The organism is Enterobacter cloacae complex sp. SHL020 (assembly GCF_049236945.1).
Classification (GTDB): domain Bacteria; phylum Pseudomonadota; class Gammaproteobacteria; order Enterobacterales; family Enterobacteriaceae; genus Enterobacter; species Enterobacter dykesii.
Window position 1 is genome coordinate 1 of the sequence record NZ_JBMKJF010000011.1, and the last position, 57,041, is coordinate 57,041.

At 57.0% G+C, this 57,041-nt stretch carries 51 protein-coding genes and 1 rRNA gene (1 of these 52 running past the window's edge); 37 read left to right on the forward strand and 15 right to left on the reverse strand.

The window, feature by feature from the left end:
• Window positions 1-134: 134 nt before the first annotated feature.
• From rrf to aceK, 5 genes are all read left to right on the forward strand, one after another.
• Window positions 135-250: ribosomal RNA gene (gene rrf / locus ACOTZB_RS19945) — 5S ribosomal RNA — on the forward strand.
• Between the two features lie 180 nt (window positions 251-430).
• Window positions 431-1,360, forward strand: coding sequence for a homoserine O-acetyltransferase MetA (metA, locus tag ACOTZB_RS19950; protein WP_337280487.1), 930 nt, complete (start codon window positions 431-433; stop codon window positions 1,358-1,360).
• Between the two features lie 270 nt (window positions 1,361-1,630).
• Entirely contained in the window at window positions 1,631-3,232 is a 1,602-nt protein-coding gene (aceB, locus tag ACOTZB_RS19955) for a malate synthase A (RefSeq protein WP_421628303.1), read from the forward strand.
• A gap of 31 nt (window positions 3,233-3,263) precedes the next feature.
• Window positions 3,264-4,568 (forward strand): isocitrate lyase, encoded by a 1,305-nt coding sequence (gene aceA / locus ACOTZB_RS19960; RefSeq protein ID WP_023334117.1) that lies wholly within the window; start codon window positions 3,264-3,266, stop codon window positions 4,566-4,568.
• 51 nt (window positions 4,569-4,619) lie between these two features.
• Window positions 4,620-6,359, forward strand: a complete 1,740-nt coding sequence (aceK, locus tag ACOTZB_RS19965; protein ID WP_421628306.1) for a bifunctional isocitrate dehydrogenase kinase/phosphatase — start codon at window positions 4,620-4,622, stop codon at window positions 6,357-6,359.
• 21 nt (window positions 6,360-6,380) lie between these two features.
• Here aceK and iclR read toward each other — a convergent pair whose 3' ends face one another.
• A complete protein-coding gene (iclR, locus tag ACOTZB_RS19970; protein WP_126331118.1) occupies window positions 6,381-7,211 on the reverse strand; it encodes a glyoxylate bypass operon transcriptional repressor IclR in 831 nt (276 codons plus the stop codon).
• Between the two features lie 193 nt (window positions 7,212-7,404).
• Here iclR and metH point away from each other — a divergent pair, with 193 nt between their 5' ends.
• Together metH and ACOTZB_RS19980 are read left to right on the forward strand one after the other, a co-directional pair.
• Complete coding sequence (gene metH, locus ACOTZB_RS19975; RefSeq protein ID WP_421628308.1) at window positions 7,405-11,088, forward strand: methionine synthase; 3,684 nt, start codon at window positions 7,405-7,407, stop codon at window positions 11,086-11,088.
• Between the two features lie 116 nt (window positions 11,089-11,204).
• Entirely contained in the window at window positions 11,205-12,836 is a 1,632-nt protein-coding gene (locus tag ACOTZB_RS19980) for a Na/Pi cotransporter family protein (protein ID WP_421628310.1), read from the forward strand.
• On the opposite strand, the gene ACOTZB_RS19985 is transcribed toward ACOTZB_RS19980, so the two are convergent.
• Both ACOTZB_RS19985 and ACOTZB_RS19990 read right to left on the reverse strand, forming a co-directional pair.
• The gene (locus ACOTZB_RS19985; protein ID WP_421628311.1) at window positions 12,833-13,120 is read right to left on the reverse strand and encodes an addiction module antidote protein; all 288 of its coding nucleotides are present in this window, start codon (window positions 13,118-13,120) and stop codon (window positions 12,833-12,835) included. The two genes, ACOTZB_RS19980 and ACOTZB_RS19985, sit on opposite strands and share 4 nt — an antisense overlap.
• 6 nt (window positions 13,121-13,126) lie before the next feature.
• Window positions 13,127-13,429 (reverse strand): type II toxin-antitoxin system RelE/ParE family toxin, encoded by a 303-nt coding sequence (locus tag ACOTZB_RS19990; protein ID WP_421628313.1) that lies wholly within the window; start codon window positions 13,427-13,429, stop codon window positions 13,127-13,129.
• A 197-nt stretch (window positions 13,430-13,626) separates the two neighbouring features.
• Here ACOTZB_RS19990 and rluF point away from each other — a divergent pair, with 197 nt between their 5' ends.
• Window positions 13,627-14,499, forward strand: coding sequence for a 23S rRNA pseudouridine(2604) synthase RluF (gene rluF / locus ACOTZB_RS19995; RefSeq protein WP_257832842.1), 873 nt, complete (start codon window positions 13,627-13,629; stop codon window positions 14,497-14,499).
• On the opposite strand, the gene ACOTZB_RS20000 is transcribed toward rluF, so the two are convergent.
• The 3 genes from ACOTZB_RS20000 to lysC form a co-directional block, all read right to left on the reverse strand.
• Window positions 14,500-14,772 carry a DUF3811 domain-containing protein gene (locus ACOTZB_RS20000; RefSeq protein ID WP_421628316.1) on the reverse strand — a complete coding sequence of 91 codons (273 nt, stop codon included), beginning with the start codon at window positions 14,770-14,772 and terminating at the stop codon, window positions 14,500-14,502. It lies immediately after the preceding gene.
• Window positions 14,773-14,822: 50 nt separating this feature from the next.
• Window positions 14,823-15,767, reverse strand: a complete 945-nt coding sequence (gene panS, locus ACOTZB_RS20005) for a ketopantoate/pantoate/pantothenate transporter PanS (protein WP_421628318.1) — start codon at window positions 15,765-15,767, stop codon at window positions 14,823-14,825.
• A 93-nt stretch (window positions 15,768-15,860) separates the two neighbouring features.
• Window positions 15,861-17,210 carry a lysine-sensitive aspartokinase 3 gene (lysC, locus tag ACOTZB_RS20010; RefSeq protein ID WP_047650899.1) on the reverse strand — a complete coding sequence of 450 codons (1,350 nt, stop codon included), beginning with the start codon at window positions 17,208-17,210 and terminating at the stop codon, window positions 15,861-15,863.
• Window positions 17,211-17,584: 374 nt separating this feature from the next.
• Between lysC and pgi the strand changes: the two genes are divergently transcribed.
• The 6 genes from pgi to psiE all read left to right on the forward strand — a co-directional run bounded on the left by pgi (window position 17,585) and on the right by psiE (window position 23,916).
• Entirely contained in the window at window positions 17,585-19,234 is a 1,650-nt protein-coding gene (pgi, locus tag ACOTZB_RS20015; RefSeq protein WP_193805501.1) for a glucose-6-phosphate isomerase, read from the forward strand.
• A 367-nt stretch (window positions 19,235-19,601) separates the two neighbouring features.
• Window positions 19,602-19,844: an exopolysaccharide production protein YjbE gene (gene yjbE / locus ACOTZB_RS20020; protein ID WP_008503423.1), complete on the forward strand. Its 243-nt coding sequence runs from the start codon at window positions 19,602-19,604 to the stop codon at window positions 19,842-19,844.
• Between the two features lie 63 nt (window positions 19,845-19,907).
• The gene (locus ACOTZB_RS20025) at window positions 19,908-20,546 is read left to right on the forward strand and encodes a YjbF family lipoprotein (RefSeq protein WP_023309998.1); all 639 of its coding nucleotides are present in this window, start codon (window positions 19,908-19,910) and stop codon (window positions 20,544-20,546) included.
• Complete coding sequence (locus ACOTZB_RS20030; RefSeq protein ID WP_421628321.1) at window positions 20,543-21,280, forward strand: capsule biosynthesis GfcC D2 domain-containing protein; 738 nt, start codon at window positions 20,543-20,545, stop codon at window positions 21,278-21,280. Before ACOTZB_RS20025 ends, ACOTZB_RS20030 begins: the two co-directional genes overlap by 4 nt.
• Entirely contained in the window at window positions 21,280-23,376 is a 2,097-nt protein-coding gene (locus ACOTZB_RS20035; RefSeq protein WP_421628323.1) for a YjbH domain-containing protein, read from the forward strand. The genes ACOTZB_RS20030 and ACOTZB_RS20035 overlap by 1 nt, the downstream gene beginning before the upstream one ends.
• Window positions 23,377-23,505: 129 nt before the next feature.
• Entirely contained in the window at window positions 23,506-23,916 is a 411-nt protein-coding gene (gene psiE / locus ACOTZB_RS20040; RefSeq protein WP_000202963.1) for a phosphate-starvation-inducible protein PsiE, read from the forward strand.
• 97 nt (window positions 23,917-24,013) lie between these two features.
• Here the strand turns inward: psiE and malG are convergent, their stop codons facing one another.
• From malG to malE, 3 genes are all read right to left on the reverse strand, one after another.
• Window positions 24,014-24,904, reverse strand: coding sequence for a maltose ABC transporter permease MalG (gene malG, locus ACOTZB_RS20045; protein ID WP_014830272.1), 891 nt, complete (start codon window positions 24,902-24,904; stop codon window positions 24,014-24,016).
• A gap of 14 nt (window positions 24,905-24,918) precedes the next feature.
• A complete protein-coding gene (gene malF / locus ACOTZB_RS20050) occupies window positions 24,919-26,463 on the reverse strand; it encodes a maltose ABC transporter permease MalF (RefSeq protein WP_029740622.1) in 1,545 nt (514 codons plus the stop codon).
• A 125-nt stretch (window positions 26,464-26,588) separates the two neighbouring features.
• Window positions 26,589-27,779: a maltose/maltodextrin ABC transporter substrate-binding protein MalE gene (gene malE, locus ACOTZB_RS20055; protein WP_193805505.1), complete on the reverse strand. Its 1,191-nt coding sequence runs from the start codon at window positions 27,777-27,779 to the stop codon at window positions 26,589-26,591.
• Between the two features lie 370 nt (window positions 27,780-28,149).
• On the opposite strand from malE, the gene malK reads away from it, so the two are divergent.
• The 5 genes from malK (at window position 28,150) to ubiA (ending at window position 33,301) form a co-directional block, all read left to right on the forward strand.
• Complete coding sequence (gene malK / locus ACOTZB_RS20060; protein ID WP_032650555.1) at window positions 28,150-29,259, forward strand: maltose/maltodextrin ABC transporter ATP-binding protein MalK; 1,110 nt, start codon at window positions 28,150-28,152, stop codon at window positions 29,257-29,259.
• A 71-nt stretch (window positions 29,260-29,330) separates the two neighbouring features.
• Window positions 29,331-30,674 (forward strand): maltoporin, encoded by a 1,344-nt coding sequence (locus tag ACOTZB_RS20065; RefSeq protein WP_193805506.1) that lies wholly within the window; start codon window positions 29,331-29,333, stop codon window positions 30,672-30,674.
• Between the two features lie 113 nt (window positions 30,675-30,787).
• Window positions 30,788-31,741, forward strand: coding sequence for a maltose operon protein MalM (gene malM / locus ACOTZB_RS20070; protein ID WP_126331134.1), 954 nt, complete (start codon window positions 30,788-30,790; stop codon window positions 31,739-31,741).
• Between the two features lie 180 nt (window positions 31,742-31,921).
• Window positions 31,922-32,419 (forward strand): chorismate lyase, encoded by a 498-nt coding sequence (ubiC, locus tag ACOTZB_RS20075; RefSeq protein WP_023334136.1) that lies wholly within the window; start codon window positions 31,922-31,924, stop codon window positions 32,417-32,419.
• Window positions 32,420-32,431: 12 nt separating this feature from the next.
• Window positions 32,432-33,301 (forward strand): 4-hydroxybenzoate octaprenyltransferase, encoded by an 870-nt coding sequence (ubiA, locus tag ACOTZB_RS20080; protein ID WP_421628327.1) that lies wholly within the window; start codon window positions 32,432-32,434, stop codon window positions 33,299-33,301.
• Window positions 33,302-33,388: 87 nt separating this feature from the next.
• Here the strand turns inward: ubiA and zntA are convergent, their stop codons facing one another.
• Window positions 33,389-35,560: a Zn(II)/Cd(II)/Pb(II) translocating P-type ATPase ZntA gene (gene zntA, locus ACOTZB_RS20085; RefSeq protein ID WP_421628329.1), complete on the reverse strand. Its 2,172-nt coding sequence runs from the start codon at window positions 35,558-35,560 to the stop codon at window positions 33,389-33,391.
• Between the two features lie 76 nt (window positions 35,561-35,636).
• A complete protein-coding gene (locus ACOTZB_RS20090; protein ID WP_023310011.1) occupies window positions 35,637-36,263 on the reverse strand; it encodes a lysoplasmalogenase in 627 nt (208 codons plus the stop codon).
• Window positions 36,264-36,392: 129 nt separating this feature from the next.
• Here ACOTZB_RS20090 and ACOTZB_RS20095 point away from each other — a divergent pair, with 129 nt between their 5' ends.
• Window positions 36,393-36,749 carry a DUF2500 domain-containing protein gene (locus tag ACOTZB_RS20095; RefSeq protein WP_421628332.1) on the forward strand — a complete coding sequence of 119 codons (357 nt, stop codon included), beginning with the start codon at window positions 36,393-36,395 and terminating at the stop codon, window positions 36,747-36,749.
• A gap of 60 nt (window positions 36,750-36,809) precedes the next feature.
• Here ACOTZB_RS20095 and ACOTZB_RS20100 read toward each other — a convergent pair whose 3' ends face one another.
• Window positions 36,810-37,091 carry a DUF1145 family protein gene (locus ACOTZB_RS20100; RefSeq protein WP_010436509.1) on the reverse strand — a complete coding sequence of 94 codons (282 nt, stop codon included), beginning with the start codon at window positions 37,089-37,091 and terminating at the stop codon, window positions 36,810-36,812.
• Window positions 37,075-37,677 carry a 16S rRNA (guanine(966)-N(2))-methyltransferase gene (gene rsmD / locus ACOTZB_RS20105; protein WP_104949671.1) on the reverse strand — a complete coding sequence of 201 codons (603 nt, stop codon included), beginning with the start codon at window positions 37,675-37,677 and terminating at the stop codon, window positions 37,075-37,077. The genes ACOTZB_RS20100 and rsmD overlap by 17 nt, the downstream gene beginning before the upstream one ends.
• A gap of 127 nt (window positions 37,678-37,804) precedes the next feature.
• Here rsmD and ftsY point away from each other — a divergent pair, with 127 nt between their 5' ends.
• The 6 genes from ftsY (at window position 37,805) to livJ (ending at window position 44,790) form a co-directional block, all read left to right on the forward strand.
• Window positions 37,805-39,265: a signal recognition particle-docking protein FtsY gene (gene ftsY, locus ACOTZB_RS20110; protein ID WP_421628335.1), complete on the forward strand. Its 1,461-nt coding sequence runs from the start codon at window positions 37,805-37,807 to the stop codon at window positions 39,263-39,265.
• A 2-nt stretch (window positions 39,266-39,267) separates the two neighbouring features.
• Window positions 39,268-39,933, forward strand: coding sequence for a cell division ATP-binding protein FtsE (ftsE, locus tag ACOTZB_RS20115; RefSeq protein WP_025758973.1), 666 nt, complete (start codon window positions 39,268-39,270; stop codon window positions 39,931-39,933).
• Window positions 39,926-40,981, forward strand: coding sequence for a permease-like cell division protein FtsX (gene ftsX / locus ACOTZB_RS20120; protein WP_421628337.1), 1,056 nt, complete (start codon window positions 39,926-39,928; stop codon window positions 40,979-40,981). Before ftsE ends, ftsX begins: the two co-directional genes overlap by 8 nt.
• A 251-nt stretch (window positions 40,982-41,232) precedes the next feature.
• The gene (gene rpoH, locus ACOTZB_RS20125; RefSeq protein ID WP_028017959.1) at window positions 41,233-42,090 is read left to right on the forward strand and encodes an RNA polymerase sigma factor RpoH; all 858 of its coding nucleotides are present in this window, start codon (window positions 41,233-41,235) and stop codon (window positions 42,088-42,090) included.
• 136 nt (window positions 42,091-42,226) lie between these two features.
• The gene (locus ACOTZB_RS20130; RefSeq protein ID WP_421628339.1) at window positions 42,227-43,492 is read left to right on the forward strand and encodes a 4-aminobutyrate--2-oxoglutarate transaminase; all 1,266 of its coding nucleotides are present in this window, start codon (window positions 42,227-42,229) and stop codon (window positions 43,490-43,492) included.
• A gap of 197 nt (window positions 43,493-43,689) precedes the next feature.
• Window positions 43,690-44,790, forward strand: coding sequence for a branched chain amino acid ABC transporter substrate-binding protein LivJ (gene livJ, locus ACOTZB_RS20135; RefSeq protein WP_148103336.1), 1,101 nt, complete (start codon window positions 43,690-43,692; stop codon window positions 44,788-44,790).
• 181 nt (window positions 44,791-44,971) lie between these two features.
• Here livJ and panM read toward each other — a convergent pair whose 3' ends face one another.
• A complete protein-coding gene (panM, locus tag ACOTZB_RS20140; protein ID WP_023334145.1) occupies window positions 44,972-45,355 on the reverse strand; it encodes an aspartate 1-decarboxylase autocleavage activator PanM in 384 nt (127 codons plus the stop codon).
• A 424-nt stretch (window positions 45,356-45,779) separates the two neighbouring features.
• On the opposite strand from panM, the gene livK reads away from it, so the two are divergent.
• From livK to ugpQ, 10 genes are all read left to right on the forward strand, one after another.
• Complete coding sequence (gene livK / locus ACOTZB_RS20145) at window positions 45,780-46,889, forward strand: high-affinity branched-chain amino acid ABC transporter substrate-binding protein LivK (protein ID WP_421628342.1); 1,110 nt, start codon at window positions 45,780-45,782, stop codon at window positions 46,887-46,889.
• Window positions 46,890-46,935: 46 nt separating this feature from the next.
• Window positions 46,936-47,862: a high-affinity branched-chain amino acid ABC transporter permease LivH gene (gene livH, locus ACOTZB_RS20150; protein ID WP_008500099.1), complete on the forward strand. Its 927-nt coding sequence runs from the start codon at window positions 46,936-46,938 to the stop codon at window positions 47,860-47,862.
• A complete protein-coding gene (gene livM / locus ACOTZB_RS20155) occupies window positions 47,859-49,136 on the forward strand; it encodes a branched chain amino acid ABC transporter permease LivM (protein WP_023310023.1) in 1,278 nt (425 codons plus the stop codon). The genes livH and livM overlap by 4 nt, the downstream gene beginning before the upstream one ends.
• Window positions 49,133-49,900, forward strand: coding sequence for a high-affinity branched-chain amino acid ABC transporter ATP-binding protein LivG (livG, locus tag ACOTZB_RS20160; RefSeq protein ID WP_023310024.1), 768 nt, complete (start codon window positions 49,133-49,135; stop codon window positions 49,898-49,900). Before livM ends, livG begins: the two co-directional genes overlap by 4 nt.
• Before the next feature lies 1 nt (window position 49,901).
• The gene (gene livF, locus ACOTZB_RS20165) at window positions 49,902-50,615 is read left to right on the forward strand and encodes a high-affinity branched-chain amino acid ABC transporter ATP-binding protein LivF (RefSeq protein ID WP_008500102.1); all 714 of its coding nucleotides are present in this window, start codon (window positions 49,902-49,904) and stop codon (window positions 50,613-50,615) included.
• 238 nt (window positions 50,616-50,853) lie between these two features.
• On the forward strand, window positions 50,854-52,170 hold the full coding sequence (gene ugpB, locus ACOTZB_RS20170; protein ID WP_337280467.1) for a sn-glycerol-3-phosphate ABC transporter substrate-binding protein UgpB: 1,317 nt from the start codon (window positions 50,854-50,856) through the stop codon (window positions 52,168-52,170).
• Window positions 52,171-52,296: 126 nt separating this feature from the next.
• Window positions 52,297-53,184 carry a sn-glycerol-3-phosphate ABC transporter permease UgpA gene (gene ugpA / locus ACOTZB_RS20175; protein ID WP_421628346.1) on the forward strand — a complete coding sequence of 296 codons (888 nt, stop codon included), beginning with the start codon at window positions 52,297-52,299 and terminating at the stop codon, window positions 53,182-53,184.
• A complete protein-coding gene (ugpE, locus tag ACOTZB_RS20180; RefSeq protein ID WP_045402515.1) occupies window positions 53,181-54,026 on the forward strand; it encodes a sn-glycerol-3-phosphate ABC transporter permease UgpE in 846 nt (281 codons plus the stop codon). The genes ugpA and ugpE overlap by 4 nt, the downstream gene beginning before the upstream one ends.
• 1 nt (window position 54,027) lies before the next feature.
• Complete coding sequence (locus ACOTZB_RS20185; protein WP_047653115.1) at window positions 54,028-55,098, forward strand: sn-glycerol-3-phosphate import ATP-binding protein UgpC; 1,071 nt, start codon at window positions 54,028-54,030, stop codon at window positions 55,096-55,098.
• Window positions 55,095-55,841 (forward strand): glycerophosphodiester phosphodiesterase, encoded by a 747-nt coding sequence (gene ugpQ, locus ACOTZB_RS20190; protein WP_421628348.1) that lies wholly within the window; start codon window positions 55,095-55,097, stop codon window positions 55,839-55,841. The genes ACOTZB_RS20185 and ugpQ overlap by 4 nt, the downstream gene beginning before the upstream one ends.
• On the opposite strand, the gene ACOTZB_RS20195 is transcribed toward ugpQ, so the two are convergent.
• Window positions 55,825-56,202: a DUF2756 family protein gene (locus tag ACOTZB_RS20195; protein ID WP_032650582.1), complete on the reverse strand. Its 378-nt coding sequence runs from the start codon at window positions 56,200-56,202 to the stop codon at window positions 55,825-55,827. The two genes, ugpQ and ACOTZB_RS20195, sit on opposite strands and share 17 nt — an antisense overlap.
• 123 nt (window positions 56,203-56,325) lie before the next feature.
• On the opposite strand from ACOTZB_RS20195, the gene ggt reads away from it, so the two are divergent.
• Window positions 56,326-57,041, forward strand: the start of a protein-coding gene (gene ggt, locus ACOTZB_RS20200; RefSeq protein ID WP_421628350.1) for a gamma-glutamyltransferase. It continues 1,030 nt past the right edge of the window; the window shows 716 of its 1,746 coding nt (coding positions 1-716); it begins with the start codon at window positions 56,326-56,328; the stop codon falls past the right edge of the window.

Consider the following 57,041-nt stretch of genomic DNA (forward strand, 5'->3'; position numbering starts at 1 on the left):
TCGGGTGTGTAAGCGCAGCGATGCGTTGAGCTAACCGATACTAATGAACCGTGAGGCTTAACCTTACAACGCCGAAGCTGTTTTGGCGAAGAGAGAGACACGATTTTCAGCCTGATACAGATTAACAGAATTTGCCTGGCGGCTTTAGCGCGGTGGTCCCACCTGACCCCATGCCGAACTCAGAAGTGAAACGCCGTAGCGCCGATGGTAGTGTGGGGTCTCCCCATGTGAGAGTAGGGAACTGCCAGGCATCAAATAGAAGAACCCCGTACCGTAAGGTGCGGGGTTTTTTGCTTTTGTTTTTCTCCTCCCCTTGTTCCTGAAACTTTCTCACCTTGGACATGCAGACTCGACTTTCCAATCGTTTCTGGGTATCGTTAGCTATCTGGATGTCTAAACGTTTATACGTATGCTGTGAGGATATAAAGTTATGCCGATTCGGGTGCAGGACGAGCTACCAGCCGTCAATTTCTTGCGTGAAGAAAACGTCTTCGTCATGACGGCTTCGCGTGCGACAGGTCAGGAAATTCGTCCGCTGAAGGTGCTTATTCTCAATCTGATGCCAAAAAAGATCGAAACAGAAAACCAGTTCCTGCGTCTTCTGTCGAACTCCCCGCTGCAGGTCGATATTCAGCTGCTGCGAATCGATGCCCGCGAGTCGCGTAACACGCCTGCTGAGCATCTGAATAACTTCTACTGCAACTTTGATGACATTCAGGGGGAAAACTTCGACGGACTGATCGTGACCGGCGCGCCGCTCGGTCTGGTGGAATTTAACGATGTCGCTTACTGGCCGCAGATCAAACAGGTTCTGGAGTGGGCAAAAGATCACGTTACCTCCACATTGTTTGTCTGTTGGGCGGTACAAGCCGCGCTGAATATTCTTTATGGCATCCCCAAGCAAACCCGCACTGAAAAGCTCTCCGGCGTCTACGAACACCACATTCTTCACCCCCACGCGTTGCTGACGCGTGGTTTCGATGACTCTTTCCTGGCCCCGCATTCTCGCTACGCCGATTTCCCGGCCCAGCTGATTCGTGATTACACCGATCTGGAGATCCTGGCCGAAACGGAAGACGGGGATGCTTACCTGTTTGCCAGCAAGGATAAACGCATTGCTTTTGTGACCGGGCATCCTGAATACGATCCGCATACTCTCGCGTCAGAGTATTTCCGTGATGTCGAAGCGGGTCTTAATCCGGATGTACCGTACAACTATTTCCCCAAAGACGATCCGCAGAACAAACCGAGAGCAACCTGGCGCAGTCACGGGAATTTGCTTTTCACTAACTGGCTCAACTATTACGTCTACCAGATCACGCCATACGATCTGCGCCACATGAATCCGACGCTGGAGTAATCTTCTGCACTAAACGATCCTAAAGCGTTTCAGCTATTCAAATCAGGCACCTTCGGGTGCCTTTTTTATTTCCGAAATGTCACTCACCATTCGATAAAACTTTAATCTCAACAAAATCAATAAATTAATTGCAATTAACAATTAAAATGGAAATTGTTTTTGATTTTAGAAAAAATATAGATAGTCTTAATTCTGCTGAGCGAAAACTACCCAACGATCTTTCGTTCGCATCGGGGGCGTGATTTTGGATCTTTGATGAGGAGCAGAGTAATGACTCAACAGGCAACGACGGTCGATGAACTGGCCTTTACCCAGCCGTATGGCGAGCAAGAACAGCAGGTTTTGACGGCGGAAGCGGTAGAGTTTCTGACTGAACTGGTGACCCGCTTTACGCCGCAGCGCAATAAGCTGCTGGCGGCACGCATTCATCAGCAGCAGGAAATTGACGATGGCAAGTTGCCTGGCTTCATTTCGGAAACCACTTCCATTCGTCGCGGCGAGTGGAAAATCCGCGGCATCCCTGAAGATTTACAGGATCGTCGCGTTGAGATCACCGGTCCGGTAGAGCGCAAAATGGTGATCAACGCCATGAACGCCAACGTTAAAGTCTTCATGGCCGATTTTGAAGACTCACTGGCGCCGGACTGGCGTAAGGTCATCGAAGGGCAGATCAACCTGCGCGACGCCGTGAACGGCACCATCAGCTATACCAACGAAACCGGCAAAATTTACCAGCTCAAACCGAACCCGGCGGTGCTGATCTGTCGCGTACGCGGTCTGCACCTGCCTGAAAAACATGTCACCTGGCGTGGGGAAGCCATCCCGGGCAGCCTGTTTGATTTCGCGCTCTATTTCTTCCACAACTACAAAGCCCTCCTGGCTAAAGGCAGCGGTCCCTATTTCTATCTGCCAAAAACGCAGGCCTGGCAGGAAGCGGCCTGGTGGAGCGAAGTGTTCAGCTACGCGGAAGATCGTTTCAACCTGCAGCGCGGCACCATCAAAGCCACGCTGCTGATTGAAACGCTGCCTGCCGTGTTCCAGATGAATGAAATTCTGCACGCCCTGCGCGACCACATTGTCGGCCTGAACTGCGGACGCTGGGACTATATTTTCAGCTACATCAAAACCCTGAAAAACTACCCCGACCGCGTACTGCCGGATCGTCAGGTCGTGACCATGGATAAACCGTTCCTGAGCGCCTACTCGCGCCTTCTGATCAAAACCTGCCACAAGCGCGGCGCCTTTGCGATGGGCGGCATGGCGGCATTTATCCCGAGCAAAGACGCAGAGCGCAATAATCAGGTGCTCAACAAGGTGAAGGCCGACAAAGAGCTTGAAGCCCGTAACGGTCACGACGGCACGTGGATTGCCCATCCTGGCCTTGCCGATACGGCGATGGAGGTCTTCAACCGCGTTCTCGGCGACAACAAAAACCAGCTGTTTGTCACGCGTGAAGACGATGCCCCAACGGCTGAAGAACAGCTGCTGGCACCGTGTGCGGGCGAGCGTACGGAAGAGGGCATGCGTGCCAATATCCGCGTCGCGGTCCAGTACATCGAAGCGTGGATCTCCGGCAACGGCTGCGTACCTATCTACGGTCTGATGGAAGATGCCGCGACGGCGGAGATCTCACGTACCTCCATTTGGCAGTGGATCCACCATCAAAAAACGCTCAGCAACGGCAAGCCGGTGACCAAATCCCTGTTCCGCCAGATGCTGGCCGAAGAGATGCGGGTGATCCAGGACGAACTGGGCGAGCACCGCTTCAGCAGTGGGCGTTTTGACGACGCTGCGCGCCTGATGGAACAAATCACCACATCAGATGACTTAATCGACTTCCTGACCCTGCCGGGCTACCGCTTCCTGGCGTAACTCACCACATAACAATATGGAGCATCTGCACATGAAAACCCGTACCCAACAAATCGAAGAGTTGAAGAAAGAGTGGACACAGCCTCGCTGGGAAGGCATCCGCCGTCCTTACAGCGCGGAGGAAGTGGTGAAATTACGCGGCTCGGTCAATCCGGAATGCACGCTGGCACAGAACGGTGCGGCGAAAATGTGGAAGCTGCTGCACGGTGGCTCTAAAAAGGGCTACATCAACAGCCTCGGCGCGCTGACCGGCGGTCAGGCGCTGCAGCAGGCGAAGGCGGGTATTGAAGCTATCTATCTCTCCGGCTGGCAGGTTGCGGCGGACGCTAACCTGGCGTCCAGCATGTACCCGGATCAGTCGCTCTATCCGGCTAACTCCGTGCCGTCGGTGGTGGATCGGATCAACAATACCTTCCGCCGAGCGGATCAGATCCAGTGGGCCGCCGGTATCGAACCCAACGATCCGCGCTTTATTGACTATTTCCTGCCGATCGTCGCGGATGCGGAAGCGGGCTTCGGCGGCGTGCTGAACGCCTTCGAGCTGATGAAATCGATGATTGAGGCCGGTGCAGCGGCCGTTCACTTCGAAGACCAGCTGGCGTCAGTGAAAAAATGCGGACACATGGGCGGTAAGGTGCTGGTTCCTACACAAGAAGCCGTACAGAAGCTGGTTGCCGCGCGTCTGGCTGCTGACGTGCTCGGCGTGCCGACGCTGGTGATTGCCCGTACCGATGCGGACGCGGCGGACCTGATCACCTCTGACTGCGACCCGTACGACAGCGAGTTCATCACCGGCGAGCGCACCAGTGAAGGCTTCTATCGTACCCACGCGGGTATCGAGCAGGCAATTAGCCGCGGTCTGGCGTACGCGCCGTACGCGGACCTGGTCTGGTGTGAAACGTCTACGCCGGATCTGGCGCTGGCAAAACGCTTTGCCGACGCCATCCACGCGAAGTATCCGGGCAAACTGCTGGCCTACAACTGCTCGCCATCATTTAACTGGCAGAAAAAGCTGGATGACAAAACCATCGCCAGCTTCCAGCAGCAGCTGTCCGACATGGGCTACAAATACCAGTTCATTACCCTGGCCGGTATCCACAGCATGTGGTTCAACATGTTCGACCTGGCGCACGCCTATGCGCAGGGTGAGGGCATGAAGCACTACGTTGAGAAGGTGCAGCAGCCGGAGTTTGCGGCGGGTAAAGACGGTTATACCTTTGTGTCTCACCAGCAGGAGGTGGGAACTGGCTACTTCGATAACGTGACGACCATCATTCAGGGCGGCACCTCCTCCGTCACCGCCTTAACGGGTTCAACGGAAGAAGCACAGTTCTAATCTTTTCCCCCTCTCCCTTCTCGGGGAGAGGGTTGGGGTGAGGGGGAATATATGTCGCGTGGCCTGGAATTGCTGATTGCCCAAACTATTTTGCAGGGCTTCGATGCCCAGTATGGTCGTTTTCTTGAAGTGACATCCGGCGCGCAGCAGCGCTTCGAACATGCAGACTGGCATGCGGTTCAGCAGGCCATGAAGCACCGTATCCATCTCTATGACCACCACGTGGGTCTGGTGGTGGAGCAGCTGAGCTGTATTACCGACGGTAAAAGCCCGGACGCGGAATTTTTACTGCGCGTGAAGGAGCACTACACCCATCTGTTACCCGATTACCCGCGCTTCGAGATTGCGGAGAGCTTTTTCAACTCCGTCTATTGCCGGTTATTTGACCACCGCTCACTATCTCCTGAGCGGTTATTTATCTTCAGCTCCCAGCCCGAGCGACGCTTTCGAACCATTCCCCGTCCGCTGGCGAAAGATTTCTTTCCCGATCGCGGATGGGAAAAGCTCCTGCACCGCGTGCTAACGGATCTGCCGCTGCGACTGCCCTGGGAGAACAAAACCCGGGATATCGGTTATATCCACGCGCATCTCAACGAAACCTTCGGCGCGGAGGTGCTCAGCCATAGCCATTTGCAGGTGGCCAACGAGCTTTTCTACCGCAATAAAGCCGCCTGGCTGGTGGGCAAACTGGTTACGCCGACCGCCATTGTGCCGTTTCTGCTGCCCATTCACCGTACCGACGACGGGGAACTGTTTGTCGATACCTGCCTGACCACCAGCGCCGAGGCCAGCATTGTGTTTGGCTTCGCCCGCTCCTATTTCATGGTATACGCTCCGCTGCCTGCCGCCCTGGTGGAGTGGCTGCGTGAGATCCTGCCGGGCAAAACCACCGCCGAGCTGTATATGGCGATTGGCTGCCAGAAGCACGCCAAAACGGAAAGCTACCGGGAGTACCTGCGCTATGTCACCGCCGCCGATGAGCAGTTTATCGAAGCGCCCGGTATTCGCGGCATGGTGATGCTGGTGTTTACGCTGCCGGGTTTCGACCGGGTCTTTAAGGTGATTAAAGACAGATTCGCGCCGCAGAAAGAGATGACCGCCGCGCACGTTCGCGCCTGCTATCAGCTGGTGAAAGAGCACGATCGCGTCGGGCGCATGGCGGATACCCAGGAGTTCGAAAACTTTGTGCTGGATAAACAGCAGATCGACCCGGCGCTCATGGCGCTGTTAATGCAGGAAGCGCCAGCGAAAATCACCGATCTGGGTGATAAAATCGTGATTAGCCATCTCTACATCGAACGCCGCATGGTGCCGCTGAATATCTGGCTTGAGCAGTCCGAAGGTCAGGCACTGCGGGATGCCATTGAAGAATACGGCAACGCGATTCGCCAGCTTGCCGCCGCCAATATTTTCCCGGGCGACATGCTGTTTAAAAACTTCGGCGTCACCCGTCACGGGCGGGTGGTGTTCTACGATTACGACGAAATTTGCTACATGACCGAGGTGAACTTCCGCGATATACCCCAGCCCCGCTACCCGGAAGATGAGCTTTCCAGCGAGCCGTGGTACAGCGTCTCGCCGGGCGATGTGTTTCCGGAGGAGTTTCGCCACTGGCTGTGCGCTGACCCGCGCATCGGGCCGCTATTCGAAGAAATGCATGAGGATCTGTTCCGCGCCAGCTACTGGCGCGGGCTGCAAACGCGGATCAAAAATGGGCATGTGGAAGATGTGTACGCTTACCGCCGTAAACAGCGGTTTTGCATCAGGTTTTCTCCCTCTCCCTGTGGGTGAGGGCATCAGGCCGCCTCAATCTTAACGAATCCCACCGTACGCCAGCGTCACCTCTTTCGCCGCCTTAATCACAAGCGCGCCCAGCTCGGTCACGCGGTCGTCGGTCATGCGCGAAATCGGCCCGGAGATGGAGATGGCGGCAAACGGCTCGCGGTGCTCGTCAAAAATGCAGGACGCGAGGCAGCGCAGGCCCAGGGCATGTTCTTCATCATCAAACGAATAGCCGCGCTTGCGGGTCAGGGCCAGATCTTCTTTCAGATGCACGGGCGATACCAGCGTGGCGTGGGTATAGGCGTGCAGCCCTTTACGGTGCAGCAGCCCCGTCACCTGCTCTTCGCTTAGCTGCGAGAGAAACGCTTTCCCCGCCCCGGAGGCATGCATCGGCAGCTTACCGCCAATCGGTGCGGACATGCGCATCAGCTGCGTGCACTGCACCTGGTCGATGATAATCGCCTGGTGGTCGCTCTGGTCCAGCACCGCCAGGTTTACGGTCTCGCCGGACTCCTCCATCAGCTTGCGCAGAATCGGATGCACAATCGCCAGCAGGTTGCGGCTCTGCAGGAAGCTGCTGCCGACGATAAACGCATGCGCGCCCACCGCCCAGTGGCCAAGCTCGCCGACCTGGCGGACAAAGCCCAGCTGTTGCATGGTGGTCAGCAGGCGGTGCGTCGTGGAGTTAGGTAGGCCAGCCTGCTGGGCCAGCTCCGTCAGGGCCACGCTGCCGTGCGACTCGGCTATCCACTCCAGCAGCTTCAAACCGCGCGTGAGCGATTGAACCTGTCCGCCCTGTTGTGTGGCGGCGGTGGTGGCAGCAGGTTTTCTGCCGCGTTTAGCGGGAACGGTCGCGACCATGACGATCTCCTTTTTCTGTATCGTGGAAATCATTTTCGTTTTATTTGGTGAATTTGCAACCGTTATCCTGACTGATCGGAGGAGTGATGGTGAACATGTCTCATGTTACCGCTGTGCGGCTTTTCCACCCTACGAGATTGTGCCAGTATGGAACGCAGACTTTTGGCCTTGTTGAGCGTTGTCGGGAGCAAGTGTGAGCAGCAAAGTAGAGCAACTGCGTGCGCAGTTAAATGAACGAATTCTGGTGCTGGACGGCGGCATGGGCACCATGATCCAGGGGTATCGTCTGAGTGAAGACGATTTCCGCGGCGAACGCTTTGCCGACTGGCCCTGCGACCTGAAAGGGAACAACGACCTGCTGGTGCTCAGCAAGCCGTCCGTGATTAAGGATATCCACAACGCCTACTTCGAAGCGGGTGCGGATATCGTTGAAACCAACACCTTCAACTCGACAACCATCGCCATGGCGGATTACCAGATGGAATCCCTGTCGGCGGAAATCAACCTGGAAGCCGCGAAGCTGGCGCGCGCCTGCGCCGACGAGTGGACGGCCCGCACGCCGGACAAGCCTCGCTACGTTGCCGGGGTGCTGGGCCCGACGAACCGCACCGCGTCGATTTCACCGGACGTCAACGACCCGGCGTTTCGTAATATCACCTTCGATCAGCTGGTTGCGGCCTACCGGGAATCGACCAAAGCGCTGGTGGAAGGCGGTTCCGATCTGATCCTGATTGAAACCGTATTCGACACCCTCAACGCCAAAGCCGCGATTTACGCGGTGAAAGAGGAGTTCGAGGCGCTGGGCGTTGACCTGCCGATCATGATTTCCGGCACCATCACCGATGCCTCCGGCCGCACCCTGTCCGGTCAGACAACCGAAGCGTTTTATAACTCCCTGCGTCACGCCGAAGCGCTCTCCTTCGGCCTGAACTGCGCGCTGGGTCCAGATGAACTGCGCCAGTACGTGCAGGAACTTTCCCGCATCGCGGAATGCTACGTCACCGCCCACCCGAACGCCGGTCTGCCGAACGCATTCGGTGAATACGATCTCGATGCCGACACCATGGCGGCGCAAATCCGCGAGTGGGCCGTGTCTGGCTTCCTGAACATTGTTGGCGGCTGCTGCGGCACCACGCCGGAGCACATCGCGGCCATGAGCAACGCCGTCGCCGGTCTGCCGCCGCGCAAGCTGCCCGAGCTTCCGGTTGCCTGTCGTCTGTCCGGCCTGGAGCCGTTGACCATCGGCGACGACAGCCTGTTTGTGAACGTGGGTGAGCGTACTAACGTCACCGGTTCGGCAAAGTTCAAGCGCCTGATTAAAGAAGAGAAATACAGTGAAGCGCTGGACGTTGCCCGCCAGCAGGTTGAAAGCGGCGCGCAGATTATCGATATCAACATGGATGAGGGGATGCTCGACGCCGAAGCGGCGATGGTGCGTTTCCTCAACCTGATTGCCGGTGAGCCGGACATCGCCCGCGTGCCGATCATGATCGACTCGTCCAAATGGGAAGTCATCGAAAAAGGGCTGAAGTGCATCCAGGGTAAAGGCATCGTCAACTCTATCTCGATGAAAGAGGGCGTTGATATCTTTATCCACCACGCGAAGATGGTCCGCCGCTACGGTGCCGCCGTGGTGGTCATGGCCTTCGACGAAGTGGGTCAGGCGGATACCCGCGAGCGCAAAATTGAGATATGCCGCCGCGCGTACAAGATTTTGACCGAAGAGGTGGGCTTCCCGCCGGAAGACATTATCTTTGACCCGAATATCTTCGCCGTCGCGACCGGGATTGAAGAGCACAACAACTACGCCCAGGACTTTATCGGGGCATGTGAGGACATCAAGCGCGAGCTGCCGCACGCGCTGATCTCCGGCGGCGTATCAAACGTGTCGTTCTCGTTCCGCGGTAACGACCCGGTGCGCGAAGCAATCCACGCCGTGTTTCTTTACTACGCCATCCGCAACGGCATGGACATGGGGATCGTTAACGCCGGACAGCTGGCGATTTACGACGACCTGCCTGCCGAGCTGCGCGACGCCGTAGAGGACGTGATCCTTAACCGCCGCGACGACGCCACCGAGCGCATGCTGGACCTGGCGGAGAAGTACCGCGGCAGCAAATCGGATGAGGCGGCAAATGTTCAGCAGGCCGAGTGGCGTTCCTGGGACGTGAAAAAGCGTCTGGAATACTCGCTGGTCAAAGGCATCACCGAATTTATCGAGCTTGATACCGAAGAGGCGCGCCAGCAGGCAGCCCGCCCGATTGAGGTGATCGAAGGCCCGCTGATGGACGGCATGAACGTGGTCGGCGATCTGTTCGGCGAGGGCAAGATGTTCCTGCCGCAGGTGGTGAAATCCGCCCGCGTGATGAAGCAGGCGGTAGCGTATCTTGAGCCCTACATCGAAGCCAGCAAAGAGAAAGGCTCCAGCAACGGCAAGATGGTTATCGCCACCGTGAAGGGCGACGTGCACGACATCGGCAAGAATATCGTCGGCGTAGTGCTGCAGTGTAATAACTACGAAATTATCGACCTTGGCGTGATGGTCCCGGCGGACAAAATCCTCAAGACCGCGCGCGAAGTGAATGCTGACCTGATTGGCCTCTCCGGGCTTATTACGCCGTCGCTGGACGAAATGGTCAACGTGGCAAAAGAGATGGAGCGACAGGGCTTCACCATTCCACTGCTGATTGGCGGGGCGACCACCTCGAAAGCGCACACGGCGGTGAAAATCGAGCAGAACTACAGCGGGCCGACGGTCTACGTGCAGAACGCCTCGCGCACGGTGGGCGTGGTCTCCGCGCTGCTCTCCGACACACAGCGCGACGAGTTTGTTGAGCGCACCCGCAAAGAGTACGAAACCGTTCGCATCCAGCACGGGCGCAAGAAACCGCGCACCCCGCCTGTTTCACTCCAGGCTGCGCGCGATAACGATCTGGCGTTTGACTGGTCGAGCTATACGCCGCCGGTCGCGCATCGCCTGGGCGTTCAGGAGGTCAGCGCCAGCATCGAAACGCTGCGCAACTACATCGACTGGACGCCGTTCTTTATGACCTGGTCGCTGGCGGGCAAATATCCTCGTATCCTGGAGGATGAGGTGGTTGGCGAGGAGGCGAAACGCCTGTTTAAAGATGCCAACGACATGCTCGACATGCTGAGCGCGGAGAAAACCCTTAACCCGCGCGGCGTGGTGGGCCTGTTTCCGGCCAACCGCGTGGGCGACGACGTTGAAATTTATCGCGATGAAACCCGCACCCACGTGCTGGCGGTCAGCCGCCATCTGCGCCAGCAAACGGAAAAAGTGGGCTTTGCCAACTACTGTCTGGCCGATTTCGTTGCACCTAAGTTAAGTGGTAAAGCCGATTATATCGGCGCCTTTGCGGTAACCGGCGGTCTGGAAGAAGACGCGCTGGCTGACGCATTCGAAGCGCAGCACGATGATTACAATAAAATCATGGTGAAAGCGATTGCCGACCGCCTCGCGGAAGCCTTTGCCGAGTACCTGCACGAGCGCGTTCGTAAGGTGCACTGGGGCTACGCGGCGAACGAAAACCTCAGCAATGAGGAGCTGATCCGCGAAAACTACCAGGGCATTCGCCCGGCGCCGGGCTATCCGGCCTGTCCGGAGCATACCGAAAAAGGCACCATCTGGAAGCTGCTGGACGTAGAAACCCATACCGGCATGAAGCTCACCGAGTCGTTCGCCATGTGGCCAGGGGCGTCCGTTTCCGGCTGGTACTTCAGCCATCCGGACAGCAAGTATTTTGCCGTGGCGCAGCTGCAGCGGGATCAGATTGAAGATTACGCCCTGCGCAAAGGCATGAGCGTGTCTGAAGTGGAGCGCTGGCTGGCGCCAAATCTCGGCTACGACGCCGACTAAAATCACTTTTCCTTACAACAAACAGGGCGCTCATTGGGCGCCCTGTCTCTTTCTTACGTTTAAACCCTTATACTGAATCTAAGGAAAATGAATAACGATAAGGAGAAACCACTTCCGTGCTGACACTGTTACACCTGCTCTCTGCAGTCGCCCTGCTCGTATGGGGCACCCATATCGTCCGTACCGGCGTGATGCGCGTTTTTGGCGCCCGTTTACGTACCGTCCTCAGCAGCAGCGTTGAGAAGAAGCCGCTCGCCTTCTGCGCGGGCATTGGCGTAACGGCACTGGTTCAGAGCAGCAACGCCACGACCCTGCTTGTTACCTCCTTTGTGGCGCAGGATCTGGTGGCGCTGGCCCCGGCGCTGGTGATTGTGCTGGGGGCTGATGTGGGTACCGCGCTGATGGCGCGTATCCTGACCTTCGATCTCTCCTGGCTGTCGCCGCTGCTGATTTTTATCGGCGTTATCTTCTTCCTCGGCCGCAAGCAGACGCGCGCCGGACAGCTCGGGCGCGTAGGGATAGGCCTGGGGCTGATTCTGCTGGCGCTGGAGCTGATTGTGCAGGCGGTCACGCCAATCACCGAGGCCAACGGCGTGCAGGTCATCTTCGCTTCCCTGACCGGGGACATTATGCTGGATGCTCTGATTGGCGCGGTGTTTGCCATCGTCAGCTACTCCAGCCTGGCGGCGGTTCTTCTGACGGCGACCTTAACCGCCACAGGGGCGATCTCCTTCCCGGTGGCGCTGTGTCTGGTGATCGGGGCCAACCTCGGCTCCGGCCTGCTGGCGATGCTCAATAACAGCGCGGCCAACGCCGCAGCCCGCCGCGTGGCCCTCGGCAGCCTGCTGTTTAAGCTGGTGGGCAGCCTGATTATTCTGCCGTTCGTTCACCCGCTGGCGAACCTGATGGACAATCTCCCGCTGCCGAAGGCGGAGCTGGTGATCTACTTCCACGTGTTCTACAACCTGGTACGCTGCCTGGCGATGGTGCCTTTTGCCGGGCCGATGGCCCGCTTCTGCGAACGTCTCATTCAGGACGAACCTGAGCTGGATGCGCGCCTGAAGCCGAAGCACCTGGATACGTCCGCGCTGGATACCCCGGCGCTGGCGCTGGCGAATGCCGCGCGCGAGACGCTGCGCATGGGCGATGCGATGGAAACCATGCTCGAAGGGCTGCAGAAGGTGATGCACGGCGAGCCGCGTGAAGAGAAAGAACTGCGCAGACTGGCGGACGATATCAACGTGCTTTATACCGCCATCAAGCTTTATCTGGCGCGTATGCCGCAGGACGAGCTGGCGGAAGAGGAGTCCCGCCGCTGGGCGGAAATTATCGAGATGTCGCTTAACCTTGAGCAGGCCTCGGATATCGTTGAGCGTATGGGCAGCGAGATCGCCGACAAATCTCTGGCCGCGCGTCGGGCGTTCTCCGTGGAAGGCCTGAAGGAGCTGGAAGCGCTGCACGAACAGCTGGTCAGCAACCTCAAGCTGGCGATGCTGGTCTTCTTCTCCAGCGACGTCCCGAGCGCGCGCCGCCTGCGTCGCAACAAGCATCGTTTCCGTATTCTGAACCGCCGCTACTCGCACGCGCACGTTGAGCGTCTGCACCAGCAGAACGTGCAGAGCATCGAAACCAGCTCCCTGCATCTGGGGCTGCTGGGGGATATGAAGCGTCTCAACTCGTTGTTCTGCGCGGTGGCGTACAGCGTGATGGAGCAGCCGGATGAAGACGACGAGCGGGATGAGTATTAATCTCCGGCGTGTTTGATTGTTAACCCAAGACCCAATGCTTTCATGACCGCCAGAGTGGTTTTAAGCGTTGGGTTTCCTTTATCACTGAACGATCGATACAGTTGCTCTCGTGATAGGCCAGTTTGCTGTGAAATGGTCGACATTCCTTTCGCGCGCGCGATGACGCCCAGCGCTTTAGCAATATACGCTGAGTCGCCCGTTTCTAAGGCATCAGCCACAAACACGGCGATTTCCTCATCATCCACCAGCGCGTTTGCTGGATCGTAGGATGTTAATTTATGCATGCTCATTCACTCCTGCCATTGGGATACATTGCTCAGCATTTTTGCCATAAGTATGTCTCTGGCCTGGCTGCTTTTGTCACCACCAGACAACAGCACGATGATGCAATTGCCCTGGTCTTTAAAATAGATTCTGTAGCCCGGACCATAGTGGATCCTCAGCTCACTTATACCTTCCCCAACGGGTTTAATGTCGCCCGCTAAACCATTTGCCAACCGAAAGAGGCGGGAAGCGATAATGGTCTTCGCTCGCCGATCTTTTAAGTTTTGCTCCCAGCGTTGGAAGGATTCTGTCTGAACTATCTCCTTCATATTACTCCATGTGATTTATAAACTACAAATAGTTGTCTCTGGAGAGTAAAGCTAAAAGGAGTTAGCTCAAGGATAAATGGCCTGACGCTAAATCCTGAAAGCGTCTCGCAAACGAAAAAACCCGCTTCAGTTACCGTCAGCTAATCTTTTTTTTCGGCCCAAACCTAAGGTATATTTCGCCCTTCACAGGAGAAACTATGCTGCCAACTCAATCAACCCGATTAAACAAATACATTAGCGAGAGCGGGATCTGCTCACGTCGCGAGGCTGACCGTTACATTGAGCAAGGTAACGTGTTTCTTAACGGCAAACGCGCCACCATCGGCGACCAGGTGGTCCCTGGCGATGTGGTTAAAGTGAATGGTCAGGTCATCGAACCGCGCGATGCTGAAGACCTGGTGTTTATCGCGTTGAACAAACCGGTTGGGATTGTCAGCACAACGGAAGACGGCGAGCGGGACAACATCGTTGATTTCGTGAACCACAGCAGCCGTATCTTCCCTATTGGCCGTCTGGACAAAGACTCTCAGGGGCTGATTTTCCTCACCAACCACGGCGATCTGGTCAACAAAATCCTGCGTGCCGGTAACGACCACGAGAAAGAGTACATTGTGACGGTCAATAAGCCGGTCACGGACGAATTTATTCGCGGCATGGGCGCCGGGGTGCCGATCCTCGGTACCGTCACGAAAAAGTGTAAGGTGAAGAAAGAAGCGCCGTTCGCGTTCCGCATTACGCTGGTGCAGGGCCTGAACCGCCAGATCCGCCGCATGTGCGAGCACTTCGGTTATGAAGTGACGAAGCTGGAACGCACGCGCATCATGAACGTCAGCCTGTCCGGCATTCCGCTGGGCGAGTGGCGCGATTTAACGGATGACGAGCTGATTGAGCTCTTCAAGCTTATCGAGAACTCCTCGTCCGAAGCGAAGCCGAAGGCCAAAGCAAAACCGAAAACCCAGGCGATTAAGCGCCCGGTGGTGAAGGTGCCTCAGGTGGAAGAGAAAGGGCGAGGCAAGCCGGGTAATGGAAAACGCTTTACCCAGCCGGGGCGCAAAAAGAAAGGGCGCTGATTAGCGCCTTCCACGGGTAGACGTTGTGGCCGACCAGGAAAAGGTCGCTTCTGCATTGGGTTTATAAGCCTGCTCTTTTTTCAGCTTGCGGGCTTTTTTCGCCGCAGCGTCACGCTGCGCCATCAGCTTATCGATGTACTCTTTTTTCACCTGATTGGTTTCGGCGTTGGTCAGCGTGCGGCCATGTGCGATACGGGCGCGGTCGAGAAGCGTTTTCAGTTCACGCTGCTCGGCTTCCGTCATGTCTTTCTGGGTCAAACGTGGTGTAGCCATTGCTGAAGCCTCCTGATAGAGAGGCTTCAGTGTAAAGCAAGCCGCGTAAATTAACCCTGCTTCACCGCATCTTTTTTCGTTTGTTCATCAATCGGTTTGCCGGACCAGTAGCCCGCCAGCAGCGAGCCGGAGAGGTTATGCCAGACGGAGAACAGCGCGCCAGGCAGGGCCGCCAGCGGGGAGAAGTAAATTTTACCGAGCGCCGCCGCCAGGCCGGAATTCTGCATGCCGACCTCAATTGCCAGCGTGCGGCAGGTCGATTCGTCAAAACCAAACAGCTTCCCGCCCCAGTAGCCGCCAAGCAGGCCAATCGTGTTATGCAGCACCACGGCGATAATCACCACAAAGCCCACGGAGGCAATGTGCGATGCGGAACCCGCCACCACGGCGCTGATGATCGCCAGAATGCAGACCATCGAAAACGCAGGCAGGTACGGCTCAACGGCCTTCACCACGCGCGGGAAAAGATGGTGAATGACCAGCCCCAGCGCAATCGGGATCACCACAATCTGCAGAATGCTGAGCAGCATGCCCGTCACGTCCACCTGAATATGCGCGTCCACGTACAGGCGGGTTAACAGCGGTGTGGCAATCACGCCCACCAGCGTGGAAACGGACGAGATCGTGACGGAGAGCGCCACATCCCCTTTCGCCAGGTAGATCATGACGTTGGACGCCGTGCCGCTGGCCACGCTGCCCACCAGCACCATCCCGGCGGAGAGATCGGGCGGCATCTTAAAGGCCATCGCCAGCAGCCACGCCGCAAGCGGCATCACCAGGTAATGCAGGAAAATCCCTGCCGCGACGGGAGCAGGGCGAGACAGCACGCGTTTAAAGTCGTCGATTTTCAGATGCACGCCCATACCGAACATGATCAGCATCAGCAGCGTGGCGACCCACGGACCAATGCCTGTGAACGTGGCGGGGGTGTAATACGCGAGTACGGAGAGCAGCAGCGCCCATAACGGCAACAGCCGAGTAATAGCGGATAACATAGTGGATTCCTTGCAGTATTGTCGTGTTGTTTAGTTATGAAAAAGCCGGGTCTGTGCCCGGCTTATAGGTATTGTTTATCGTGCTAACGAATTTTATTCAAACAAATTCTGATGAAGTTTCTGCACGACCTGCTCGGCCTGATCGGCAGGCACCAGGAAGCAGAGGTTGTAGCTGGATGCGCCGTAGCAGATCATGCGGATGCTGAACGGGTCGAGCACGCCGAACACCTCTTTACCCACGCCGCAGGCGCGCGATAGCTTGTTGCCGATGATGGCAACCAGCGCCAGGTCTTCTTCCACTTCCACGCGGCACAGCTCAGACAGCTCAATCAGCAGCGACTGCGTCAGCAGCGTGTCGCCGGTGGAGGTCGAGCCGGTGGTGTCCAGCGTTAGCGCAATGCTCACTTCAGAGGTGGTGATCAGATCCACCGAGATATTGTGGCGCGCCAGAATGCCAAACACTTCCGCCAGGAAACCGCGTGAATGCAGCATATTGTGGCTGTGGAGCGTCACCAGCGTCTGACGACGGCGCAGGGCCAGGGCGCGGAACAGCGGTGGGTTTTCCGTTTTCTTGCAGACCAGCGTCCCGCCCGCTTTCGGATCTTTACTGGAGCCGACGAAGACCGGAATATCGCTGCGTACGGCTGGCAAAAGCGTCGCCGGGTGCAGCACTTTTGCACCGAAGGTGGCCATTTCAGCCGCTTCTTCAAAAGCGATCACATCAATACGTTTAGCTGCGGAAACGACGCGCGGGTCGGTGGTGTAAATACCCGGAACGTCAGTCCAGATATCCACGCGCGTTGCATGCAGGGCTTCGCCCAGCAGCGCGGCGGTGTAGTCGCTGCCGCCACGACCAAGCGTGGTGGTGCGGCCTTTCGCTTCACTGCCGATAAAGCCCTGGGTGACCACGATACCGTCTGCCAGGCGCGGTGCCAGCTGCTGATTGGTCAGCTCCGCCAGCGCTTCAACGTCCGGCTCGGCGCGGCCAAAGCGATCGCTGGTACGCATTACTTTACGCACGTCAAACCACTGCGCCTGAACGTTACGCTCGCGCATGATTTCAACAAACAGCAGGGTGGACATCAGCTCGCCGTGGCTGACCAGTTCGTCGGTCAGGGCGGTGGAGGTGGCCAGAGAGGCCGCTTCTGCCAGAGTGGTGATATTTTCCAGCAGACGTTCCACTTCCTCGCGAATGACGTTCGGGTTCTGCAGACGTTCAAGGATGTCGAACTGAATTTTGCGCAGTGCATCCAGCTTCACGAAACGTTCTGTCGCTTCCAGTCCTTCAGACAGAGAAACCAGCAGGTTCGTCACGCCGGCGGATGCAGACAGCACCACCAGGCGGGTATTCGGATCGGCCAGCACCACATCGGCGCTGCGGTTCATGGCATCGTAATCGGCCACACTGGTGCCGCCAAATTTGGCGACCACAAAACTCGTCATAACAACCTCGTGTCAGGGAATGAATAAGCGACCATGGCACAAGAGTGAAACGAAAACAGGTGCAGGCGCAAAATACGGCCCTATAAATAAAATGCGGGGGAGGTCCTGTCAATGCTGGGATTATGCGGATTTTTTATGGGGGGGTACCCCTGAGAAACAGGACTTATAACAGCGCCAGATTTTATGCTCCGTTTTAGGGCTTTTTGACCGACATTTCGCCGCCCCGGGAGGGCGCTTCAGCAGCTATACTTTTCGGGTCTTTTCACCTGTGTTTGATGCAGGCCAGGGCAATGGCATAAAAACCATCACAATTTTTATTTGCAGGCGCTACAATCGACCGCAGTCACAATTCTCAAATCAGAAGAGTATTGCTAATGAAAAACATCAACCCAACGCAGACCGCTGCCTGGCAGGCACTCCAGAAACATTTTGATGAAATGAAAGACGTCACCATTGCGGATCTGTTCGCGAAGGATGCCGATCGTTTCTCTAAGTTCTCCGCGACCTTCGACGACCTGATGCTGGTGGATTTCTCTAAAAACCGCATTACCGAAGAAACGCTGGCAAAACTGCAGGATCTGGCGAAAGAGACTGAGCTTGCCGACGCCATCAAATCCATGTTCTCCGGCGAGAAGATCAACCGTACCGAAGACCGTGCCGTGCTGCACGTGGCCCTGCGTAACCGTAGCAATACGCCAATCATCGTTGACGGCAAAGACGTCATGCCGGAAGTGAACGCGGTGCTGGAAAAGATGAAAACCTTCTCCGAAGCGATCATCTCCGGTAGCTGGAAAGGCTACACCGGCAAAGCAATTACCGACGTGGTGAACATCGGTATCGGCGGTTCTGACCTCGGTCCGTTCATGGTGACCGAAGCGCTGCGCCCGTATAAAAACCACCTCAATATGCACTTTGTGTCTAACGTCGATGGCACCCACATCGCCGAAGTGCTGAAGAACGTGAACCCGGAAACCACCCTGTTCCTGGTTGCGTCCAAAACCTTCACCACTCAGGAAACCATGACCAACGCCCACAGCGCGCGCGACTGGTTCCTGAAAACCGCGGGCGACAACAAGCACGTGGCGAAACACTTCGCGGCGCTGTCTACCAACGGTAAAGCGGTCAGCGAGTTCGGCATTGATACCGCGAATATGTTCGAGTTCTGGGACTGGGTTGGCGGCCGCTACTCCCTGTGGTCTGCGATTGGCCTGTCCATCATCCTGTCCGTGGGCTTCGACAACTTCGTTGAGCTGCTCTCCGGCGCGCACGCGATGGATAAACACTTCTCCACGACCGCACCAGAGAAAAACCTGCCGGTGCTGCTGGCGCTGATCGGTATCTGGTACAACAACTTCTTCGGCGCTGAAACCGAAGCGATCCTGCCGTACGACCAGTACATGCACCGCTTCGCAGCCTACTTCCAGCAGGGCAACATGGAATCCAACGGTAAGTATGTTGACCGTAACGGCAACGCGGTGGATTACCAGACTGGCCCAATCATCTGGGGCGAGCCGGGCACCAACGGCCAGCATGCCTTCTACCAGCTGATCCACCAGGGCACCAAAATGGTACCGTGCGATTTCATCGCCCCGGCTATCACCCATAACCCGCTGTCCGACCACCATCCGAAGCTGCTGTCGAACTTCTTTGCGCAGACCGAAGCGCTGGCGTTCGGTAAATCCCGCGAAGTGGTTGAGCAGGAATACCGTGACCAGGGTAAAGACCCGGCCACGCTGGACCATGTGGTGCCGTTCAAAGTGTTCGAAGGCAACCGCCCAACCAACTCCATCCTGCTGCGTGAAATCACGCCGTTCAGCCTGGGTGCGCTGATCGCTCTGTACGAGCACAAAATCTTCACGCAGGGCGCCATCCTGAACATCTTCACCTTTGACCAGTGGGGCGTTGAGCTGGGCAAACAGCTGGCAAACCGTATTCTGCCAGAGCTGGGTGACGATAAAGCGATTGCCAGCCATGACAGCTCGACAAATGGTTTGATCAACCGTTATAAAGCATGGCGTGGGTAATTAAAACGTCATGAAAACGTGCCGGCTTAATGCCGGCATTTTTTTATCGGATAATTCCTGATGTCTGTTAGTTAACTCAAATTCTGAATCTGAGTTTAATCCGAAAAAGACGCTTAACCCGTTAATTCCTGCGGTTTATTTTAAGAAAATACGCAGTAATCCATTAATATCTTTATATTATAACTTATTGATTTTAATAATTTATATATTAATGCTATTTGTCTTTCATTTCCATTTTAACCATTATTCCGAAAACCCCCTCCCTATTTCCCCTTACGGCAAACCCACGGCACTAGTTGTGTATACTCGATTCCGCCTGAAATTCTTTTCGGGCAAATCTCCATTCATTCATTGAAGGGAAATTGTTATGAAGAAAGTACTGTATGGCATTTTTGCCATATCTGCGCTTGCGGCGACATCTGTCTATGCAGCTCCGGTTCAGGTCGGGGAAGCGGCAGGTTCGGCTGCGACGTCTGCGTCTGCGGGAAGTTCTACCGCAGCCAGCGCCAGCACCGTAAGTTCAGCCGTGGGTGTCGCGCTGGCGGCAACCGGTGGCGGTGATGGCTCCAATACCGGAACCACGACCACCACGACAACCAGCACCCAGTAATAGCGGGTGTTTTAATCATAACCACACTTCGGTGTGGTTATTTCGCCCCTTCGGAGAAGAGTCGTGAAGCGACCTGCAATCATTCTGATTTGCCTGCTGCTGCAGGCGTGCTCGGCCACCACCAAAGGGCTGGGAAACTCACTGTGGGAAAGCATGTTCGGTACACCGGGCGTGCATCTGACCGATGACGAACTTCAAAACATGCCCTATGCCAGTCAGTACATGCAGCTAAACGATGGCCCGCAGCTGTTTGTGGTGCTCGCTTTCGATGAAAACGGGCAGCAGAAATGGGTGACGCAGGATCAGGCCACCATCGTGACGCAGCATGGCCGTATCGTGAAAACCCTGTTGGGCGGCGATAACCTGCTGGAGGTGAATAATATCGCCGACGACCCGCTAATCAAGCCGAACCAGATCGCCGACGGCGCAAGCTGGACGCGCACGATGGGCTGGACCGAACATAAGCAGGTGCGTTACGCCACGGCACGCTCGACCTTCCGCTGGGACGGCACGGACAGCGTGAAAGTCGGCAGCGACGAAACCCGTGTCCGCGTGCTGGATGAAGAAGTTACCACCGACCAGGCCACCTGGCACAACCGCTTCTGGATCGACGAGGAAGGGCAGATCCGCCAGTCCCTGCAGTATCTCGGTGCCGGATTCTTCCCGGTGAAAACCACCCTGATCAAGGCGGCGAAATCATGAAAACGCTCATCCACGTTGCGCTTATCGCCAGTTTTGCCGCGCCGCTGGCATGGTCCGCAGGGACGGTGAAGGTCTACACGCCGGACAGTGAAAAACCCAAAACCTTAACCCACGCTGAGCATCTGCTCGATCTCGTCGGACAGCCAAGGCTCGCCAACAGCTGGTGGCCGGGGGCAGTGATCGCTGAACGTCAGAAGACCGCTGAAGCGGAACAACAGCACAAGGCGCTCCTTGCCAGGCTGACGGGGTTAGCGGAGCAGGAGGATGGCGACGACGCGGCTGCCATTAACAGCGTTCGCCAGCAGCTGCAGGCGCTGAAGGTGACGGGCCGTCAGAACGTGAACCTTGATCCCGATGAAGTGCGCATCACGGAAAAGGGCAACCCCACGCTTGAAGGGGAGTATACGCTCTGGCTGCCGGAGAAGCCGACGACGGTGACCGTTATGGGGCTAATCAGCAGCCCGGGTAAAAAGCCCTTTACGCCCGGTCGTGACGTGGCGAGCTACCTCGACGAGCAGAGCCTGCTGAGCGGTGCCGATAAAAGCTACGCCTGGGTGGTTTACCCTGACGGGCATACACAAAAAGCCCCCGTCGCTTACTGGAATAAACGGCATATTGAACCTATGCCGGGCAGCATCATTTTTGTCGGTTTTGCCGACCATTTCTGGACGAAGGCGTATGACGGGCTTAACGCCGATATCCTTCACTCCCTGATTCAGCGGATACCGGAATAATGAAAAGAACCTATCTCTACAGCATGCTGGCGCTCTGCGTGAGTGCCGCGTGCCATGCAGAAACGTATCCGGCACCTATTGGCCCGTCTCAGTCAGACTTCGGCGGCGTCGGTTTGCTGCAAACGCCCACCGCGCGGATGGCGCGCGAAGGGGAAATTAGCCTTAACTACCGTGATAACGATCAGTATCGTTACTACTCGGCGTCGGTGCAGCTGTTCCCGTGGCTCGAAACCACGCTGCGCTACACCGACGTGCGTACGAAACAGTACAGCAGCGTTGATGCGTTCTCCGGCGACCAGACCTACAAAGATAAAGCCTTCGACGTCAAGCTGCGCCTGTGGGAAGAGAGCTACTGGATGCCGCAGGTGTCCGTGGGCGCCAAAGATATCGGTGGTACCGGTCTGTTTGATGCGGAATACATCGTGGCCAGTAAAGCCTGGGGGCCGTTCGACTTCTCGCTCGGCCTGGGATGGGGCTACCTGGGCACTGGCGGTAACGTGAAAAACCCATTTTGCTCCTACAGCGATAAATACTGCTACCGCGATAACAGCTATAAGAAAGCGGGTTCCATCAACGGGGATCAGATGTTTCATGGCCCGGCATCGCTGTTTGGCGGCGTGGAGTATCAAACGCCCTGGCAGCCATTACGCCTGAAGCTGGAATATGAAGGGAATGACTACTCGCAGGACTTCGCCGGGAAGATTGAGCAGAAGAGCAAGTTTAACGTCGGCGCCATTTATCGCGTCACCGACTGGGCCGACGTTAACCTCAGCTACGAGCGCGGCAACACCGTGATGTTTGGCTTCACGCTGCGCACCAACTTTAACGATATGCGGCCGCACTACAATGATAACGCGCGCCCTGCATACCAGCCGGAGCCGCAGGACGCGATTCTGCAGCACTCCGTGGTGGCAAACCAGCTGACGCTGCTGAAATACAATGCCGGCCTGGCGGATCCGAAAATTCAGGTGAAAGGCGATACGCTGTACGTGACCGGCGAGCAGGTGAAATACCGCGACTCGCGCGAAGGGATCGAACGCGCTAACCGGATCGTGATGAACGATCTGCCGGAGGGGATCCGCACGATCCGCGTGACGGAGAATCGTCTTAACCTGCCGCAGGTGACGACGGAAACGGACGTTGCCAGCCTTAAGCGCCACCTGGAGGGCGAACCGCTCGGGCATGAAACCGAGCTGGTGCAAAAACGCGTAGAGCCGATCGTGCCGGAGACCACCGAGCAGGGCTGGTATATCGACAAATCGCGCTTCGATTTCCATATCGATCCGGTGCTGAACCAGTCCGTGGGCGGGCCGGAAAACTTCTACATGTATCAGCTAGGCGTCATGGCGACGGCGGATCTGTGGGTCACCGACCACCTGCTGACCACCGGCAGCCTGTTCGGCAATATCGCTAACAACTACGACAAGTTCAACTACACCAACCCGCCAAAAGACTCACAGCTGCCGCGCGTGCGTACCCGCGTGCGTGAATACGTGCAGAACGATGCTTACGTGAATAACCTGCAGGCCAACTACTTCCAGTACTTCGGCAACGGCTTCTACGGCCAGGTGTACGGCGGGTATCTGGAAACCATGTACGGCGGCGCGGGGGCGGAAGTGCTTTATCGTCCTGTTGACAGCAACTGGGCGTTCGGGGTTGATGCCAACTACGTCAAGCAGCGTGACTGGCGCAGCGCGCAGGACATGATGAAGTTCACCGACTACAGCGTCAAAACGGGCCATCTGACCGCCTACTGGACGCCGTCGTTCGCGCCTGACGTGCTGGTGAAGGCCAGCGTCGGCCAGTACCTGGCGGGCGATAAGGGCGGTACGCTGGATATCTCTAAACACTTCGACAGCGGCGTCGTGGTGGGCGGCTATGCCACTATCACCAACGTTTCGCCGGACGAGTACGGGGAAGGGGACTTCACCAAAGGGGTTTACGTGTCGATTCCGCTGGATCTGTTCTCGTCAGGCCCAACCCGCAGCCGTGCGGCCGTGGGCTGGACGCCGCTGACGCGCGACGGCGGCCAGCAGCTTGGACGTAAGTTCCAGCTGTATGACATGACGAGCGATAAGAACATTAACTTCCGCTGAGGCCTCTCACCCTCTCCCCTTAGGGGAGAGGGGAATCCTCTCCATTGCGTCAAACATAAACAAAAAATATAGATCCCCGTCACATTTTTGCGTTATACAGGAACCTCGCCCTGGAGAATGAGGTGCTGTATGACATCCCTGACTCGCCCGCGCGTTGAGTTTATCTCAACTATCCTCCAGACCGTGCTGAACCTCGGTCTGTTGAGCCTTGGTCTGATACTGGTCGTCTTTTTGGGTAAAGAGACGGTGCATCTTGCGGATGTACTGTTCGCTCCTGAACAAACCAGCAAATATGCGCTGGTGGAAGGCCTGGTGGTCTACTTTCTCTACTTTGAATTTATCGCCCTGATTGTGAAGTACTTTCAGTCCGGCTTTCACTTCCCGCTGCGTTATTTTGTCTACATTGGGATCACTGCAATAGTGCGGCTGATCATCGTCGATCATAAATCCCCGCTCGACGTGCTGATCTACTCGGCGGCGATCCTGCTGCTGGTGATCACCCTCTGGCTGTGTAACTCGAAGCGGCTGAAACGCGAATAAAAAAATGGCGGCCCGGAGGCCGCCTAACAACAGTCACAAGTTGGGTCAATACAATACGTCTAAAGTTGAGGGTTGCAGTGGCATAACAAAATGAAACTTAACCTTTCACACCGCCCGCCGTCAGGCCGTTGACCAGCCAGCGCTGCGCCAGCAGGAACACCACGGTAATCGGGATGGCAGAGAGTACGGCCGCCGCGGCAAAGTCGCCCCACAGGTAGTTTTGCGGGTTGAGGTATTGCTGCATACCTACGGCCAGGGTGTAGCTGTTCACATCACGCAGTAACAGTGAGGCAACCGGTACTTCGGTGATCGCAGCGATAAACGACAGGATAAACACTACCGCCAGAATCGGCACCGACAGCGGCAGCAGCACCAGGCGGAACGCCTGCCACGGGGTTGCGCCATCCAGCGCGGCCGCTTCTTCCAGGGAGCCGTCGATGGTTTCGAAATAGCCTTTAATGGTCCATACATGCAGTGCGATACCGCCAAGATAGGCGAAGATCACGCCGCCGTGGGTGTTCAGGCCGATAAAGGGGACGTACTGGCCCAGACGGTCAAACAGGGCATACAACGCCACCAGTGACAGCACGGCCGGGAACATCTGGAAAATCAGCATCCCTTTCAGCAGTGAGGCTTTGCCCGGGAACTTCATACGGGCGAAAGCGTACGCACAGGTCGTGGAGAGCGTCACGATACCTATCGCGGTGATCCCGGCGATTTTCACCGAGTTCCACAGCCACAGCAGCACCGGGAACGGCGGCGGCGTGACGCGGCCATCCGCGTGTTCCACGCTGAAGCCCAGCGCGAGCTTCCAGTGCTCCCAGGAGATTTCGTCCGGGATCAGGCTCCCGGTGGCGAAGTTACCCGAACGCAGGGAGATGGCGATAACCATCAGCAGCGGGAACATGATCGCCGCGATGAAAATCAGCAGGCCTAAGTGCGTCGCCAGGAGGCGCAGTTTTTGAGATTTGGGTTGTACCATTGCCATGATCGATGCCCTCCTTAGTCAAATTTCATACGTGTGGCTTTCAGGTTCACAATCGCCAGGGCGCCTACCAGCAGGAAGATCAGGGTGGCAATCGCTGCTGCCAGACCGAAGTCCTGGCCGCCGCCGCCTTCGAAGGCGATACGGTAGGTGTAGCTCACGAGCAGGTCGGTATAGCCTGCTGGCGTCGTGGTGCCAAGGCGGTCCGGGCCGCCGTTGGTCAACAGCTGAATCAGCACGAAGTTGTTAAAGTTAAAGGCGAAGCTGGCAATCATCAGCGGCGTCAGCGGCTTAATGAGCAGCGGCAGCGTAATTTTAAAGAAGTTCTGGAACGGGCCCGCGCCGTCCATCGCCGAGGCTTCGTACAGATCGTCCGGGATAGCCTTCAGCAGGCCCATGCACAGGATCATCATGTACGGATAACCGAGCCAGGTGTTCACGATGATAATCATCGAGCGAGCGGTGGTCGGGTCGCTGAACCAGGCAGGTTTGATGCCGAACAGGGCGCTCAGCATCATGTTGATTTCACCGAAGCTCTGGTTAAACAGCCCTTTGAAAATCAGAATCGAGATAAACGACGGTACGGCATACGGCAGGATCAGCAGCACGCGGTAAATCGCTTTGCCTTTCAGGGATTCCCACTGGACCAGACAGGCCAGCACCATGCCCACGGCAACGGTCAGGATCACCGTCAGCACCGAGAAGACCACCGTCCAGACGAAGATGGCGAAGAACGGTTTCTGAATGCCTTCGTCGGTAAACACGCGGGTAAAGTTGTCCCAGCCGATGGTGACGGTATAGCCTGGGCTGAGTTTGTCATCACCCCATTTGCCGTCGGCAGTAATGGACTGATAGAAACCAATGTCGTTATTCGGACGGTATTTCACGCCGCTCTGGTTGTTGGTCAGCGTGCCGTCGTCCGCCAGGGTATAGAGCGGCTGTGTGCCGGAGAACTGGCGCAGCGAGCTCATGGTCACTTTGCTTTCGTCTGGCAGCACGGCGGTGAGCTGGGTCAGCGCCTGACGGTTCTGGGTAATGACGCGCAGGTTGGCACGTTCACCCTCTGGCAGGGCCTGTGCCTCTTTTAAGGCCAGCTTCTGCTCGCCGCCAAATTTGAACGCGTCGGAGACATAGTATTTGCTGCTTGCTTCGTCAGTAAGCGCTAACTTCCACTCGTTACCGGCAGGATACAGGCCGAAGTTAAAGGTCTTGCCTGCCTGATATGAGCGATCCAGCAGGACCTGCTGCGCGCGTTCCTGCGCAAGCTGGTTGGTGCTGCTGTAGTTGGTAAACGCAATAGCAATGGTACAAATCAGCGGGAACAGGACAAACAGCCCCATCCCGGCCACGCCCGGGTAGACATAGCGCCAGGCATAGGCTTTACGATTAGCGAAAATATACAGGCCAGCAGAGCTTAAAATCAGCGTCATGATGGCAAACAGATATTCCCCTTGTACGTACATTAAAACAACAAGGTAACCCACCAGCAGACACAGCAGACCTATCGCTGACCACTTCAGCGCGTCGCTTTGCCACCAGCGTTTCTTTTTAATGACATCCATGGGGTTTTTCCTCTACAACGTTTGATCTTTTCTCCCTCTCCTGGGGGAGAGGGCCGGGGTGAGGGCGTGCGGATAGCGCCAACCCTCACCCTAACCCTCTCCCAAAGGGAGAGGGGACTACGTCATTACTTAGTAATACGACCCTGAGCATCTTTCAGCGCGGCATCGACAGTCTGACGACCGCTTGCAGCGTTGATGACCGCGGTACGCGTGGCGTACCAGAACGCAGCCATCTGTGGAATGTTCGGCATGATTTCGCCTTTCTGGGCGTTATCCATGGTGGCCGCGATACGTGGGTCTTTCGCCAGCTGATCCTGGAAGGATTTCAGCGCGACGGCGCCCAGCGGTTTGTCCTTGTTCACTTCATCCAGACCCTGATCGGTCAGCAGGTAGTTTTCCAGGAACTCTTTCGCCAGCTCTTTGTTCGGGCTGGCGGCGTTGATGCCCGCGCTTAGCACGCCAACGAACGGTTTAGATGGCTTGCCTTTGAAGGTTGGCAGCAGCGTCACGCCGTAGTTGACTTTGCTCTTGTCGATGTTGGTCCAGGCCCACGGACCGTTGATGGTCATCGCGGTTTCGCCTTTGTTGAACGCCGCTTCCGCGATGGAGTAGTCGGTATCCGCGTTCATGTGTTTGTTCTTGATCAGATCAACCAGGAAGGTCAGACCAGCTTTCGCGCCAGCGTTGTCCACGCCCACGTCTTTAACGTCATATTTGCCGTTTTCAAACTTGAACGCGTAACCGCCGTCGGCAGCAATCAGCGGCCAGGTGAAGTACGGCTCTTGCAGGTTGAACATCAGCGCGGATTTACCTTTCGCCTTCAGCTCTTTATCCAGTTTCGGGATCTCTTCCCAAGTTTTCGGTGGGTTTGGTACCAGGTCTTTGTTGTAAATCAGAGACAGGGCTTCAACCGCGATAGGGTATGCGATCAGCTTGCCGTTATAGCGAACGGCGTCCCAGGTGAACGGGAACAGTTTGTCCTGGAAAGATTTGTCCGGCGTCACTTCAGCCAGCAGGCCAGACTGCGCGTAACCACCGAAACGGTCATGCGCCCAGAAGATGATGTCCGGGCCGTCGCCGGTTGCTGCAACCTGCGGGAACTTCTCTTCCAGTTTGTCCGGATGTTCTACGGTCACTTTGATGCCGGTATCTTTTTCGAATTTTTTGCCCACTTCGGCCAGGCCGTTATAGCCTTTGTCGCCGTTAATCCAGATAACCAGTTTGCCTTCTTCAATTTTGGCGAGCGCTGGGGCGGAAACCATCATTGCTGCAAGGGCGGACAATGCGAAAACGCGTGCGCCAGTCTTGATATTCATATCTGCCATCCTTTTTGGTGATGTCTCGTGGTATGACTTCAGTGGTTCAACGTGACTCAGTCTCCTTATTTGACATCCTCTTTCCATCCTCCCAACCCCTACGCCCCACCCCCCGTTTGTGTGATCTCCGTTGCATAAATTTAAGTTATGAGTGCTGGCGCACATAAAAACCCACCGAATTTTGCAGGCGGCTTCACGAATTTTGCCTCAGCCCGCCCACGGCGGTCGCAGAGCCTGCTCTCTCATCCTCCCGCCTCCTCCCCCATAAAAAAGGCGGGGGGTGGAGGATTCGGGAAAGTAATGGATACCCCATAGTGAACTTATCTTGAATGTTTCTGTCGGTGACAGGTTGTAACGAAGGGAGAAGGGCATGGCGAGCGTACAGCTGCGTAATGTAACGAAAGCCTGGGGTGACGTTGTGGTGTCGAAAGACATCAATCTGGACATCAACGAAGGCGAATTCGTGGTGTTTGTTGGCCCATCAGGCTGTGGTAAATCTACTCTGCTGCGTATGATTGCCGGTCTTGAAACGATTACCAGCGGCGACCTGCTGATTGGTGATACCCGAATGAACGACATCCCGCCTGCCGAACGTGGTGTAGGCATGGTGTTCCAGTCTTATGCACTCTATCCACACCTTTCCGTTGCCGAAAATATGTCCTTCGGCCTGAAGCTGGCTGGCGCGAAGAAAGAGGTGATTAACCAGCGCGTGACGCAGGTGGCGGAGGTGTTACAGCTGGCGCATCTGCTGGAGCGTAAACCGAAAGCGCTTTCCGGCGGTCAGCGTCAGCGTGTGGCGATTGGCCGTACCCTGGTGGCCGAACCGCGCGTGTTCCTGCTCGATGAACCTCTCTCTAACCTGGATGCCGCCCTGCGCGTCCAGATGCGTATTGAAATCTCCCGTCTGCACAAGCGTCTTGGCCGCACGATGATTTACGTCACCCACGATCAGGTGGAAGCGATGACCCTCGCCGACAAAATCGTGGTGCTGGATGCCGGTCGCGTGGCGCAGGTGGGCAAACCGCTGGAGCTGTACCACTACCCGGCAGACCGCTTTGTTGCGGGCTTTATTGGCTCGCCAAAGATGAACTTCCTGCCCGTCAAAGTGACCGCGACAGCCATTGAACAGGTACAGGTGGAGCTGCCAAACCGCCAGCAGGTCTGGCTACCGGTCGACAGCGCCAACGTACAGGTCGGGGCAAACATGTCCCTCGGTATTCGTCCTGAGCACCTGCTGCCGAGCCACATCGCTGATGTGACCCTGGAAGGTGACGTTCAGGTCGTCGAACAGCTTGGTCACGAAACACAGATTCATATCCAGATCCCCGCCATCCGTCAGAACCTGGTCTACCGCCAGAATGACGTGGTGTTGGTAGAAGAGGGTGCCAGATTCGCTATCGGCTTGCCGCCAGAGCGTTGCCATCTGTTCCGTGAGGATGGCACTGCATGTCGTCGGTTGCACAAAGAGCCAGGCGTTTAAGCAATCCCAAAAGAAGACACGAAACCGACAGGTGAAGTGTTCAAAGAAAAGCAATGATCTCAGGAGATAGAATGATGATTACTCTGCGCAAACTTCCTCTGGCAGTTGCCGTCGCAGCGGGCGTAATGTCTGCTCAGGCACTGGCCGTGGATTTCCATGGTTATGCTCGTTCCGGTATCGGCTGGACGGGTAGTGGTGGTCAACAACAATGCTTCCAGGCAACCGGTGCTCAAAGTAAATACCGTCTCGGTAACGAATGTGAAACCTACGCGGAACTGAAACTGGGCCAGGAAGTGTGGAAAGAGGGCGATAAAAGCTTCTATTTTGACACCAACGTAGCTTATTCAGTTAACCAGGAAAACGACTGGGAAGCCACCAGCCCGGCGTTCCGTGAAGCAAACGTGCAGGGTAAAAACCTGATTGAATGGTTGCCAGGTTCTACTATTTGGGCCGGTAAGCGCTTCTATCAGCGTCATGACGTCCACATGATCGACTTCTACTACTGGGATATTTCAGGGCCTGGTGCTGGTCTTGAAAACATCGATCTAGGTTTCGGTAAACTGTCTTTAGCCGCGACACGCTCCACTGAAACAGGCGGCTCTGCTACCTTTGGTAGCGATAGCATTTATGATTACAACCAAAAAACGGCGAACGATGTTTTCGATGTTCGTTTAGCTCAGATGGAAATCAACCCAGGGGGTACACTGGAACTGGGCGTTGACTACGGTCGTGCTAACCCACGTGATGATTATCGTTTGGTTGACGGCGCGTCTAAAGATGGTTGGATGTTCACTGCCGAACATACCCAGAGCATGCTGAAGGGCTATAACAAATTTGTGGTTCAGTATGCCACCGATTCAATGACTGCTCAGGGTAAAGGCCTGTCTCAAGGTTCTGGTGTAGGTATCGATCCTAACTCACATTTTGCCTATGACATCAACAATAACGGTAGCCTGCTGCGTATCCTGGATCATGGTGCAATCTCTTTGGGCGATCGTTGGGACCTGATGTACGTTGGTATGTATCAGGATATCGACTGGGATAATAACAACGGCACCAAGTGGTGGACCGTGGGCGTTCGTCCAATGTTCAAATGGACGCCAATCATGAGCACCTTGCTGGAAGTTGGCTACGACAACGTCAAATCACAGGAAACTGGCGAAACCAACAACCAGTATAAAATCACCCTGGCGCAACAGTGGCAGGCAGGTGACAGCATCTGGTCACGTCCAGCAATCCGCGTCTTTGCAACCTATGCCAAGTGGGATGAAAAATGGGGCTACGACTACACCGGTAACCCTTCCAACAACGCGAACTTTGGTAAAGCAGTCAAAGATGGCTTTAACGGTGGTTCCTTCGGTCGCGGTGACAACGACGAGTGGTCCTTCGGCGCCCAGATGGAAATCTGGTGGTAATCCCGTCTTAACCTGACGTAATGACCAAACTGAGGGGCGCAAGCCCCTCAATCCTTGGGACGGCGCGCTATTGCCTGGCTACCGCTGAACCTGTGCATTTTGAGGTGATAACAATGAAAATGAACAAAACTCTCCTTGCCCTTTGTTTAACCGCAGGGCTGCTGGCGAGCGCGCCTTCTGTAACGCTCGCTAACGTCAATTTCGTTCCACAAAACACAACATCCGCGCCAGCCATTCCGACAGCGGCATTGCAACAGCTGGTCTGGACCCCTGTCGATCAGTCTAAAACCCAGACCACCCAGCTTTCAACGGCTGGTCAGTCACTTAATGTTCCGGGTATTACCGGCCCGGTCGCTGCGTATAGCGTACCCGCCAATATTGGTGAACTGGCCATTACCTTGACCAGTGAAGTTAATAAGCAGACGAGCGTATTTGCACCAAACGTGCTTATTCTCGATCAGAACATGACGCCATCTGCCTTTTTCCCTAGTGAATACTTTACATATCAGGAACCCGGCGTAATGAGCGCCGACCGTCTGGAAGGCGTCATGCGCCTTACGCCAGCGCTCGGCCAGCAAAAACTCTACGTGCTGGTCTTTACCACTGAGCAGGATCTTCAGAAGACCACCACGTTGCTCGATCCGGCTAAAGCCTACGCAAAAGGTACCGGTAACGCGATTCCTGATATTCCAGACCCGATTGCTCGTCACGTCACCGACGGAACGTTAAAGCTGAAGGTGAAAACGAACAGCGGTTCAAGCGTGCTGGTCGGCCCGCTGTTTGGCTCTTCCGGTTCCGGCCCTGTCACTGTAGGTAACACAGCTGCTCCTGCCTATACCGCGCCAGCGGCCACGGCAGCCGCACCGGTAGCGGCCGCAGCGCCTGCCCCGGCGAAGAAGGCTGAGCCGGTACTGAACGACACCGAAGAGTACTTCAACAACGCCATTAAGCAGGCGGTGAAGCGCGGCGATGTCGATAAAGCGCTGAAACTGCTTGATGAAGCCGAACGTTTAGGTTCAACCACTGCCCGTTCCACCTTTATCAGCAGTGTAAAAGGCAAGGGGTAACCGTTTCCCCACAGTGCTGATTTGTTAGTAGTTTGGTGCGCCTGAGTGGGCGCACTTTTTTTCGTAGCCGCCAGTCTGTTGCGCCCATGTTGCGACCGTGATCGTTAAATAACGTTTGGCCCCCCTCAATCCGTGTTTCTGCGATACAATGCCATTACGTTATGTATCGGAGAGTCTGGCATGTCACACCCTGCGCTAACGCAACTGCGTGCGCTGCGCTATTTTGACCAAATACCTGCGCTTGATCCTCAGCAACTGGACTGGTTGTTGCTGGAAGATTCCATGACGAAACGTTTTGAGCAACAGGGTAAAACGGTCACGGTGACCCTGATTCAGGAAGGGTTTGTCTCTGGCGATGAGATCGCCAGCGAGCTGCCGCTGCTGCCGCAGGAGCCACGCTACTGGCTGCGCGAAATTTTACTCTGTGCTGATGGTGAACCGTGGCTTGCCGGACGGACGGTGGTGCCCGAGTCAACTCTTTCCGGGCCAGAGCTGGCGCTGCAACGTCTGGGGAAAACGCCGCTGGGGCGTTACCTTTTCACCTCGTCTGAGCTTACCCGGGATTTTATTGAGATTGGTCGTGATGCCGAACTCTGGGGGCGTCGTTCCCGCCTTCGCCTGAGCGGTAAACCGTTAATTCTGACGGAGCTTTTTTTACCGGCATCACCGTTGTACTAAGAGGAAGAAAAAATGGAGTGGAGCCTGACGCAGAATAAGCTGTTGGCGTATCACCGCTTAATGCGTACCGATAAACCCATTGGCGCGCTACTGCTGCTGTGGCCGACCCTGTGGGCGCTGTGGCTCGCCACGCCGGGCGTGCCGCCGCTGTGGATCCTTGGCGTGTTCGTTGCCGGCGTCTGGCTGATGCGCGCGGCGGGCTGCGTGGTCAACGACTATGCCGATCGTAAATTCGACGGTCATGTTAAGCGTACTGCCGGTCGTCCGTTACCCAGCGGGCAGGTCACCGGGAAAGAAGCCCGCGTGTTGTTCATTGTGCTGGTGCTGCTCTCTTTCCTGCTGGTGTTGACCCTAAACACCATGACCATTCTGCTTTCCGTTGCGGCGCTGGCGTTGGCCTGTGTATATCCCTTTATGAAACGCTATACCCACCTGCCTCAGGTGGTGCTGGGCGCGGCGTTTGGCTGGTCGATTCCGATGGCGTTTGCGGCGGTTAGTGAGTCCTTACCGCTCAGCTGCTGGCTGATGTTCCTGGCGAACATTCTCTGGGCCGTGGCGTATGACACGCAATACGCGATGGTAGACCGCGATGATGACCTGAAAATTGGCATCAAATCCACCGCCATCCTCTTTGGTCGTCAGGACAAGCTGATTATCGGTATCCTGCAGGTTGCGGTACTGGCACTGATGGTCGCGATCGGTCGCCTGAACGGGCTGAGCTGGGAGTTTTACTGGTCCGTGCTGGTGGCGGGACTGCTGTTTGCGTACCAGCAAAAGCTGATTGCTAAGCGTGAACGTGACGCCTGTTTTAAAGCGTTTATGAACAATAATTACGTCGGTCTGGTGCTGTTTTTAGGCCTGGCGATGAGCTATTTCTTATAAAAAAGTCGGGTGGCGGCTTCGCCTTACCCGACCTACGAGTTAGCAGGACATTTAGGCCCGGTAAGCGTTAGCGCCACCGGGCTTTTTTTACCGGCGACGCAGCAGCCGCAGCGCGTTCGCCGTCACCAGTACCGTTGCCCCGGTATCCGCCAGCACCGCCAGCCACAGTCCGGTCATGCCGAGCAGCGTCGTCACCAGGAAAATCCCCTTCAGCCCGAGCGCAATGCCGATGTTCTGACGAATGTTGGCCCGCGTCGCGCGCGCCAGGGCGATGGTCTGCGCCAGCCCGGTCAGGCGGTTGTGCGTCAATGCCGCGTCGGCCGTTTCCAGCGCCACGTCGGTACCGCTGCCCATCGCAATACCGATGGTGGAGGCTTTCATCGCCGGGGCATCGTTAATCCCGTCACCGACCATCGCCAGCGGCGCGCGAGCGTTCAGCTCCGTTACCGCGCTGACCTTATCCGCAGGCAGCAATCCGGCTTTAAACTCCAGCCCCAGCTCACCGGCAATCGCTGCTGCCGCGCGAGGGTTATCACCGGTAAGAATAACGCCCTGCACGCCCAGCTTGTGCAGCGCCGCCACGGCTTCTTTGGCGTCATCGCGCAGGGTATCGCGCAGTGCCAGCATCCCTTTCGCGACGCCGTCCTGCAGGACCGTCACGACAGTTTGTCCGGTCTGTTCTAACGCCTCAACCTCTGGACTGGAAGACTTGCCCGCCGCGACAATCAGCACCTTTTTACCGCCAACGGTGGCCTCAATCCCTGACCCGACCAGCGCTCGTTGGGCGGTTGCCGTAGGGATGCTCAGCCCGCGCGACTGCGCTTCTTGCACAATCGCCTGCGCCAGCGGGTGAGTGGACCCCTGCTCAACGGCGGCGGCCAGTGTAAGCAGCTCATCTTCACTGATTTCCTGCGGATACACGCCGGTTACCTGCGGCTTACCCACGGTTAACGTACCGGTTTTATCGAAGGCGATATGCTGAACCTGGCTCAGCTGTTCCAGCGCCGCGCCGCCCTTAATCAGCGCCCCGCGACGTGCCGCTGCCGCCAGACCTGAGGTAATCGCCGCCGGGGTGGAAATCACCAGCGCGCACGGGCAGCCGATCAGCAGCAGCGTCAGCCCTTTATAAATCCAGCCCTCCCATTGCGCGCCAAAGAACAGCGGCGGAACGACGGTGACCAGCAGGGCAACCAGCATGATGGCAGGGGTATAAATTCGGCTGAAGCGATCGATAAAGCGTTCGACCGGCGCGCGGCGCTCCTCTGCCTCTTCAATCAGCTTCAGGATACGGTCGATGGCGCTGTCGCCCGGCTCGGAAAGCACGGTGAGCTGCACCAGACGGTCGACGCTGGTGGCGCCAGCAGGCACTTTTTCACCCGCGGCGCGCTCTACCGGAATGGATTCCCCGGTCAGGGCGCTTTCATCAAAGCTCGCGGTGGCGGTAAGCAGCGCGCCGTCTGCAGGCAGACGCCCCCCTGCGGCCACCTCAATCACGTCGCCCGGGCGTAGCGTGTTAATGGCAACCGTTTCACGCGTGCCGTTTACCACGCGAATGGCGGTTTCCGGCTTCAGCGCCATCAGCGCGCTGATCCCTTTACGCGCCCGGCTCGCCGCCCAGCCCTCAAGGCGTTCGCCGATTAAGAACAGCAGCAGTACCATCGCCGCTTCTGCCGTCGCGCCAATGAACAGCGCGCCGATTGCCGCCACGCTCATCAGCGTTTCGATGGCAAACCAGCTGCCGCTTTTCATCAGGCGCAGCGCCTGACGGGCAATCGGGAACAGGCCGACCAGTGTGGTGGCGATAAACGCCAGATTGCCGAACGGATGGTTAATCTGCTCCAGCCCCCAGCTCAGGGCCATCATGATGATGAGGGTAATGAGCGGCAGGTTTTCTTTCAGGGTGGAGGCTTTTTCAACGGGAGTCGTTTCGCTGCGCAGGGTATAGCCCGCCTGGCTGACGGCGGCTTCAACCTGCTTGCTGACGTCGGTATCGGCGCTAACCAGCAGCTTTTCGGTGGCGAACAGCACCTGAACGTGACTCACGCCCGGCACCTGTTTGACGGCGTTTTCCACCTTACGGGCGCAGGCCGCGCAGTCCATGCCGTTGACGACCCAGCTGTAGCGGTTGCCACTTTCAGGAAGCGTTTGAGTTGGCGTTTCGCACGCGCCTTCGCAGCAGCAGTCGTCTTTCGACGGCACCGGGCTGAGCTTAAGTGCCGAGAATTGAGGTACTTTTTTAGGTATTTCTGGAGTCGACATGGCAGTCTCCGGCAATGATAATTTTCTCATTAACCGCAGCATACACTCTGGAGTCGACTCCAGAGTCAAGCGCTATTTAGATATACAGCGAACGCACAATCAGGAAATGCCCGGCAAAGTAACAGGCGGAGGCTATCGCGTTATCCGCCCGGAAGCGGCGGCGATAGTGGCTGCCCAGCCACACGATATTCCCGATCAGCAGCAGGGCGGCGCCGAAGAACGCGGACATCGCCGGAGCGGTCGGACGGAAGAACCACAGCTCGCCCGCCAGCCACACCATCACCAGCGTCATGGCGATAAAGGTACAGACCGGCAAACGCATCTCTTCCAGTCGTGACCAGATCACCGCAATCAGCAGCGCGCCAATCACCAGCAGCACCAGCGGCAGCGGCCAGAAGAAGGAGAGCGTCATCTGGCTGGCAAAGTAGATGGTATAGAGCAGATGCGACAAGAAGAACGCCCCAACGGCGTAGAGCAGGCGCTGGCGTGGCAGCAGGGTTAAGGCATCGCCAATCAGGGATGCACACAGTCCGGCTAGCACCAGATAGCTGACGGCGTTGAACATCGGCGCTTGCCAGGCCAGCAGCAGCAGGAGCAACAGCGTGACCGGTTTAAACAACCAGCGCTGCCAGGTGGGACCGCGGTAGGACGCATCGACATAAAGCCATGCGGAAAAACAGACAGCGATAAATGACCAAAGCATATTAACTCCCTGTATCTGTTAAGTCTGAATAATCAGTTTCTGATCCAGTGTAGTGACGCGGGCGGGCGTTTGGCAATGCCGGGGAAGGCAGGGTATCCTGAATTCCGCATAATCTGATGGGATTGTAGAATGAGCAAGATGCCGCTGTTTTTCATTATCGTGGTGGCGATTATCGTCATTGCCGCCTCGTTCCGCTTCGTGCAGCAGCGCCGCGAGAAGGCGGATAACGATGCCGCGCCGCTGATGCAAAAGCGCGTGTTGGTGACCAACAAACGCGAGAAACCGCTCAACGATCGCCGCTCGCGCCAGCAGCAGGTGACGCCTGCGGGCACAGCAATGCGCTATGAGGCGAGCTTTAGGCCGGAAACGGGCGGCCTGGAAATGACCTTCCGCCTGGAGGCGCAGCAGTACCATCAGCTGACGGTGGGGGAGAAAGGAACGCTGAGCTACAAAGGGACGCGGTTTGAAGGGTTCAGGACGGAATAATGCACGAACGGTCCCCTCTCCCTGTGGGAGAGGGTTAGAGTGAGGCCATCAGGCCGCACCTTACTTCTTCACCTGCGCCTTAAACTTCTTCATCCACACCAGCAGCTCAAACACGCCGAAAATAAATACGCGAAGCTGCTGCCAGCCCGTCATCTGCGGGCCGTCTTTCGGCAGGCCGTTTTTCAGCATCACCATCTGCAGGGCGTGCATAAACGACGTGAAAATCAGCGCGACGTTAACGAAAATATTCATCGGGCGCGGGAACGGGTGCACCAGATTCAGAATCAGGAACGCCCAGACGCCCAGCATCAGCAAACGTCCCAGGTTAATCAGTACCGGCATCGGAGCCTCCTTGTGCCTGACGGTGATAAAGACGGTAGGCCACCTGACCAGCGACCTTTTCGCGGTGCAAATCCCAGTGGGCGGGAACCGGCGGTAAACCGTTTTCCACTTCGCTTTCAACGTAAATTAGCGCGTCATCCGCCAGCCAGCCGTTTTGCTCCAGCAGGGATAACGTCTCTTCCAGCAGCCCCTTGCGGAACGGCGGGTCGACAAACACCACGGTGTGCGGCGTGCCTTTCTGCGCAAGAAAACTCAGCGTGTTGGTGTTCACGACTTTGGCGTTGCTCGCTTTCAGCGTCGCCAGATTTTGCTGCAGCGTCTGCGCCACGCCGCGCTCCATCTCCAGCAGCGTGGCGCTGGCGGCATAGCGCGACAGCGCTTCCAGTCCGAGCGCGCCGCTTCCGGCGAAGCAGTCCAGGCAGTGGGCGTCTACCATTGACGGGGCCAGCCAGTTAAAAAGCGTCTCGCGCACGCGGTCGGTGGTAGGGCGTAAACCGGGGCTGTCCGGCACCGGTAATTTCCGGCCTCGCCACTGACCGCCGATAATACGAATTTGACCGGCCGGGGCGCGGTTGGGTTTCTTCATCTCAGGAAAGCTCTGTTAACAATTGGCCTGCGATTGCGGGCGGTGATGTCAATTAAGTAAAGTGTTAGACTATTTCATCATTTTTTTAGCTTCCATGTATATAGCGCCGCGAGGAGTGTAGTCGCAGATGGCAAAACAAAAAAAACGTGGCTTCTTTTCCTGGCTGGGCTTCGGTGAAAAAGAGCAAGAAACAGAACAGAAAACCGAAGAGCAACAAGCCGTTGAAGAGCAGTCACAGCCTGAAACGCCTGTAGAAACCGCCGCAGTAGTCGAAGCGGAAGAGACGGCGCACAGCAAAGAAGAGATTGGAACCTTTGCACAAGAGGTGGTTGAGGTCACGGAACAGGTTCAGGAGAGCGAGAAGCCAGAACCGGTTATCGTTGAGGATATTACCGAAGCGCCACAGGCCGTTATCGAGCACGAAGAGCTGCCGCTGCCGGAAGAGGTGAAAGCCGAAGAGGTCTCTGCCGAAGAGTGGCAGGCGGAAGCGGAAACCGTTGAAATTGTTGAGGCGGTGGAAGAAGAAGCGGCACTCGAGCCAGAGCTGACCGACGAAGAGCTGGAAGCCCAGGCGCTGGCAGCACAAGCCGCGGAAGAAGCGGTCATCGTCGTGCCGGTGGAAGAGCAGGCCGAAGAAGAGATCGTCCAGGAGCAGGAAAAACCGACCAAAGAAGGTTTCTTCGCGCGCCTGAAGCGCAGCCTGCTCAAAACCAAAGAAAACTTAGGTTCCGGATTTATCAGTCTGTTCCGCGGCAAGAAGATCGACGACGATCTCTTTGAAGAGCTGGAAGAACAGCTGCTGATTGCGGACGTCGGCGTGGAAACCACCCGTAAGATCATTGCCAATTTGACCGAAGGGGCGAGCCGCAAACAGCTGCGCGACGCCGAAGCGCTGTACGGTCTGCTGAAAGACGAGATGGGCGAAATTCTCGCAAAAGTTGACGAACCGCTTAATATTGAAGGCAAAACGCCATTTGTTATTCTGATGGTCGGCGTGAACGGCGTGGGTAAAACCACCACCATCGGCAAGCTGGCGCGTCAGTTCGAACAGCAGGGCAAATCGGTGATGCTGGCGGCGGGCGATACCTTCCGTGCGGCGGCGGTTGAGCAGCTGCAGGTCTGGGGCCAGCGCAACAACATCCCGGTGATTGCTCAGCATACCGGCGCGGATTCCGCGTCCGTGATCTTTGACGCCATCCAGGCGGCGAAGGCGCGCAGCGTGGACGTGCTGATTGCCGATACCGCAGGGCGTTTGCAGAACAAATCGCACCTGATGGAAGAGTTGAAGAAAATCGTTCGCGTCATGAAGAAGCTGGACGAAGACGCACCGCATGAAATTATGCTGACCATTGATGCCAGCACCGGACAGAACGCCATCAGTCAGGCGAAGCTGTTCACTGAAGCGGTAGGACTGACGGGGATCGCGCTGACCAAGCTGGACGGCACCGCGAAAGGCGGGGTGATCTTCTCCGTGGCCGACCAGTTCGGCATTCCTATCCGCTACATCGGTGTGGGCGAGCGTATTGAGGATTTGCGTCCGTTTAAGGCGGACGACTTTATTGAGGCATTATTTGCCCGAGAGGACTAACAATGATTCGCTTTGAACACGTCAGCAAGGCCTATCTCGGTGGGAGACAAGCGCTGCAGGGGGTGACATTCCACCTGCAGCCGGGCGAGATGGCATTCCTGACCGGCCATTCCGGCGCGGGGAAAAGTACCCTGCTCAAGCTTATCTGTGGGATCGAGCGGCCAAGCGCCGGGAAAATCTTTTTCGGCGGCCATGAGATCAGCCGCCTGAAAAACCGCGAAGTGCCGTTCCTGCGTCGTCAGATCGGCATGATTTTCCAGGATCACCACCTGCTGATGGATCGCACCGTTTTCGATAACGTGGCCATTCCGCTGATTATTGCCGGCGCCAGCTATGACGATATCCGCCGTCGCGTCTCTGCGGCGCTGGATAAGGTCGGGCTGCTGGACAAAGCGAAGAACTTCCCTATCCAGCTCTCCGGCGGTGAACAGCAGCGCGTGGGCATTGCCCGCGCGGTGGTGAACAAGCCTGCGGTGCTGCTGGCGGATGAACCGACCGGTAACCTGGACGATGCCCTGTCAGAAGGGATTTTGCGTCTGTTTGAGGAATTCAACCGCGTAGGGGTCACGGTATTGATGGCGACGCACGACATCGGGCTCATTTCCCGCCGTTCGTACCGCATGCTGACCCTGAGCGACGGTCATTTGCACGGAGGCCACGGTGAATAAGCGTGATGCAATAAACCAGATTCGGCAGTTCGGAAACCGGTTTGACCGTTTCCGTAAGCCGCAGGGCGGTGGTGACGGCAATCGTAATGCGCCGAAGCGCCAGAAGGCCGCGCCAAAACCGGCCTCCCGTAAAACCAACGTGTTCAACGAGCAGGTGCGCTACGCTTTCCACGGCGCGCTGCAGGATCTGAAAAGCAAACCGCTGGCGACGTTCCTGACGGTGATGGTGATCGCTATTTCCCTGACGCTGCCAAGCGTCTGCTATATGGTCTATAAAAACGTCAACCAGGCGGCCTCACAGTATTATCCATCTCCGCAAATCACGGTCTATCTGGATAAAGCCCTCGACGATAACGCCGCCGCGCAGGTGGTTGGGCAAATCCAGGCCGAGCAGGGCGTGGAGAAGGTCAACTATCTCTCGCGTGAAGACGCCCTGGGCGAGTTTCGTAACTGGTCAGGCTTTGGCGGCGCGCTGGATATGCTCGAAGAGAACCCGCTGCCCGCCGTGGCGGTGGTGATCCCGAAGCTGGATTTCCAGGGGACCGATTCGCTTAACACCCTGCGCGATCGCATCACGCGCGTTAAGGGCATTGATGAAGTGCGCATGGATGACAGCTGGTTTGCGCGTCTCTCAGCCCTGACCGGGCTGGTAGGACGCGTCGCGGCGATGATTGGCGTGCTGATGGTGGCGGCGGTCTTCCTCGTCATCGGCAACAGCGTGCGCCTGAGCATCTTTGCCCGTCGCGATACCATCAACGTGCAGAAACTGATTGGTGCGACGGATGGCTTCATCCTTCGACCGTTCCTTTACGGCGGCGCACTGCTCGGTTTTTCCGGTGCATTTCTTTCACTGATATTGTCAGAAATTTTGGTGATGCGGCTCTCGTCTGCCGTCACTGAAGTGGCGCAGGTTTTCGGAACGAAGTTTGATATCAGTGGCTTAGGCTTCGATGAGTGCCTGTTGCTGCTGCTGGTTTGTTCGATGATTGGGTGGGTGGCAGCCTGGCTGGCAACCGTTCAACATTTACGTCACTTTACTCCCGACTAATAAAAGCGTGATATAATCTTTCCCTGCACCGATAAGTTCGCTCTGCAGGGAAAGCGTCCCTGTTGTCGCTTCCCCTGTTATCATCTCCATGTCACAATTTGTGCGTAATTTATTCACCGTTGCACCTGGAACTTGTGGATAAAATCACTGTCTGATAAAAGAGTGAATGCTAATCTCGTTGCTCAAACGCTTTGGCATGGTTGTTGCCTGACGGGGACAACCTGGACCAGAAGAAACATTGAGAGGAATGAATGACCAAAGAAATGCAAACTTTAGCTTTAGCCCCTGTTGGTAACCTGGAATCTTATATCCGGGCTGCGAACACCTGGCCAATGTTAACGGCCGAGGAAGAAAAGGAGCTTGCTGAAAAGCTGCATTACCAGGGCGATCTGGAAGCAGCTAAGACGCTGATCCTGTCTCACCTGCGCTTTGTTGTTCACGTTGCTCGTAATTATGCGGGCTACGGCCTGCCGCAGGCGGACTTGATTCAGGAAGGTAACATCGGTCTGATGAAGGCTGTACGTCGCTTCAACCCGGAAGTGGGTGTGCGACTCGTCTCCTTCGCTGTGCACTGGATCAAAGCAGAAATTCATGAATACGTGCTGCGCAACTGGCGTATCGTGAAGGTCGCCACGACAAAAGCGCAACGCAAACTGTTCTTCAACCTGCGTAAAACCAAGCAGCGTCTGGGCTGGTTCAACCAGGATGAAGTGGAAATGGTGGCGCGCGAGCTGGGCGTATCCAGCAAAGACGTGCGTGAGATGGAATCCCGTATGGCCGCGCAGGACATGACCTTTGATATGTCCTCCGACGACGACGCATCTGACAGCCAGCCGATGGCCCCGGTTCTGTATCTGCAGGATAAAACCTCTAACTTTGCTGATGGCATCGAAGAGGACAACTGGGAAGATCAGGCCGCGAACAAGCTGACCCATGCGATGGAAGGCCTCGACGAACGTAGCCAGGATATTATCCGCGCCCGCTGGCTGGACGAAGACAACAAGTCCACGCTGCAGGAGCTGGCCGACCGCTACGGCGTTTCTGCGGAACGTGTCCGTCAGCTTGAAAAGAACGCCATGAAAAAACTTCGCGCCGCTATCGAAGCGTAATTTCCGCGAAGTACACCGAGAACCCTCGAATGCAAATTCGGGGGTTTTGTTTTTTTAGCGCCCGCTCTGGCGAATTCCCTCCCCCTGGCAAACACTTACTGATGCGCTAAGCAGGCGACATTCTCAGGGGGACAGGGTGAAAAATAACGAACTGAACGACCGGCGTTTACAGGCGACGCCGCGCGGCATCGGCGTGATGTGTAACTTCTATGCCGATAAAGCTGAAAACGCCACGGTGTGGGACGTCGAGGGCAACGAGTACATCGACTTCGCCGCCGGGATCGCGGTGCTGAATACCGGCCATCGTCATCCCAAAGTCATTTCCGCCATCGAAAAACAACTCCACGCCTTTACCCATACGGCGTACCAGATTGTGCCGTACGAAGGCTATGTGGCGCTTGCCGAACGTATCAACGAACGCGTGCCCGTTGACGGTCCGGCCAAAACCGCGTTCTTCTCCACGGGGGCTGAGGCGGTCGAAAACGCGGTCAAAATTGCCCGGGCGTACACCAAACGTCCCGGCCTTATCACCTTTGGCGGCGCGTTCCACGGCCGCACCTTTATGACCATGGCGCTGACCGGCAAAGTTGCGCCGTACAAGCTCGGCTTTGGCCCGTTCCCCGGTTCGGTTTATCACGCGCAGTATCCGAATGAACTGCACGGCGTCAGCACGGCGGAAGCGTTGAAAAGCCTGGAACGTATCTTTAAAGCGGATATCGCACCTGACCAGGTCGCGGCCATTATTCTCGAACCGGTTCAGGGAGAGGGCGGTTTCAACATTGCGCCAGCTGATTTTATGCAGGCGCTGCGCGCCCTGTGCGACACCCACGGTATTTTGCTGATTGCCGACGAGGTGCAAAGCGGCTTTGCCCGTACCGGCAAGCTGTTCTCGATGGAACACCACTGCGTGAAGCCCGATCTGATCACCATGGCGAAAAGCCTGGCGGGCGGGATGCCGCTCTCAGCGGTGTCGGGCCGGGCAGCGGTCATGGACGCTCCTGCACCAGGCGGGCTGGGCGGTACCTACGCCGGAAACCCGCTGGCGATTGCGGCGGCGCATGCCGTGCTCGACGTGATTGATGAAGAGGATCTCTGTACGCGCTCGGCGCATCTGGGCCATCACCTGGTGGAAGTGCTGAACAAAGCGAAGGAACACTGCCCGTATATCGCTGACATTCGCGCCCAGGGCTCGATGGTGGCGGTGGAGTTTAACGACCCGCAAACGGGGCAGCCTTCGCCGGAATTTACCCGCCAGGTGCAGGATCGCGCATTGCAGGAAGGGCTGCTGCTGCTGAGCTGCGGCGTCTACGGCAACGTCATTCGTTTCCTGTATCCGCTGACTATTCCTGAAGCGCAATTCCGTAAAGCGCTGGACATTATCTCCGCGTCGCTGACACGTTAAAGCCATATGCCCGGCGAAAATCCCTGCCGGGCTTATCATATATTCATTTCAAATTAGCTATTCCAAAATCATAAAAATCGGGTATGTTTTAGCAGAGTATGCTGAAAAAGCGCGGACAGCACACCTATAACTGACATAAAGCGCTGCACAACAACATCACAACAATCGTAATAACCATAATAATGGGGAATCTCAGGATGAACATGAAGGGTAAAGCGTTACTGGCAGGATGTATCGCGTTGGCATTCAGCACCATGGCACAGGCAGACATCAAGGTGGCTGTGGTTGGCGCAATGTCCGGTCCGGTAGCACAGTACGGCGACCAGGAATTTACCGGCGCTGAACAGGCGGTTGCAGACATTAATGCTAAGGGCGGTATCAAAGGCGAAAAACTGCAGATCGTAAAATATGATGATGCCTGTGACCCGAAACAAGCGGTCGCGGTCGCGAACAAAGTGGTGAACGACGGGATCAAATACGTTATCGGTCACCTGTGCTCTTCCTCTACTCAGCCAGCGTCTGACATCTACGAAGACGAAGGTATTCTGATGATCACCCCGGCAGCGACCGCACCGGAGCTGACGTCGCGGGGTTATAAGCTCATCCTGCGCACCACCGGCCTGGACTCTGACCAGGGCCCAACCGCGGCGAAATACATCGTTGAAAAAGTGAAGCCGAAGCGCATTGCTATCGTTCATGACAAGCAGCAGTACGGTGAAGGTCTGGCGCGTTCAGTGCAGGATAACCTCAAGAAAGCGAATGCCGACGTGGTGTTCTTCGACGGGATCACCGCCGGTGAGAAAGACTTCTCCACCCTGGTGGCGCGTCTGAAGAAAGAGAATATTGATTTCGTTTACTATGGTGGCTACCACCCGGAAATGGGTCAGATCCTGCGCCAGGCGCGCGCCGCGGGCCTGAAAACCCAGTTTATGGGCCCGGAAGGGGTGGCGAACGTTTCCCTGTCTAACATTGCGGGTGAATCAGCTGAAGGCCTGCTGGTGACCAAACCGAAGAACTACGATCAGGTCCCTGCGAACAAACCTATCGTAGATGCCATCAAGGCGAAGAAACAGGATCCAAGCGGCGCGTTCGTCTGGACCACCTACGCGGCGCTGCAGTCTCTGCAGGCGGGCCTGAACCAGTCAGCCGATCCGGCTGAAATTGCCACCTGGCTGAAAGCGAACACGGTCCAGACCGTCATGGGACCACTCTCCTGGGACGCGAAGGGCGACCTGAAGGGCTTCGAGTTCGGCGTGTTTGACTGGCATGCTAATGGCACGGCGACAGACGCCAAATAATTTTCCCGTCGCCTTTCGCGCCGCAGATGCGTTGGCTGCGTTATTCAACCCCGGTCACTTACTTATGTAAGCTCCCGGGGATTTCATAACTTGCCGCCTTCCTGCAACACGAAATGCTTGGGAAAATGCGGCAGATAATGAATGTAGGCCGGGTAAGGCGCAGCCGCCACCCGGCTTTCTTTTAGCGCTTCTCCCACCCGCTCTCCTGCGCCGTAAACCCTAACGCCTGCATAAACGCCGCCATCACGCCGCGGTCTTCCACGCCCACGTCAGCCATCCACCATGAGGTCACGCTCGGGTTTTCGCGGATCACTTCTTCAATTAAATACTGGCCCACGCCGCGACGACGGGTGACGTCACGTACGCGCAGCGAGTCCAGCGCTCCTTCTGTACCGCTCAGGGTGACGCGAACCGCTGCCAGCAGGCGCTCGTTAAAACGCGCGGCATAAATGCGGTGGGTCTCATCAACGCGCAGCGACGAAGGGGAATATTCCGGCCAGATCTTGCCCAGGTCGATATGATCCTGGTCGCTAAAGGTCACCAGACGCACGATAGTCAGTTTCATTAGCTACTTGTCCAAATCAAATTGAGTAGACGCAGTGTACTCAATTTATTCACTCAGCGGCTTTCTCTTTTTATTCTCATTAACCAGGTGATTAGTTTTTTGACAACGCGATGGGCAGTTTGAAAACACACGGATCGAAAAATAAGCAGAATTTTAACCTGAACGGTAGTGATTTATTCGGCGCTTTGTACCGTTATTTTATGCTGCAAACTGCACTTTTATTTGTTTATCTCTGCCTGATTTCAGAATATTATCTTTGCTTAATAGCCTGAAAAATAGAGATTTTAGTCTGGTTTTTGACAAAAAACTGCGCTAAACCATTAAAGGCACTGGTAAAAATAGCGTTGTTCATTAAAAGTACAGAATGCTTTTTAACCATAATAAAACAAAATATAAACACGACATCACGAATGGGGATTCAGAGATGAAAAGGAACGCGAAGACGTTAATCGCGGGGATGGTCGCACTGTCGATCTCGCATGCCGCCATGGCGGAGGACATTAAGGTTGCGGTAGTGGGTGCGATGTCCGGCCCTGTTGCCCAGTGGGGTGACATGGAGTTCAACGGCGCGCGCCAGGCCATCAAAGACATCAATGCTAAGGGCGGCATCAAGGGCGACAAGCTGGTGGGCGTGGAATATGACGACGCCTGCGATCCTAAACAGGCCGTCGCGGTCGCCAACAAAATCGTCAACGACGGTATTCAGTATGTGATCGGCCACCTGTGCTCATCGTCCACGCAGCCGGCGTCTGATATTTACGAAGACGAAGGCATTCTGATGATCACCCCGGGCGCAACTAACCCGGAGCTGACCCAGCGCGGCTACCAGCACATCATGCGTACCGCCGGTCTGGACTCCTCGCAGGGCCCCACCGCCGTCAAATACATCCTTGAGAGCGTTAAGCCACAGCGCATTGCCATTATTCATGACAAACAGCAGTACGGCGAAGGCCTGGCGCGCTCCGTGCAGGACGGCCTGAAAAAAGGCGGCGCGAACATCGTCTTCTTCGACGGCATTACCGCCGGTGAGAAAGACTTCTCCGCGCTGATTGCTCGCCTGCAAAAAGAGAATATCGACTTCGTTTACTACGGTGGCTACTACCCGGAGATGGGCCAGATGCTGCGTCAGGCGCGCGCCACCGGTCTGAAGACCCAGTTTATGGGGCCAGAGGGCGTGGGCAATGCATCCCTGTCAAACATCGCGGGGGATTCTGCCGAAGGCATGCTGGTGACGATGCCAAAACGCTATGACCAGGATCCGGCCAACAAGGCTATCGTGGATGCGCTCAAGGCGCAGAAGAAAGATCCGAGTGGTCCGTACGTCTGGATCACCTACGCGGCCGTACAGTCTCTGGCCACCGCGCTGGAACGCTCCGGCAGCAAAGAACCGCTGGATCTGGTGAAAGATTTAAAAGCGCACGGGGCGAATACCGTGATTGGGCCGCTGAACTGGGATGAGAAAGGCGATCTGAAGGGATTTGAGTTTGGTGTCTTTAAGTGGCACGCCGACGGTTCATCCTCGGCCGCCAAATAATCATCCCACCGCCCGGCATGACGGGCGGGTATAAAAAGGTTTGCATATGTCCGAGCAGTTTCTCTATTTCCTGCAGCAGATGTTTAACGGCGTTACGCTGGGAAGCACCTACGCGCTGATCGCCATCGGCTATACGATGGTTTACGGCATTATCGGCATGATCAACTTCGCCCACGGCGAGGTGTACATGATCGGTAGCTACGTCTCCTTTATGATTATCGCCGCCCTGATGATGATGGGCATCGACAGCAGCTGGCTGCTGGTCGCCGCCGGGTTTGTCGGCGCGATTGTGATTGCCAGCGCCTACGGCTGGAGCATTGAGCGCGTGGCCTACCGGCCGGTGCGCAGCTCCAAGCGCCTGATTGCGCTGATTTCCGCGATCGGGATGTCGATCTTCCTGCAAAACTACGTCAGCCTGACCGAAGGTTCGCGCGACGTGGCGCTGCCAAGCCTGTTTAACGGCCAGTGGATTGTGGGGGCCAGCGAAAACTTCGCGGCCTCTATCACCACCATGCAGCTGGTTATCTGGGTCGTGACCTTTATTGCGATGCTCGCCCTGACGCTGTTCATCCGCTACTCGCGTATGGGACGCGCCTGCCGCGCCTGCGCGGAAGACCTGAAGATGGCGAGTCTCCTCGGCATCAACACCGACCGCGTGATTGCCCTGACCTTCGTGATTGGCGCCGCGATGGCGGCGGTGGCGGGTGTCCTGCTCGGCCAGTTCTACGGCGTGATCAACCCGTACATCGGCTTCATGGCCGGGATGAAAGCCTTCACCGCGGCGGTTCTGGGCGGTATCGGCAGTATTCCGGGCGCGATGATCGGCGGCCTGATCCTGGGCGTGGCGGAAGCGCTCTCCTCGGCGTACCTGAGCACGGAATATAAAGACGTGGTGTCGTTTGCCCTGCTGATTCTGGTTCTGCTGGTGATGCCTACCGGTATTCTGGGCCGTCCGGAGGTAGAGAAAGTATGAAACCGATGCATTTTGCAATGGCGCTGCTTTCTGCCGCCATGTTCTTCGTGCTGGCCAGCGTCTTTATGGGCGTCCAGCTTGAGCTGAATGGCACCAAACTGGTTGTCGATACCGCAGCTGACATCCGCTGGCAGTGGGTATTTATCGGTACGGCCGTGGTGTTCCTGTTCCAGCTGCTGCGTCCGCTGTTCCAGAAGACGCTGAAAAACGTCTCCGGTCCGAAATTCGTGCTGCCGGCAATCGACGGTTCTACGGTTAAGCAGAAGCTGTTCCTCGTGGCGCTGCTGGTGGCCGCCGTGGCGTGGCCGTTTGTGGTGTCTCGCGGCACCGTGGATATCGCCACTCTGACCATGATCTACGTGATTCTCGGCCTCGGTCTGAACGTGGTCGTGGGGCTCTCGGGCCTGCTGGTGCTGGGCTACGGCGGCTTCTACGCCATCGGCGCCTATACCTTCGCGCTGCTGAACCACTATTACGGTCTCGGCTTCTGGACCTGCCTGCCGCTGGCGGGGCTGGTCTCTGCCGCTGCTGGCTTCCTGCTTGGCTTCCCGGTGCTGCGCCTGCGCGGTGACTACCTGGCGATTGTGACCTTAGGCTTCGGTGAAATCGTCCGTATCCTGCTGCTGAACAACACCGAAGTGACCGGCGGCCCGAACGGCATCAGCCAGATCCCGAAACCGACCTTCTTCGGCCTGGAGTTCAGCCGTACCGCCCGCGAAGGCGGCTGGGATACCTTCAGCAACTTCTTCGGCGTGAAGTATGACCCGTCCGACCGCGTAATCTGGCTCTATCTGGTGGCGCTGCTGCTGGTGGTGATTACCCTGTTTGTGATCAACCGCCTGCTGCGCATGCCGCTGGGCCGCGCGTGGGAAGCGCTGCGTGAAGATGAGATCGCCTGCCGCTCCCTGGGCCTGAACCCGACCCGGATCAAGCTGACCGCGTTCACCATCAGCGCCGCGTTTGCCGGTTTCGCCGGAACGCTGTTTGCCGCGCGTCAGGGCTTCGTTAGCCCGGAATCGTTCACCTTTGCCGAATCCGCCTTTGTGCTGGCAATTGTGGTGCTCGGCGGGATGGGCTCGCAGTTTGCCGTTATCCTCGCGGCCATCCTGCTGGTGGTCTCACGCGAGCTGATGCGCGACTTTAACGAATACAGCATGCTGATGCTGGGTGGTTTGATGGTGCTGATGATGATCTGGCGTCCGCAGGGTCTGCTGCCGATGACCCGTCCACAGCTGAAGCTGAAGAACGGGCAAGCGAAAGGAGAGCAGGCATGAGTCAGCCATTATTATCCGTTAACGGCCTGATGATGCGTTTTGGCGGCCTGCTGGCGGTCAACAACGTGAATCTGGATCTGCACAAGAAAGAGATTGTCTCCCTGATTGGTCCGAACGGCGCGGGGAAAACCACGGTCTTTAACTGCCTGACCGGCTTCTACAAGCCAACGGGCGGCACCATCATGCTGCGCGATCAGCACCTGGAAGGGCTGCCTGGCCAGCAGATCGCCCGCATGGGCGTAGTGCGTACCTTCCAGCACGTGCGTCTGTTCCGCGAGATGACGGTGATTGAGAACCTGCTGGTGGCACAGCATCAGCAGCTGAAAACCGGGCTGTTCTCCGGCCTGCTGAAAACCCCGGCCTTCCGCCGCGCGCAGGATGAAGCGCTTGACCGCGCCGCCACCTGGCTCGACCGCATTGGCCTGCTGCAGCACGCCAACCGTCAGGCGAGCAACCTGGCCTACGGCGACCAGCGCCGCCTGGAAATCGTGCGCTGCATGGTGACGCAGCCGGAAATCCTGATGCTCGACGAACCGGCGGCAGGGCTCAACCCGAAAGAGACCAAAGAGCTGGACGAGCTGATTGCCGAGCTGCGCGACAGTCACGACACCACCATCCTGCTGATTGAGCACGACATGAAGCTGGTAATGGGCATTTCGGACCGTATCTACGTGGTAAACCAGGGCACGCCGCTGGCAAACGGCACGCCGGAAGAGATCCGCAACAACCCGGACGTGATCCGCGCATACCTTGGTGAGGCATAAGATGGAAAAAGCGATGTTAACGTTCGACAAGGTCAACGCGCACTACGGCAAGATCCAGGCGCTGCACGACGTCAGCCTGCATATCAATCAGGGTGAAATCGTGACCCTGATTGGCGCCAACGGCGCGGGCAAAACCACGCTGCTCGGCACCCTGTGCGGCGACCCGCGCGCCACCAGCGGGCGGATTGTGTTCGATGGTAAAGACATTACCGACTGGCAGACCGCCAGAATCATGCGCGAGGCGGTGGCGATTGTTCCGGAAGGGCGCCGCGTATTCTCGCGTATGACGGTGGAAGAGAACCTGGCGATGGGCGGTTTCTTCGCTCACCGCGATGAATACCAGACCCGCATTAAGTGGGTATATGAACTCTTCCCGCGCCTGTGGGAGCGCCGCATCCAGCGTGCGGGCACCATGTCCGGCGGTGAGCAGCAGATGCTGGCGATTGGCCGCGCGCTGATGAGCCAACCGCGCCTGCTGCTGCTGGACGAACCGTCGCTCGGTCTGGCGCCGATCATCATTCAGCAGATTTTCGACACCATTGAGCAGCTGCGCAAAGAGGGGATGACTATCTTCCTCGTCGAGCAGAACGCCAACCAGGCGCTGAAGCTCGCCGACCGTGGCTACGTGCTGGAAAACGGCCGCGTGGTGCTGGAGGATACCGGCGACGCGCTGCTGGCGAACGAAGCGGTGCGGAGCGCGTATCTGGGCGGATAGGTAAAAGCAAAAAGGCAACGCAAGTTGCCTTTTTTAGTGTTTGCTCCCTCTCCCCGTGGGTGAGGGCACCAGACAGCACCCAAACCAACCCCCCTTCACACAACCATCATCCCCCTGACGCCTGGCTGTCACTTATCTGTAAACAAACAGTTATTTTTCTGTAATTCGAGCATGTCATGTTACCTCGCGAGCATAAAACGCGTGATATCGCGCATCCGGCACAATAAGAGAGATGACAATGACATCGTTACGACACACAGCTTTGGGTCTGGCACTGGGTCTGGCTTTTGCGACGAACGCAATGGCTGTGACCACCATTCCGTTCTGGCATTCCATGGAAGGGGAGTTGGGTAAAGAAGTTGACTCCCTGGCGCAGCGTTTCAACGACACCCACCCGGATTACAAAATTGTGCCGGTGTACAAAGGCAACTACGAGCAGAGCCTGAGCGCGGGCATCGCCGCCTTCCGTACCGGTAACGCACCGGCCCTGTTACAGGTTTATGAAGTGGGTACCGCCACCATGATGGCCTCCAAAGCCATCAAGCCGGTCTATGAAGTGTTCAAAGAAGCGGGCATCAACTTCGATGAGTCGCAGTTCGTGCCGACCGTAGCGGGTTACTACACCGATTCCAAAACCGGCCATCTGCTGTCCCAGCCGTTTAACAGCTCCACGCCGGTGCTGTACTACAACAAAGACGCCTTCAAAAAAGCCGGTTTAGACCCGGAGCAGCCGCCAAAAACCTGGCAGGACCTGGCGGAGTACACCGCGAAGCTGAAAGCGGCGGGGATGAAGTGCGGCTACGCCAGCGGCTGGCAGGGCTGGATCCAGATTGAAAACTTCAGCGCCTGGCACGGCCTGCCGGTTGCGACCAAAAACAACGGCTTCGACGGTACCGACGCGGTGCTGGAGTTCAACAAGCCGGAACAGGTGAAGCACATCGCGCTGCTTGCCGAACTGAACAAGAAGGGCGACTTCAGCTACTTCGGACGTAAAGACGAATCCACCGAGAAGTTCTACAACGGCGATTGCGCCATTACCACCGCCTCGTCCGGCTCGCTGGCGGATATCCGCCACTACGCCAAATTCAACTACGGCGTGGGCATGATGCCATACGACGCTGACGTGAAGGGCGCGCCGCAGAACGCCATCATCGGCGGGGCGAGCCTGTGGGTGATGCAGGGTAAAGACAAGGGCACCTACAAAGGCGTAGCCGAGTTCCTCGACTTCCTGGCGAAACCTGAAAACGCCGCCGAATGGCACCAGAAGACCGGCTACCTGCCGATCACCAAAGCCGCGTACGACCTGACCCGCGAGCAGGGCTTCTACAGCAAGAACCCGGGCGCGGACATCGCGACGCGTCAGATGCTGAACAAGCCGCCGTTGCCGTTCACCAAAGGCCTGCGTCTGGGCAACATGCCGCAGATCCGCACCATCGTGGATGAAGAGCTGGAAAGCGTGTGGACCGGTAAGAAAACGCCACAGCAGGCGCTGGACTCTGCGGTAGAGCGCGGGAATCAGCTGCTGCGCCGCTTTGAGCAGTCGACGAAATCGTAATCAAACCTGCCCCTCACCCTAACCCTCTCCCCATAGGGGAGAGGGGACTGCGCGGAGCCGTCTTTTCTCCCTCGCCCCTTTGGGGAGAGGGCCGGGGTGAGGGGTGAATACCTACAGAGCAAACCTATGTCATCATCCCGTTCGGTGTTCCGTTCCCGCTGGCTGCCGTACCTGTTGGTCGCGCCGCAGCTGGTCATCACCGTTATCTTCTTTATCTGGCCTGCGGGCGAAGCGCTGTGGTACTCGGTACAAAGCGTCGACCCGTTCGGGCTTTCCAGCCAGTTTGTTGGCCTGGACAACTTTACCGCGCTGTTCCACGACAGCTACTACCTGGACTCCTTCTGGACGACGATGAAGTTCAGCGCGCTGGTGACCGTCAGCGGCCTGGTTGCCTCGCTGTTTTTCGCCGCGCTGGTGGACTACGTGGTGCGCGGCAGCCGTATTTATCAAACCCTGATGCTGCTGCCTTACGCCGTAGCTCCCGCCGTCGCCGCCGTGCTGTGGATCTTCCTGTTTAACCCGGGGCGCGGGTTGATTACCCACTTCCTGGCAGAGTTCGGCTACGACTGGAATCACGCCCAGAACAGCGGCCAGGCGATGTTCCTGGTGGTGTTCGCCTCGGTGTGGAAGCAGATCAGCTACAACTTCCTGTTCTTCTTCGCCGCGCTGCAGTCCATTCCGCGCTCGCTGGTGGAAGCCGCGGCAATTGACGGCGCAGGGCCCATTCGTCGTTTCTTCAGGCTGTCGCTGCCGCTGATCGCCCCGGTGAGTTTCTTCCTGCTGGTGGTTAACCTCGTGTACGCCTTCTTCGACACCTTCCCGGTGATCGACGCGGCGACCGCAGGCGGCCCGGTGCAGGCGACCACGACGCTTATCTATAAGATCTATCGCGAAGGCTTTGCGGGGCTGGATCTCTCCGCCTCTGCCGCGCAGTCCGTCGTGCTGATGTTCCTCGTCATCATCCTCACGGTGGTGCAGTTCCGCTATGTTGAAAGTAAGGTGCGCTACCAATGATTGAGAACCGTCGCGGGCTGACGATTTTCAGCCATACCATGCTGATTTTAGGGATCATCGTCATCCTCTTCCCGCTGTACGTGGCGTTTGTCGCCGCCACGCTGGACACCAAAGCGGTGTTCGACACGCCGATGACGCTGCTCCCCGGCGGGCACCTTTTTGAGAACATGAAGACCATCTGGACCCAGGGCGTGGGCGCCAACAGCGCGCCGTTCTGGCTGATGATGCTCAACAGCTTCATCATGGCGTTCGGCATTACGGTGGGCAAAATCACGGTGTCGATGCTTTCGGCCTTCGCCATCGTCTGGTTCCGCTTTCCGCTGCGTAACCTCTTCTTCTGGATGATTTTTATCACCCTGATGCTGCCGGTGGAGGTGCGTATCTTCCCGACGGTGGAGGTGATCGCCAACCTGAAGATGCTCGACAGCTACGCGGGCTTAACCCTGCCGCTGATGGCCTCGGCGACCGCCACCTTCCTGTTCCGCCAGTTCTTTATGACCCTGCCGGACGAGCTGATTGAAGCCGCGCGCATCGACGGCGCGTCGCCGATGCGCTTCTTCCGCGACATCGTGCTGCCGCTGTCGAAAACCAACCTTGCAGCGCTGTTTGTGATCACCTTTATCTACGGCTGGAACCAGTACCTGTGGCCGCTGCTGATTATTCAGGACGTTAACCTCGGCACCGCCGTGGCGGGCATCAAAGGCATGATCGCCACCGGCGAAGGCACCACCCTCTGGAACCAGGTGATGGCGGCAATGCTGCTCACCCTTATCCCACCCGTAGTCATTGTTTTAGCCATGCAGCGCGCGTTTGTCCGCGGCCTGGTCGATAGCGAGAAATAAGATGGCAGGTTTAAAACTTCAGGCAGTAACCAAAAGCTGGGACGGCAAAACCCAGGTGATTCAGCCGCTCACGCTCGACGTGGCGGACGGGGAATTCATCGTGATGGTCGGCCCGTCCGGTTGCGGCAAATCCACCCTGCTGCGCATGGTGGCGGGGCTGGAGCGCGTGACGTCGGGGGATATCTGGATTGACCGTCAGCGCGTCACCGAGATGGAGCCGAAAGACAGAGGCATTGCGATGGTGTTCCAGAACTACGCCCTCTATCCGCACATGAGCGTGGAAGAGAACATGGCCTGGGGGCTGAAAATCCGCGGCATGGGCAAAGGCCATATCGACGAGCGGGTGAAAGAGGCGGCGCGCATTCTCGAGCTGGACGGCCTGCTGAAGCGCCGCCCGCGCGAGCTCTCCGGCGGCCAGCGCCAGCGCGTGGCGATGGGGCGCGCCATCGTGCGCGATCCGGCGGTATTCCTCTTCGACGAACCGCTCTCTAACCTCGACGCCAAGCTGCGCGTGCAGATGCGTCTTGAGCTGCAGCAGCTGCACCGTCGTCTGAAAACCACCTCTCTGTATGTGACCCACGATCAGGTCGAAGCCATGACCCTCGCCCAGCGCGTGATGGTGATGAACAAAGGCATCGCCGAGCAGATTGGCACTCCGGTGGAAGTGTACGAGAAACCGGCCACCCGCTTTGTGGCGAGCTTTATCGGCAGCCCGGCAATGAACCTGCTGGAAGGGCGTATCAGCAGCGCGGGCTCGCACTTTGAGCTGGAAAGCGGGATGGCGTTGCCGATCAACTGGTACTATCGTGGCTACGCCGGGCGTAAGATGACGCTCGGTATCCGCCCGGAACATATCGGTTTAACCACTCAGGCGGACGGCGGCGTGCCGCTGGTGATGGACACGCTGGAGATGTTGGGTGCAGATAACCTGGCGCACGGGCGCTGGGGCGAACAAAAAATGGTGGTGCGCCTGGCACATCAGGAGCGCCCTAAAGCCGGCAGCACGCTGTGGCTGCACCTGCCGGAAAACCATCTGCACCTGTTTGACGGTGAAACAGGACAACGAGTATGAGCAACTGGCCTTATCCCCACGTCGTCGCCCACCGTGGCGGCGGTAAGCTTGCGCCGGAGAACACCCTGGCGGCGATTGACGTTGGCGCGCGCTACGGTCACACGATGATCGAGTTCGACGCCAAGCTGTCGAAAGATGGCGAAATTTTCCTGCTGCATGACGATAACCTCGAACGCACCAGCAACGGCTGGGGCGTGGCGGGAGAGCTGCCGTGGCGCGATCTGCTGAAGGTGGACGCCGGAAGCTGGTACAGCGGCGAGTTCAAAGGCGAACCGCTGCCGCTGCTGGCGGAGGTGGCGGACCGCTGTCGCCAGCACGGCATGATGGCCAATATCGAAATCAAACCGACCACCGGCTCCGGGCCGCTGACGGGCAAAGTCATTGCCCTGGCCGCGCGCGAGCTGTGGGAAGGGATGACCGCGCCGCTGCTGTCATCATTTGAAATCGATGCGCTGGAAGCCGCACAGGCGGCCGTGCCGGAGCTGCCGCGCGGGCTGCTGCTTGACGAGTGGCGCGAGGACTGGCGCGAGCTGACGACACGCTTAGCGTGTGTCTCTATCCATCTCAACCACAGGCTGCTGGATGAGGCGCGGGTGAAGATGCTGAAAGACGCGGGTCTGCATATTCTGGTCTACACGGTTAACAAACCCCAGCGCGCAGCCGAACTGCTGCGCTGGGGCGTGGACAGCATCTGTACCGATGCAATCGACCTGATCGGCCCGGACTTTAGTTCTGCGGATTAAGCATACTGCCATTCGACTGCGGCGGCAGCATATGCTGCTGTCCGCTGCCTGACGACGTCATTCCCCCTAACATCCCGCCGTTTTTATTCGGCAGCGGCTGCTCGCGCACCTGCCCCTGCTGCACGCGCTGGGTGTTGGCGTTCATCTGATTTTGCAGGCTTTGCTGCTGCATCTGGGTTTGCGTTTTAAGCTGCTGATTAAGCATTCCTTTCTGCTGCTGTTGCTGGCTCATCATCTCCGTCTGCATACGCTGCTGGCTCGGAATGACGTAACCCTGCTGGTTCGGGTTGTTCATGGTGTTGAGTGGCTGTGCGAGCGCGGCAAACGGGATCAGCGCCGTAAGAATCAGTAAGCGTTTCATTGTCATTTCCTCCTTTTGAGGTCTCTCTTAAGTTTACCCCGATTTCACCATGACGATGATTTTTTAGGAGTTGTGAACCAGGCTTAAGCGGGGAATATGGATCCCTTCACCTGGAGAACAATAATGATGAAACCAACGTTTTTGCGCTGGGTCGCCATCGCCGCGCTGATGGCAGGCGGTACATTTAGCGTGGCGGCCAACCCGCCAGCGGCGCCTCCGGTCTCTTACGGCGTGGAGGAAGATGTTTTTCATCCCGTGCGGGCAACCCATGGCATGGTTGCGTCAGTGGATGCGCTGGCAACAAAAGTGGGCGTCGACATTCTCAGGCAGGGCGGTAACGCGGTGGATGCAGCGGTCGCCGTCGGCTATGCGCTGGCGGTAACGCATCCGCAGGCGGGGAACCTGGGCGGCGGCGGCTTTATGATGCTGCGCACCAAAGATGGCAAAACCACCGCCATCGATTTCCGCGAAATGGCGCCTTCTCAGGCGTCCCGCGATATGTTCCTTGACGATCAGGGTAACCCTGACAGCAAAAAATCCCTGACTTCGCACCTCGCCACCGGCACGCCGGGCACCGTTGCGGGCTTCTCGCTGGCGCTGGAAAAATACGGCACGATGCCGCTGAACAAGGTGGTGCAGCCTGCCATTAAACTGGCGCGGGACGGCTTTGTGGTGAACGATGCGCTGGCGGACGATCTTAAGACCTACGGCAGCGAAGTCATTCCCAATCATGAAAACAGCAAGGCCATCTTCTGGAAAGACGGCGAGCCGCTGAAGAAGGGCGACAGGCTGGTGCAGAAGAACCTCGCCAAAAGCCTGGAGCTGATTGCGGAGCACGG

What these genes read in the sequence shown, in the direction of transcription:
- metA (WP_337280487.1), top strand. Translation starts at nt 431, where the DNA reads ATGCCGATTCGGGTGCAGGACGAGCTACCAGCCGTCAATTTCTTGCGT.
- aceB (WP_421628303.1), top strand. Translation starts at nt 1,631, where the DNA reads ATGACTCAACAGGCAACGACGGTCGATGAACTGGCCTTTACCCAGCCG.
- aceA (WP_023334117.1), top strand. Translation starts at nt 3,264, where the DNA reads ATGAAAACCCGTACCCAACAAATCGAAGAGTTGAAGAAAGAGTGGACA.
- aceK (WP_421628306.1), top strand. Translation starts at nt 4,620, where the DNA reads ATGTCGCGTGGCCTGGAATTGCTGATTGCCCAAACTATTTTGCAGGGC.
- iclR (WP_126331118.1), bottom strand. Translation starts at nt 7,211, where the DNA reads ATGGTCGCGACCGTTCCCGCTAAACGCGGCAGAAAACCTGCTGCCACC.
- ACOTZB_RS19985 (WP_421628311.1), bottom strand. Translation starts at nt 13,120, where the DNA reads ATGCATAAATTAACATCCTACGATCCAGCAAACGCGCTGGTGGATGAT.
- ACOTZB_RS19990 (WP_421628313.1), bottom strand. Translation starts at nt 13,429, where the DNA reads ATGAAGGAGATAGTTCAGACAGAATCCTTCCAACGCTGGGAGCAAAAC.
- rluF (WP_257832842.1), top strand. Translation starts at nt 13,627, where the DNA reads ATGCTGCCAACTCAATCAACCCGATTAAACAAATACATTAGCGAGAGC.
- ACOTZB_RS20000 (WP_421628316.1), bottom strand. Translation starts at nt 14,772, where the DNA reads ATGGCTACACCACGTTTGACCCAGAAAGACATGACGGAAGCCGAGCAG.
- panS (WP_421628318.1), bottom strand. Translation starts at nt 15,767, where the DNA reads ATGTTATCCGCTATTACTCGGCTGTTGCCGTTATGGGCGCTGCTGCTC.
- lysC (WP_047650899.1), bottom strand. Translation starts at nt 17,210, where the DNA reads ATGACGAGTTTTGTGGTCGCCAAATTTGGCGGCACCAGTGTGGCCGAT.
- pgi (WP_193805501.1), top strand. Translation starts at nt 17,585, where the DNA reads ATGAAAAACATCAACCCAACGCAGACCGCTGCCTGGCAGGCACTCCAG.
- yjbE (WP_008503423.1), top strand. Translation starts at nt 19,602, where the DNA reads ATGAAGAAAGTACTGTATGGCATTTTTGCCATATCTGCGCTTGCGGCG.
- ACOTZB_RS20030 (WP_421628321.1), top strand. Translation starts at nt 20,543, where the DNA reads ATGAAAACGCTCATCCACGTTGCGCTTATCGCCAGTTTTGCCGCGCCG.
- ACOTZB_RS20035 (WP_421628323.1), top strand. Translation starts at nt 21,280, where the DNA reads ATGAAAAGAACCTATCTCTACAGCATGCTGGCGCTCTGCGTGAGTGCC.
- psiE (WP_000202963.1), top strand. Translation starts at nt 23,506, where the DNA reads ATGACATCCCTGACTCGCCCGCGCGTTGAGTTTATCTCAACTATCCTC.
- malG (WP_014830272.1), bottom strand. Translation starts at nt 24,904, where the DNA reads ATGGCAATGGTACAACCCAAATCTCAAAAACTGCGCCTCCTGGCGACG.
- malF (WP_029740622.1), bottom strand. Translation starts at nt 26,463, where the DNA reads ATGGATGTCATTAAAAAGAAACGCTGGTGGCAAAGCGACGCGCTGAAG.
- malE (WP_193805505.1), bottom strand. Translation starts at nt 27,779, where the DNA reads ATGAATATCAAGACTGGCGCACGCGTTTTCGCATTGTCCGCCCTTGCA.
- malK (WP_032650555.1), top strand. Translation starts at nt 28,150, where the DNA reads ATGGCGAGCGTACAGCTGCGTAATGTAACGAAAGCCTGGGGTGACGTT.
- ACOTZB_RS20065 (WP_193805506.1), top strand. Translation starts at nt 29,331, where the DNA reads ATGATGATTACTCTGCGCAAACTTCCTCTGGCAGTTGCCGTCGCAGCG.
- malM (WP_126331134.1), top strand. Translation starts at nt 30,788, where the DNA reads ATGAAAATGAACAAAACTCTCCTTGCCCTTTGTTTAACCGCAGGGCTG.
- ubiC (WP_023334136.1), top strand. Translation starts at nt 31,922, where the DNA reads ATGTCACACCCTGCGCTAACGCAACTGCGTGCGCTGCGCTATTTTGAC.
- ubiA (WP_421628327.1), top strand. Translation starts at nt 32,432, where the DNA reads ATGGAGTGGAGCCTGACGCAGAATAAGCTGTTGGCGTATCACCGCTTA.
- zntA (WP_421628329.1), bottom strand. Translation starts at nt 35,560, where the DNA reads ATGTCGACTCCAGAAATACCTAAAAAAGTACCTCAATTCTCGGCACTT.
- ACOTZB_RS20090 (WP_023310011.1), bottom strand. Translation starts at nt 36,263, where the DNA reads ATGCTTTGGTCATTTATCGCTGTCTGTTTTTCCGCATGGCTTTATGTC.
- ACOTZB_RS20095 (WP_421628332.1), top strand. Translation starts at nt 36,393, where the DNA reads ATGAGCAAGATGCCGCTGTTTTTCATTATCGTGGTGGCGATTATCGTC.
- ACOTZB_RS20100 (WP_010436509.1), bottom strand. Translation starts at nt 37,091, where the DNA reads ATGCCGGTACTGATTAACCTGGGACGTTTGCTGATGCTGGGCGTCTGG.
- rsmD (WP_104949671.1), bottom strand. Translation starts at nt 37,677, where the DNA reads ATGAAGAAACCCAACCGCGCCCCGGCCGGTCAAATTCGTATTATCGGC.
- ftsY (WP_421628335.1), top strand. Translation starts at nt 37,805, where the DNA reads ATGGCAAAACAAAAAAAACGTGGCTTCTTTTCCTGGCTGGGCTTCGGT.
- ftsE (WP_025758973.1), top strand. Translation starts at nt 39,268, where the DNA reads ATGATTCGCTTTGAACACGTCAGCAAGGCCTATCTCGGTGGGAGACAA.
- rpoH (WP_028017959.1), top strand. Translation starts at nt 41,233, where the DNA reads ATGACCAAAGAAATGCAAACTTTAGCTTTAGCCCCTGTTGGTAACCTG.
- livJ (WP_148103336.1), top strand. Translation starts at nt 43,690, where the DNA reads ATGAACATGAAGGGTAAAGCGTTACTGGCAGGATGTATCGCGTTGGCA.
- panM (WP_023334145.1), bottom strand. Translation starts at nt 45,355, where the DNA reads ATGAAACTGACTATCGTGCGTCTGGTGACCTTTAGCGACCAGGATCAT.
- livK (WP_421628342.1), top strand. Translation starts at nt 45,780, where the DNA reads ATGAAAAGGAACGCGAAGACGTTAATCGCGGGGATGGTCGCACTGTCG.
- livH (WP_008500099.1), top strand. Translation starts at nt 46,936, where the DNA reads ATGTCCGAGCAGTTTCTCTATTTCCTGCAGCAGATGTTTAACGGCGTT.
- livM (WP_023310023.1), top strand. Translation starts at nt 47,859, where the DNA reads ATGAAACCGATGCATTTTGCAATGGCGCTGCTTTCTGCCGCCATGTTC.
- livG (WP_023310024.1), top strand. Translation starts at nt 49,133, where the DNA reads ATGAGTCAGCCATTATTATCCGTTAACGGCCTGATGATGCGTTTTGGC.
- livF (WP_008500102.1), top strand. Translation starts at nt 49,902, where the DNA reads ATGGAAAAAGCGATGTTAACGTTCGACAAGGTCAACGCGCACTACGGC.
- ugpB (WP_337280467.1), top strand. Translation starts at nt 50,854, where the DNA reads ATGACATCGTTACGACACACAGCTTTGGGTCTGGCACTGGGTCTGGCT.
- ugpA (WP_421628346.1), top strand. Translation starts at nt 52,297, where the DNA reads ATGTCATCATCCCGTTCGGTGTTCCGTTCCCGCTGGCTGCCGTACCTG.
- ugpE (WP_045402515.1), top strand. Translation starts at nt 53,181, where the DNA reads ATGATTGAGAACCGTCGCGGGCTGACGATTTTCAGCCATACCATGCTG.
- ACOTZB_RS20185 (WP_047653115.1), top strand. Translation starts at nt 54,028, where the DNA reads ATGGCAGGTTTAAAACTTCAGGCAGTAACCAAAAGCTGGGACGGCAAA.
- ugpQ (WP_421628348.1), top strand. Translation starts at nt 55,095, where the DNA reads ATGAGCAACTGGCCTTATCCCCACGTCGTCGCCCACCGTGGCGGCGGT.
- ACOTZB_RS20195 (WP_032650582.1), bottom strand. Translation starts at nt 56,202, where the DNA reads ATGAAACGCTTACTGATTCTTACGGCGCTGATCCCGTTTGCCGCGCTC.